This window comes from Sphingomonas sp. Leaf208 (genome assembly GCF_001421415.1).
GTDB lineage: Bacteria > Pseudomonadota > Alphaproteobacteria > Sphingomonadales > Sphingomonadaceae > Sphingomonas.
This window is the reverse complement of record NZ_LMKH01000023.1, coordinates 396,711-454,381: the sequence shown is the minus strand read 5'-3', so window position 1 is coordinate 454,381 and position 57,671 is coordinate 396,711. Positions and strand designations below refer to the sequence as shown.

At 65.9% G+C, this 57,671-nt stretch carries 51 protein-coding genes and 1 pseudogene (2 of these 52 cut by a window edge); 28 read left to right on the top strand and 24 right to left on the bottom strand.

Features of this window, described 5'->3' with window-relative positions:
• Positions 1-281 carry the 3' end of an AraD1 family protein gene (gene araD1, locus ASE69_RS12035; protein ID WP_056486757.1) on the top strand. 715 nt of this gene lie to the left of the window's left edge, so 281 of the gene's 996 nt are visible here — the last part of the coding sequence; the start codon falls outside the window, past its left edge; its stop codon occupies positions 279-281.
• Between the two features lie 2 nt (positions 282-283).
• Here araD1 and ASE69_RS12030 read toward each other — a convergent pair whose 3' ends face one another.
• Both ASE69_RS12030 and ASE69_RS12020 read right to left on the bottom strand, forming a co-directional pair.
• Positions 284-1,684: a sensor histidine kinase gene (locus ASE69_RS12030; RefSeq protein ID WP_235518599.1), complete on the bottom strand. Its 1,401-nt coding sequence runs from the start codon at positions 1,682-1,684 to the stop codon at positions 284-286.
• Between the two features lie 181 nt (positions 1,685-1,865).
• On the bottom strand, positions 1,866-2,531 hold the full coding sequence (locus ASE69_RS12020) for a response regulator transcription factor (protein ID WP_056487083.1): 666 nt from the start codon (positions 2,529-2,531) through the stop codon (positions 1,866-1,868).
• Positions 2,532-2,642: 111 nt separating this feature from the next.
• Between ASE69_RS12020 and ASE69_RS22580 the strand changes: the two genes are divergently transcribed.
• On the top strand, positions 2,643-3,326 hold the full coding sequence (locus ASE69_RS22580) for a hypothetical protein (RefSeq protein WP_056486750.1): 684 nt from the start codon (positions 2,643-2,645) through the stop codon (positions 3,324-3,326).
• Between the two features lie 58 nt (positions 3,327-3,384).
• Here ASE69_RS22580 and ASE69_RS12010 read toward each other — a convergent pair whose 3' ends face one another.
• From ASE69_RS12010 to ASE69_RS11990, 5 genes are all read right to left on the bottom strand, one after another.
• Complete coding sequence (locus ASE69_RS12010; protein WP_056486747.1) at positions 3,385-3,606, bottom strand: hypothetical protein; 222 nt, start codon at positions 3,604-3,606, stop codon at positions 3,385-3,387.
• On the bottom strand, positions 3,603-4,736 hold the full coding sequence (locus ASE69_RS12005) for a PepSY-associated TM helix domain-containing protein (RefSeq protein ID WP_056486744.1): 1,134 nt from the start codon (positions 4,734-4,736) through the stop codon (positions 3,603-3,605). The genes ASE69_RS12010 and ASE69_RS12005 overlap by 4 nt, the downstream gene beginning before the upstream one ends.
• A 240-nt stretch (positions 4,737-4,976) precedes the next feature.
• Positions 4,977-5,870: an SDR family oxidoreductase gene (locus ASE69_RS12000; RefSeq protein ID WP_056486741.1), complete on the bottom strand. Its 894-nt coding sequence runs from the start codon at positions 5,868-5,870 to the stop codon at positions 4,977-4,979.
• Between the two features lie 59 nt (positions 5,871-5,929).
• Positions 5,930-7,549, bottom strand: a complete 1,620-nt coding sequence (locus ASE69_RS11995) for an OFA family MFS transporter (protein ID WP_056486738.1) — start codon at positions 7,547-7,549, stop codon at positions 5,930-5,932.
• A 42-nt stretch (positions 7,550-7,591) separates the two neighbouring features.
• A complete protein-coding gene (locus ASE69_RS11990; RefSeq protein WP_056486735.1) occupies positions 7,592-8,266 on the bottom strand; it encodes a fumarylacetoacetate hydrolase family protein in 675 nt (224 codons plus the stop codon).
• Positions 8,267-8,372: 106 nt separating this feature from the next.
• On the opposite strand from ASE69_RS11990, the gene ASE69_RS11985 reads away from it, so the two are divergent.
• Positions 8,373-9,467: a catalase family protein gene (locus ASE69_RS11985; protein ID WP_200924163.1), complete on the top strand. Its 1,095-nt coding sequence runs from the start codon at positions 8,373-8,375 to the stop codon at positions 9,465-9,467.
• A 1-nt stretch (position 9,468) separates the two neighbouring features.
• Complete coding sequence (locus tag ASE69_RS11980) at positions 9,469-10,251, top strand: metallophosphoesterase family protein (RefSeq protein WP_235518595.1); 783 nt, start codon at positions 9,469-9,471, stop codon at positions 10,249-10,251.
• Between the two features lie 147 nt (positions 10,252-10,398).
• On the opposite strand, the gene ASE69_RS11975 is transcribed toward ASE69_RS11980, so the two are convergent.
• From ASE69_RS11975 to rpoB, 4 genes are all read right to left on the bottom strand, one after another.
• Positions 10,399-11,187: a hypothetical protein gene (locus tag ASE69_RS11975; protein ID WP_056486729.1), complete on the bottom strand. Its 789-nt coding sequence runs from the start codon at positions 11,185-11,187 to the stop codon at positions 10,399-10,401.
• A gap of 92 nt (positions 11,188-11,279) precedes the next feature.
• Complete coding sequence (locus ASE69_RS11970; RefSeq protein ID WP_056486726.1) at positions 11,280-12,563, bottom strand: glycosyltransferase; 1,284 nt, start codon at positions 12,561-12,563, stop codon at positions 11,280-11,282.
• A 560-nt stretch (positions 12,564-13,123) separates the two neighbouring features.
• Entirely contained in the window at positions 13,124-17,410 is a 4,287-nt protein-coding gene (gene rpoC, locus ASE69_RS11965) for a DNA-directed RNA polymerase subunit beta' (RefSeq protein WP_056060318.1), read from the bottom strand.
• Between the two features lie 131 nt (positions 17,411-17,541).
• On the bottom strand, positions 17,542-21,696 hold the full coding sequence (gene rpoB / locus ASE69_RS11960; protein ID WP_056051380.1) for a DNA-directed RNA polymerase subunit beta: 4,155 nt from the start codon (positions 21,694-21,696) through the stop codon (positions 17,542-17,544).
• A 364-nt stretch (positions 21,697-22,060) separates the two neighbouring features.
• Between rpoB and ASE69_RS11955 the strand changes: the two genes are divergently transcribed.
• The gene (locus ASE69_RS11955; RefSeq protein WP_056486723.1) at positions 22,061-22,543 is read left to right on the top strand and encodes a hemerythrin domain-containing protein; all 483 of its coding nucleotides are present in this window, start codon (positions 22,061-22,063) and stop codon (positions 22,541-22,543) included.
• A gap of 205 nt (positions 22,544-22,748) precedes the next feature.
• On the opposite strand, the gene ASE69_RS11950 is transcribed toward ASE69_RS11955, so the two are convergent.
• The gene (locus ASE69_RS11950) at positions 22,749-23,495 is read right to left on the bottom strand and encodes a M15 family metallopeptidase (RefSeq protein WP_056487077.1); all 747 of its coding nucleotides are present in this window, start codon (positions 23,493-23,495) and stop codon (positions 22,749-22,751) included.
• Positions 23,496-23,543: 48 nt separating this feature from the next.
• Between ASE69_RS11950 and ASE69_RS11945 the strand changes: the two genes are divergently transcribed.
• The 4 genes from ASE69_RS11945 (at position 23,544) to ASE69_RS22980 (ending at position 26,730) form a co-directional block, all read left to right on the top strand.
• Positions 23,544-24,260, top strand: coding sequence for an RluA family pseudouridine synthase (locus ASE69_RS11945; RefSeq protein WP_056486720.1), 717 nt, complete (start codon positions 23,544-23,546; stop codon positions 24,258-24,260).
• Positions 24,261-24,280: 20 nt separating this feature from the next.
• Complete coding sequence (gene arfB, locus ASE69_RS11940) at positions 24,281-24,706, top strand: alternative ribosome rescue aminoacyl-tRNA hydrolase ArfB (RefSeq protein WP_056486717.1); 426 nt, start codon at positions 24,281-24,283, stop codon at positions 24,704-24,706.
• A gap of 273 nt (positions 24,707-24,979) precedes the next feature.
• Positions 24,980-25,474 carry a GAF domain-containing protein gene (locus ASE69_RS11935; RefSeq protein ID WP_056486715.1) on the top strand — a complete coding sequence of 165 codons (495 nt, stop codon included), beginning with the start codon at positions 24,980-24,982 and terminating at the stop codon, positions 25,472-25,474.
• A 125-nt stretch (positions 25,475-25,599) separates the two neighbouring features.
• Entirely contained in the window at positions 25,600-26,730 is a 1,131-nt protein-coding gene (locus tag ASE69_RS22980) for an RcnB family protein (protein ID WP_056486712.1), read from the top strand.
• 18 nt (positions 26,731-26,748) lie between these two features.
• Here ASE69_RS22980 and ASE69_RS11925 read toward each other — a convergent pair whose 3' ends face one another.
• The 5 genes from ASE69_RS11925 to ASE69_RS11905 form a co-directional block, all read right to left on the bottom strand.
• Entirely contained in the window at positions 26,749-28,173 is a 1,425-nt protein-coding gene (locus ASE69_RS11925) for a hypothetical protein (RefSeq protein WP_056486710.1), read from the bottom strand.
• Positions 28,174-28,601: 428 nt separating this feature from the next.
• Positions 28,602-29,996: a dihydrolipoyl dehydrogenase gene (gene lpdA / locus ASE69_RS11920; RefSeq protein ID WP_056486705.1), complete on the bottom strand. Its 1,395-nt coding sequence runs from the start codon at positions 29,994-29,996 to the stop codon at positions 28,602-28,604.
• Positions 29,997-30,011: 15 nt separating this feature from the next.
• Positions 30,012-30,353, bottom strand: a complete 342-nt coding sequence (locus ASE69_RS11915; RefSeq protein WP_056487075.1) for an acyl-CoA thioesterase — start codon at positions 30,351-30,353, stop codon at positions 30,012-30,014.
• Positions 30,354-30,397: 44 nt separating this feature from the next.
• Positions 30,398-30,610, bottom strand: coding sequence for a hypothetical protein (locus tag ASE69_RS11910; protein WP_056486702.1), 213 nt, complete (start codon positions 30,608-30,610; stop codon positions 30,398-30,400).
• A 124-nt stretch (positions 30,611-30,734) separates the two neighbouring features.
• The gene (locus ASE69_RS11905; RefSeq protein WP_056486699.1) at positions 30,735-32,087 is read right to left on the bottom strand and encodes a pyruvate dehydrogenase complex dihydrolipoamide acetyltransferase; all 1,353 of its coding nucleotides are present in this window, start codon (positions 32,085-32,087) and stop codon (positions 30,735-30,737) included.
• A 122-nt stretch (positions 32,088-32,209) separates the two neighbouring features.
• Here ASE69_RS11905 and ASE69_RS11900 point away from each other — a divergent pair, with 122 nt between their 5' ends.
• Positions 32,210-32,665 (top strand): universal stress protein, encoded by a 456-nt coding sequence (locus ASE69_RS11900; protein WP_056060288.1) that lies wholly within the window; start codon positions 32,210-32,212, stop codon positions 32,663-32,665.
• Between the two features lie 12 nt (positions 32,666-32,677).
• Here ASE69_RS11900 and ASE69_RS11895 read toward each other — a convergent pair whose 3' ends face one another.
• The gene (locus ASE69_RS11895; RefSeq protein ID WP_056486696.1) at positions 32,678-33,349 is read right to left on the bottom strand and encodes a PAS domain-containing protein; all 672 of its coding nucleotides are present in this window, start codon (positions 33,347-33,349) and stop codon (positions 32,678-32,680) included.
• A gap of 168 nt (positions 33,350-33,517) precedes the next feature.
• Here ASE69_RS11895 and ASE69_RS11890 point away from each other — a divergent pair, with 168 nt between their 5' ends.
• Positions 33,518-34,807: a M28 family metallopeptidase gene (locus ASE69_RS11890; protein ID WP_056486693.1), complete on the top strand. Its 1,290-nt coding sequence runs from the start codon at positions 33,518-33,520 to the stop codon at positions 34,805-34,807.
• A 15-nt stretch (positions 34,808-34,822) separates the two neighbouring features.
• Here the strand turns inward: ASE69_RS11890 and ASE69_RS11885 are convergent, their stop codons facing one another.
• Positions 34,823-37,150, bottom strand: coding sequence for an EAL domain-containing protein (locus ASE69_RS11885; protein WP_321163575.1), 2,328 nt, complete (start codon positions 37,148-37,150; stop codon positions 34,823-34,825).
• 201 nt (positions 37,151-37,351) lie between these two features.
• Positions 37,352-39,115 (bottom strand): fatty acyl-AMP ligase, encoded by a 1,764-nt coding sequence (locus tag ASE69_RS11880; protein WP_056486687.1) that lies wholly within the window; start codon positions 39,113-39,115, stop codon positions 37,352-37,354.
• Between the two features lie 98 nt (positions 39,116-39,213).
• On the opposite strand from ASE69_RS11880, the gene ASE69_RS11875 reads away from it, so the two are divergent.
• The 5 genes and pseudogenes from ASE69_RS11875 to ASE69_RS23265 all read left to right on the top strand — a co-directional run.
• Positions 39,214-39,921, top strand: a complete 708-nt coding sequence (locus tag ASE69_RS11875) for a regulatory protein RecX (RefSeq protein WP_321163574.1) — start codon at positions 39,214-39,216, stop codon at positions 39,919-39,921.
• A 93-nt stretch (positions 39,922-40,014) separates the two neighbouring features.
• Positions 40,015-40,602 (top strand): cold-shock protein, encoded by a 588-nt coding sequence (locus ASE69_RS11870; protein WP_082453080.1) that lies wholly within the window; start codon positions 40,015-40,017, stop codon positions 40,600-40,602.
• Between the two features lie 68 nt (positions 40,603-40,670).
• Complete coding sequence (locus tag ASE69_RS11865) at positions 40,671-41,099, top strand: DUF192 domain-containing protein (RefSeq protein WP_235518645.1); 429 nt, start codon at positions 40,671-40,673, stop codon at positions 41,097-41,099.
• Between the two features lie 365 nt (positions 41,100-41,464).
• Positions 41,465-41,857: an NADH:ubiquinone oxidoreductase subunit NDUFA12 gene (locus ASE69_RS11860; protein WP_056486681.1), complete on the top strand. Its 393-nt coding sequence runs from the start codon at positions 41,465-41,467 to the stop codon at positions 41,855-41,857.
• Between the two features lie 2 nt (positions 41,858-41,859).
• Positions 41,860-42,288 (top strand): annotated as a pseudogene (locus ASE69_RS23265) (DUF2155 domain-containing protein); the annotation flags it as partial.
• A gap of 35 nt (positions 42,289-42,323) precedes the next feature.
• On the opposite strand, the gene aat reads toward ASE69_RS23265, so the two are convergent.
• From aat to ASE69_RS22100, 4 genes are all read right to left on the bottom strand, one after another.
• Complete coding sequence (gene aat, locus ASE69_RS11850) at positions 42,324-43,055, bottom strand: leucyl/phenylalanyl-tRNA--protein transferase (RefSeq protein WP_056486676.1); 732 nt, start codon at positions 43,053-43,055, stop codon at positions 42,324-42,326.
• Complete coding sequence (locus ASE69_RS11845; RefSeq protein ID WP_056486673.1) at positions 43,052-43,774, bottom strand: ParA family protein; 723 nt, start codon at positions 43,772-43,774, stop codon at positions 43,052-43,054. The genes aat and ASE69_RS11845 overlap by 4 nt, the downstream gene beginning before the upstream one ends.
• 107 nt (positions 43,775-43,881) lie before the next feature.
• Positions 43,882-44,250 (bottom strand): hypothetical protein, encoded by a 369-nt coding sequence (locus ASE69_RS11840; RefSeq protein WP_253071991.1) that lies wholly within the window; start codon positions 44,248-44,250, stop codon positions 43,882-43,884.
• A gap of 125 nt (positions 44,251-44,375) precedes the next feature.
• Complete coding sequence (locus tag ASE69_RS22100) at positions 44,376-44,546, bottom strand: hypothetical protein (RefSeq protein WP_156362309.1); 171 nt, start codon at positions 44,544-44,546, stop codon at positions 44,376-44,378.
• Between the two features lie 168 nt (positions 44,547-44,714).
• Between ASE69_RS22100 and ASE69_RS11835 the strand changes: the two genes are divergently transcribed.
• The 12 genes from ASE69_RS11835 to murG form a co-directional block, all read left to right on the top strand.
• Positions 44,715-45,683, top strand: coding sequence for a cysteine synthase A (locus ASE69_RS11835; RefSeq protein ID WP_056486667.1), 969 nt, complete (start codon positions 44,715-44,717; stop codon positions 45,681-45,683).
• Positions 45,684-45,772: 89 nt separating this feature from the next.
• Positions 45,773-46,012: a hypothetical protein gene (locus tag ASE69_RS11830; RefSeq protein ID WP_082453078.1), complete on the top strand. Its 240-nt coding sequence runs from the start codon at positions 45,773-45,775 to the stop codon at positions 46,010-46,012.
• A 423-nt stretch (positions 46,013-46,435) separates the two neighbouring features.
• Entirely contained in the window at positions 46,436-46,963 is a 528-nt protein-coding gene (locus tag ASE69_RS11825; protein ID WP_235518592.1) for a division/cell wall cluster transcriptional repressor MraZ, read from the top strand.
• Positions 46,960-47,910 (top strand): 16S rRNA (cytosine(1402)-N(4))-methyltransferase RsmH, encoded by a 951-nt coding sequence (gene rsmH / locus ASE69_RS11820; RefSeq protein WP_056486662.1) that lies wholly within the window; start codon positions 46,960-46,962, stop codon positions 47,908-47,910. The genes ASE69_RS11825 and rsmH overlap by 4 nt, the downstream gene beginning before the upstream one ends.
• Complete coding sequence (locus ASE69_RS11815) at positions 47,907-48,596, top strand: hypothetical protein (RefSeq protein ID WP_056060249.1); 690 nt, start codon at positions 47,907-47,909, stop codon at positions 48,594-48,596. The genes rsmH and ASE69_RS11815 overlap by 4 nt, the downstream gene beginning before the upstream one ends.
• Entirely contained in the window at positions 48,593-50,311 is a 1,719-nt protein-coding gene (locus tag ASE69_RS11810; protein ID WP_056486659.1) for a peptidoglycan D,D-transpeptidase FtsI family protein, read from the top strand. Before ASE69_RS11815 ends, ASE69_RS11810 begins: the two co-directional genes overlap by 4 nt.
• Before the next feature lie 10 nt (positions 50,312-50,321).
• Positions 50,322-51,737, top strand: a complete 1,416-nt coding sequence (locus ASE69_RS11805) for a UDP-N-acetylmuramoyl-L-alanyl-D-glutamate--2,6-diaminopimelate ligase (protein ID WP_056486656.1) — start codon at positions 50,322-50,324, stop codon at positions 51,735-51,737.
• 127 nt (positions 51,738-51,864) lie between these two features.
• Positions 51,865-53,256: a UDP-N-acetylmuramoyl-tripeptide--D-alanyl-D-alanine ligase gene (locus tag ASE69_RS11800; protein ID WP_056486653.1), complete on the top strand. Its 1,392-nt coding sequence runs from the start codon at positions 51,865-51,867 to the stop codon at positions 53,254-53,256.
• Positions 53,257-54,327 (top strand): phospho-N-acetylmuramoyl-pentapeptide-transferase, encoded by a 1,071-nt coding sequence (gene mraY / locus ASE69_RS11795; protein WP_056486650.1) that lies wholly within the window; start codon positions 53,257-53,259, stop codon positions 54,325-54,327.
• Positions 54,324-55,700: a UDP-N-acetylmuramoyl-L-alanine--D-glutamate ligase gene (murD, locus tag ASE69_RS11790; protein ID WP_056486647.1), complete on the top strand. Its 1,377-nt coding sequence runs from the start codon at positions 54,324-54,326 to the stop codon at positions 55,698-55,700. Before mraY ends, murD begins: the two co-directional genes overlap by 4 nt.
• Positions 55,701-55,771: 71 nt before the next feature.
• Positions 55,772-56,953 (top strand): FtsW/RodA/SpoVE family cell cycle protein, encoded by a 1,182-nt coding sequence (locus ASE69_RS11785; protein ID WP_056487066.1) that lies wholly within the window; start codon positions 55,772-55,774, stop codon positions 56,951-56,953.
• Positions 56,950-57,671, top strand: partial view of an undecaprenyldiphospho-muramoylpentapeptide beta-N-acetylglucosaminyltransferase gene (murG, locus tag ASE69_RS11780; RefSeq protein WP_056486645.1) — the 5' portion only. 421 nt of this gene lie beyond the right edge of the window; the window shows 722 of its 1,143 coding nt (coding positions 1-722); its start codon is at positions 56,950-56,952; the stop codon falls past the right edge of the window. The genes ASE69_RS11785 and murG overlap by 4 nt, the downstream gene beginning before the upstream one ends.

Below are 57,671 nucleotides of genomic sequence, written 5' to 3'. Positions count from 1 at the left end.
GCGACGGTGCGTTGCTTTGGGAAAAGCCGTTCCTCTCGGGCGAGGCGAACATGTCGCACACGATCGCTAACCTCGAGGCGCATCACTTCAAATACGACCTGTTTCGCCGGCCCGGCGACGTTCACGTCCATTTCTTCGGGACGGCGACGTTGTCGTTCAGCGAAGGCGTTACGACCCTGGAGGGCGACGTTTTCGAGATCGAGGCGGCGCCGTTCACGCTGCCGTTGCGCAACACGCTGGCTAAGGCATCGCCGTCACCGGTCGTCGTCCGCGCACTGTGAAATCAGCCGCGCTGAGGTAGCGTCAGGCGGACTAACAAGCCGCCGAGGACGGGGGAACGGTCGAGCGTCACCGTGCCCCCATTCAGTTCGGCGAGCTCGCGGGTGATCGACAGGCCGAAGCCGTGACCGTCGCCGCGTTCGTCGAGACGACGGCCGGGCAGGACTGCTTGCGCCATCGCCGTGTCGTCGAGACCTTGGCCGTCGTCGGCGATCTCCAGCGTGACCGTGCCGTCGATCGGGTTCGCAGCGATCGAAAGCGCGGCGCGCGCGTGACGCCAAGCGTTGTCGAGGAGGTTGCCGATCATCTCGTCCAAGTCCTGCGGGTCGATTGCGACGGCAAGGTCGTCGGGGATCGCGATGTCGACCGTCATCGGGCGATCGGCGTGGATGCGGCGCAACACCGCGACGAGATCGGAGACGGCGGGGGCGATCGGCATCCGGGTGCGCGCGCCGCCGGTCGCATCCGCGCGAGCGCGACCGAGGTGATGGCGGACTCGCCGATCGATCTGGTCGACCATGTCGCGGACGTCTGCGTCGGCGTTCGCTTCGGCTAGCTTGAGCGAGAGCGCGGCGAGGGGGGTCTTCAGCCCGTGCGCAAGATTGGCGACGTGTTGGCGGGCGTGCGCGAGCCCGGCCGCGTTCTGGTCGATCAGTGCGTTGAGTTCGGTGACGAGCGGTTGCAGTTCGCCGGGCTGGTCGTCGGGGACGTGGCGCTCGGTGCCGGCCCGAACGGCGGCGAGTGAGGTGCGGAGATCGCGCAGGGGGCGCAGGCCGAAGCGGAGTTGCACCAGCGTCGCCAGCGCGAGTCCGGCGCCAAGCAAGGCGAGCGAGCCGAGCAGCGGGATCATCGCCTCGCGCAACGGCTCCTCGACGATCCGGCGAGGGCCAATCGCTGTGATCGTCACCGTGCCGCGCGGCGTGACGACGTCCATGGTGCGCGAGTGCAGCCGCTCGCCGCTCCTATCGCGCGCTTCGCCAGGGTGGATTTGATGGTCTTCATGCCCGCCGGGGCCGGGTGGAAGTGGGCGCTCGTCATTGCGAGGTAGAGCGGGCGACGGCGGTGGAATGGTTGGGTCTGGCTTTGAAACGGTTGGGGGCGGGGTAATGCCGCTATCGAAGCGACCGGCGGGACCTTCGACCTGCCATGACCAGTCGGACCCGGGTTCGCCGAACTCGGGCAGGTCGATCGCGCGCATCCGGTCGAGCGAACCGTCCGGGCGGACAGCCCGCGCCAACACCGCGACCTGCGCATCGAGGCGCTCGTCGAGCCCGCGCGTGACGAAGCGTTCGAGGACGTGGCCGATCGTGATGCCGGCGAACAGCAGCGCGATTCCAGTCGAGAACGCGGCGATCGCGAGCATGCGGCCGAAGAGCGAGCGGGGGATGAGGCGGAGGCGGGTCACTGCGCCTGCTTATCCAAGCGAGACGATCCGTACTTTACACGCCACCCCGGCGAAGGCCGGGGACCAGCTGGCAAGGTTTTTTTAATGATGGGCAGCGCTCCGTTAGCGACCTCCCCCAACTGGGCCCCGGCCTTCGCCGGGGTGGTGCTGTGGATTTGACGATGGGTCTGCACGACAATCATCAGGAACCATCCGCCGTCAGGCGATACCCGCGACCCCGTACCGTCTCGATCATTTGCGGCCCGACCTTGCGCCGTAGCCTCCCGATGATGACCTCGATCGAGTTCGAGTCGACGTCCGCGTCGCCTTCGTACACCCGTTCGATCAGGTCTGCGCGTTCGATCACCACCTCACGGCGGAGCATCAGCGCCGACAGCACTCGCCATTCGAAAGCGGTGAGTTTCAGCGGCAGGCCGTTCAGCTCGAACGTACCAAGTTGCGCGTCGAACGTCAGCGGCCCGCACGTGACTCGTGCCGCCGCATGGCCGGCCGCGCGGCGAACCAGCGCGCGCAACCGCATCACGACCTCCTCCACACGGAACGGCTTCACGACATAATCGTCGGCGCCGGCCTTGAAGCCTTCGACCTTCTCCGACCAGCCATCGCGGGCGGTGAGGATAAGTACGGGGAGGTCGCGTCCCGCCGCGCGCCAGTCGCGCAACACCGACAGGCCGTCGCGCTTGGGCAGCCCGAGATCGAGCACCGCTGCGTCGTACAATTCGGTGGCGCCGAGATGGCCGCCATCCTCGCCGTTGCTCGCGACGTCGACCGCGAAATGCTCCGCGCGCAACGCCCGCGCCAGCCCGTCGGCGATCGCCGCATCGTCCTCGACCAATAATACCCGCATGCGCATGTCCCTATGTCCGAGACCCCAACGGAATCTGAACGGCTTGGTTCAGCGGGCGTCGGCAGCGCGCGCCTAGACGGTGATTCGTCAACCAATGAGAGGAACGACGCAATGACCGAACATTCCCACGGCGCGCTCAACAAGCGCTTCAATCTCCGCCGCAACCGCCTGGCACTCGCCGCGGCCGGCCTGCTCGTCGTCGGCGGTGCAGCCGGTGCGGTCACCGTCGCCGCGACCCGCCCGAGCGTGACGATGGCGCCCGCCACGCCAACCGCGATCCGTTCGCTTCAGTCGGACGGCATCGTCACGATCCGCGGCACGGTCGCGGAGACCTACGGCAACAAGTTCGTGATGGCCGACCGCACCGGTCGCGCGCTGGTCGATCTCGGTCGTGAAGGCGATGGCAGCAACCTGGTCGCGGCCGGTCAGCCGGTGACGATCCAGGGTCGGTTCGAGGATGGCTTCGTCCACGCTTCGTTCCTGGTGGCACCCGGTGGCAAGGTAACGGCGCTGGGCCCGGTCGGCGGACCGCCGCGTGGCCCGCATGGTCCTGGTGGCCCGGGACGCGACGGTCCGGGGCGTGATGGCCCTGGTGGTCCGGGCGGTCCGGGTGGTCCGGGTGGTCCGGAAGGTCCTGGGGCTCCCGGCGGACCGGGTGCTCCTCCGCCGCCGCCAGCGGGTATGGCGCCCCCGCCGCCGCCAATGGCTAACGGTGCAGTCGCTCCCGCACCTGTTGCTCCTTCGGTCGGGGCACCGACTACCACACTGGCTCGGCAGGCTACGCCGGCGACCTGATGGCGTCCGCCTGACGGTCACAATACTAGCGCGGGGCCGGTATCATGCCGGCTCCGTGTTATTGCCGTATCGGTGCGGTCCGGAGCTGTTGAAGGCGCAGCACTGGTTCGGGCGGACGGACCCAGTAGCGGCCGGTCACGACCAGCGGCAGCGCGAGCAGCAGGCCTGCGCCAACATCCCAGACGCCGTCACCGATGAGCCCGGCGCCGAGCCCCGCAACGGTCGACACGCCAAGCAGGATCGGCAGTGCGAAGATCTGGCCGTTGGTCTTGTGAGTCATGCGATTTCTCCCGCCATCACGACTTCGCGGACGCGCTGGTCGCTCGGACCCCCGCGACGACGCAGCCAAAGATACAGCCCGCTGCCGAGCACGATGATCGTCAATATGTCGAAGATGGCCCAGATGATCTTCATCGCGAGGCCGCCATAATTCCCGAAATGCAGCGGCTGCGCGAGCAGCATCGCCTGCATGTACCAGGGCATCGGCACGACCGCGTCGAGCCGTCCGGTCGCGGCATCGACGAAGCCGGGCAGCAACATCTTCGACGTCAGCGGCGTCGCGCCTTTCAGGAAGACGGCGTAGTGATGGTGACTGCTGAAGACGACGCCGGGGAAGGCGATGAACTGCGGCTTCATCTCGGGTGCCTTGCGTTGCACCGCGTCGAGCGCAGCCTGGACCGAGGCGCGCTGGGCGGGCAATGGCGTGCGTGCTTCGCTGGCGATGATGTCGGCGAGGCCGTTCGCCTTCCAGATGCCGGTGATCGGCACGACGAAGGTGTTGATCGTGCCCGTCACGCCGACGACGCTCGCCCAGGCGAGCGTGACGATGCCGAGCAGGTTGTGGCGATCGAGCCAGCCGAGCCGCTTGCTCCGCCCGCGTCGCAATGTGCCGAAGTCGAGTTTGGCCATGAACGGTGCGTAGAGCACGACGCCCGAAACGATCGCGGCGAAGAATAGCAGTCCCATCACGCCGAGGAAGATCTCTGCCCAGAAGCCGAGGAACATGTCGGTATGCAGCTTCAGGATGAACGCCATTACGCCGGGGACATAGGGCGGCATCTTCGTACCCGTGCGCGCGTCGAAGGCGAGGAAGTGCATCGCTGCGGGCGCGGCATCGGGCGTCGGGCCGGTCGTGACGTAGACGATCGGGCGTTCGTCGTCGAAGCTGATGTAGAGAGGAATTTCGCCGGGGGCGGCCTTTGCAGCGCGGCCGAGAATGGCGTCTAGGGACAACGATGGCGTGTTTGACGGCAGCGTCGCCATCGGCGCGGGCGGATCGAGCCAGCCGTCGATTTCCTCGTCGAAGATCAGCGGCAGGCCGGTCACGCAGAGCATCAGCAGGAACGCGGTGCAGATCAGGCTCGTCCATTTGTGAACGAGGTACCAGGTCTTGATCGTGCCGCGGGTCATGCGCGGGGAGTGGTCTTGACGAGGGGTATGATCTGCCGGGCGGTCACCAGCGCACAGGTACAGATTTGATAACGATGTGCAATAGCGGCGTTGAGTGGACCTTTTGGCTATCCTCCCCCGCCAGGGGGAGGTGGAACCGAAGGTGTCGGAGGGGGAGGAACGCGCAACGACGGTAATCCTTACCTCCCCGTCCGTCTGGCAAGGGCCAGCCACCTCCCCCTGGCGGGGGAGGATAAGCAGTCAGGCTACGCCGGCGCCGCCCGTCACGCCGTAGACTTCACCCGTGATGTAGCTGCCCTCCTGCGAGGCTAGCAGCACGTACACCGGGGCGATCTCCACCGGCTGGCCCGGGCGGCCGAAATGGCTCTTCGACCCGAACGTCTCGAGCGTTTCCTGCGGCTGGCCACCGCTGGGCTGCAACACCGTCCAGAACGGGCCCGGCGCGACGACGTTGGCGCGGATGCCCTTCTCGATCAGCTGCTTGGCTAGACCCTTGGTGTAGGCGACGATCGCCGCCTTGGTCGTCGCATAATCGAGCAGATTGTCCGACGGGTCATAGCCCTGTACCGACGCGGTCGTGATCACAGCCGCGCCAACCGGAAGATGCGGGACGGCGGCCTGTACGAACCAGTGCAGTGCATAGACGTTGGTCTTCATGGTCTGGTCGAAATCGTCGGTCGAGATGTCGGCGACGGTCGGCCGCGTCTGCTGGCGCCCGGCGTTGACCACCAGCACGTCCAGGCCGCCGAACGCATCGACCGTCTGCTGCACGGCCGCACGACAGAACGACTCGTCCTTCACATCGCCCGGCAGCGCGAGCGCCTTGCGCCCCTCGGCCTCGATCAGCGCGACGACTTCCTTCGCATCGGCCTCTTCGGCGGGGAGGTAGACGATCGCGACGTCGGCGCCTTCGCGGGCATAGGCGATCGCCGCGGCACGGCCGATGCCGCTGTCGCCGCCGGTGATGAGCGCCCTGCGCCCGTCCAACTTGCCCGAGCCCTTGTAGCTCGTTTCGCCGTGATCGGGTTTCGGATCCATCTTCGACGCGATCCCCGGTGCTTCCTGCGACTGTTGCGGGAAGGGGGGGTGCGGATATTGCGTGCGCGGATCCTGCATCGTGAGCCGGTCGGCCATGGGCTGCTCCTGTGTCGAATGAACAGGGGCAACCCATGCCGGCGCGGATAGGTTGCGTTCTATTTGAGCAGGATCAACGCCTTCGACAGCGTCATGTAGATCCCCCACAGGATCGGCAGCCCAACGGCAAGCCACGCGAAGACGACGATCGGCGACGTCCCGGTTGCCGTGGCAACCGATCCACCAGCGACCGTGTCGACCGTGATCGGCCGCTCGTCCGCCGCCATGTGGAACTTGGCGGCAACCGGCCGGACGAACAGGTTCGCGACGAACCCAGCGACCAGCATCGCCGCCAGCACTAGGAAGATCGGCGGATAGATATCGCTGCGGGGTACACCCGCCGCGATCGCGCGGTCACGCATGTTGGCGACGAGGAGCGGCCCGACCACGCCTGCGGTTGACCAGGCGGTCAGCAACCGGCCATGGATCGCACCGACATATTTCGTCCCGAACAGGTCGGCGAGATACGCCGGCGCAGTCGCGAACCCGCCGCCGTACATCGAGGCGAGGATGCAGAAGACCAGGATGAACAGGCCCAAGGTCGTGCCCGCCAGCGCCGGTGCGGCGAAACCGTAGAGCACCGCGCCCGCCGCGAGGATCGTCGCGAACAGGGGTTTGCGCCCGATGCGATCGGACAGCCAAGCCCAGAAGAACCGCCCGCCGATGTTGAACAGGCTGATCGCACCCACGAACCCAGCGCCGACCGCTGCTGCCGCCTTCTTCTGGTCGTCGTCGAACGCGGTGAACAACACGCTCGGCGCATCAATCAGGCGTCCGCCAAACAGCTCCTGCAACATCGGCGAGGCGATACCGATGATCCCGATCGAGGCGGAGACGTTGAAGAAGAGCACCAGCCACACCAGCCAGAATTGCGGCGTGCGGTGCGCGTCCGACAGCGCGACGTTGAAGCGGCTGATCGATGCCTTGGCCGATGTCGGTGCGATCCAGCCCGCAGGTGCCCAGCCCTCAGCGGGGACGCGGTAGCCGATTGCGCCGGCCATCATGAACACGAAATAGATGCAGGCCAGGACGAGGAACGTCTGCCAGACGCCGACGCCCGTCGGGCTAGCGAAATGCTTCATCAACAGGTCGGCGAGCGGTCCGCCGATCATTGCGCCGCCGCCAAAGCCCATGATCGCCATTCCGGTCGCCATGCCGCGGCGATCGGGAAACCATTTGATTAGCGTCGAGACGGGCGAAATGTAGCCGAGGCCGAGCCCGATTCCCCCGATGACGCCCGACCCGAGCCAGATCAGCCAAAGCTGATGCGTCGCGATGCCGATCGCCGCGATGCCCATGCCGCCACACCAGCAGAATGCGGCGACCACGCCGGCCTTCCGCGGGCCGGCGCGTTCGAGCCAGCCGCCCCAGATCGCTGCGGCGGCGCCGAGTACGACGAAGAACAGCGTGTACGTCCAGACGAGGTCGCTCACCCGCCAGTCGCAGGTCGTGGTGGTCAGCGCGCCGAGCAGCGTAAGGTTGGGGCAGGCGACCGGATCGGTGATCCCGATCGCGCGCGACAGCGGCAACCAGAAGACGCTGAACCCGTACGCCATGCCGATGCATAGATGGATAGCGAGCGCGCAGGGGGGCACGAGCCAGCGATTGAAGCCTGGCGCGGCGACGGTTCGCGCCCTGCTCAAGAACCCGGTGGTCCCTGTGTCGATCGTGTTCGTCATCCAACCCCCGCTTATTATCGGTATTCGCGGCAGCGTGGACGATCAGTCGGCGAATGTCATCACAAGCGTTTCAAAACCGTCGATCGTAGCGTGCACGGTCTGTCCGCGCCGGATCGGGCCGACGCCGGCGGGGGTGCCGGTGAAGATCAGGTCGCCCGGTGCCAGCTCGACGAAGGTGGACAGCGTCGCGATGATCTCGGGCACGCTCCAGATCATCATCGACAGGTCGCCGGACTGTCGCGTCTCGCCATCGACCGCGAGCGCGATGCTGCCCGTGGCGGCGGGCACGCCCGGCGTGAGCGCGCCGACGGGGGCGGAGCGATCGAAGCCCTTCGCCATGTCCCACGGCCGCCCGGCCTTCTTTGCCGCCGCCTGGAGATCGCGGCGGGTCAGGTCGATGCCGACGCCAGCCCCGAAGATCGTCGCAGCGGCGTCCTCGACCGCGATATCCTTGCCGCCCGTGCCGAGCGCGATCACCAGTTCGACTTCGTGGTGCAGGTCTTCGGTCTGCGGCGGGAAGGGGAGCGTGCTGCCGTTGGCCACGACCGCGTCGGCGGGCTTGGAGAAGAAGAACGGCTCCTGGCGATCGGGATCGGAGCCCATCTCGCGCGCGTGATCGGCGTAGTTCTGGCCGACGCAGAAGATACGGCGGACGGGGAAGCGGTCCGTGGTGCCGGCGATGGTGACGGTCGGCGCGATGATCGTGGGGATGTGCATGGATGCTCCTTTGGCGCCTTAATCACGCGTTGCCGCCTGGTTTGCAACGAAAGCGGAACGTCCATCGGTTCAACGGGTTACCGATGCGTACCAAGAGGAGATACTCATGCCTAGCAACCAGCCCGTCCGTTTCGATCCGTCCGTCGAAACGATCGCTCCCGACGAGCAGGAGACTCTGCAGGGCATGAAGGACTCGTTCCAGGATATCCTGGAGACGACATCGCAGGACTACGGTCACGCGGTCCGCTCGGTCCATGCCAAGGCGCATGGCATCGTGCGCGGTACGTTCACGATCGCCGACAATCTTCCGCCCGAGCTTGCGCAGGGCATCTTCTCGACGCCCGGCCGCCACGAGGCGATCATCCGCATCTCGACCAACGCCGGCGATATCCTCGATGACAGCATCAGCCTGCCACGTGGTCTCGCGCTGAAGATTCTCGACGTTGCAGGCGCTCGCTTGCCGGGGTCGGAAGGCGACACGACGCAGGACTTCATCATGGTCAACGGTCCGGCCTTCTCTGCGGCGGACCCGAAGGCCTTCGCTAAGAACCTGAAGCTCCTGTCGAAGACGACCGACCGCTTCGAGGGGGTGAAGAAGGCGATGTCCGCGACCTTCCGCGTCGTCGAGTCCGCGCTCGAGGCGGTCGGCGGCCAGTCGGCGACGCTGACCACGCTTGGCGGTGCCAAGCCCGTCCATCCGCTCGGCGAGACCTACTATTCGCAGACGCCGTTCCGCTTCGGCGAGTATATCGCGAAGGTGGCGCTGTTCCCGGCATTGCCCGAACTGACGCGGCTGACCGGTGATCTCGTCGACATCACCGCGCGCCCGGATGCGCTGCGCGAAGTCGTCCGCGAGGAAATGATCGAGCATGGCGGCAAGTGGGAGTTCCGCGTGCAGCTGAACACCGATCTCGAAAAGATGCCGATCGAGGACGCCTCGGTGGTCTGGGACGAGGAGCAGAGTCCGTTCGTGACGGTCGCGACGCTCGAAGTGCCGGCGCAGCTGTCGTGGGAACAGGGCGTTACCGACCATACCGACGACGCGTTGTCGTACAGCATCTGGCACGGCATCACCGCGCATCAGCCGCTCGGCGGCGTGAACCGCACGCGCAAGGACACGTACAAGCAGTCGGCGGATTTCCGCGGCAAATTCAACGGTTGTCCGATGCATGAGCCCGCCAAGCTGTCCGAACTCGCCTGACATGACGATGGGGGGCGGTACACTTAAGCTGTTCCACGTCAGCGACGTGCATTTTGGTGCGGAGGACCCGGCGGCGATCGCCTGGTTCTCCGAACGCGTCGCCGACGAGAAGCCGGACGCGGTCATTATGACCGGCGACCTGACGATGCGCGCGACGAAGGACGAGTTCCAGCAGGGAGGCGACTGGTTGCGGTCGCTTGGCGTGCCGGTGACGCTGGAGGTCGGCAATCACGACATCCCCTATTACTGGGATCCGTTCCGCCGGCTGTTCGCGCCGTACCAGCGCTACGCTGCCGTCGAGCAGATGATCGAAAAGCCGCTGGAGCTTCCCGGCGTCACCGTGGTGCCGCTCAAAACGACGGCGCGCGCGCAGTGGCGGTGGAACTGGTCGAAGGGTCGCGTAAGTCCCGGGTCGCTTAAGCGTGCTCTGGCAATGATCGCGGACGTGCCGAAAGGTAATTTGATCTTCATCGGTGCTCATCATCCGCTGATCGAAGGCGGTACCACCGGGACTGCCAAGACGCGCAACGGCGACGAGGCGCTGACGGCGCTGGCCGAGGCTGGGGCACACGCGGTGTTGTCGGGGCATGTCCATGATCCGTTCGATGTGCCGGTCGAGCGGGCAGGGCGGATCATTCGGATGATCGGTGCCGGCACGCTGTCGAAGCGCACGCGTGGCAGCCCGCCTGCTTTCAACGAAATCCGCGTCGAGAGCGGGCAGTTCGAGACGCTTGCACGGACGTTGTCGCCTAAGGCTAAGCACTCGATCACGAGTGAGATCTGACTGAGGCTCTGATCCTCCCCCGCAAGGGGGAGGTGGCTGGCGCTTGCCAGACGGAGGGGGAGGTAAGCGCCGACCGCTGTCCCGTCTCCTCCCCCTCCGTCACCTTCGGTGCCACCTCCCCCTGGCGGGGGAGGATCAAGGGCTTGCCTAGTCCGGTGCTCTCCCGGAATTGAACTCGATATCGATCTCCACCCAGCCACCGAGGATCTGCTTCCCGCCCACCCGCGGGGGACGGACGCGGAACTGCCACGCGGCCTGACGCATCGCGCGGGCCAGTCCCGAGCCGACGGGCGACTCGCTCAGCGCACGGCAATTCTCGACCTGGTAGTTCGCGATCATCCGGCAGGCGATCTTCGCCCAACTGTTCGGCGGCGGCGGGCTTTTCAGGTACCCGTTGAGTTCCGCATCGGTTGGCCGGCGATACCATTCGACCTTGTACAGCCGCTCGCCACCCGGGCCTTCACCAGGACCATAGGCCGAACCGCTGTCCTTGCCCTTGCCCGACCCGCTGCCGCCGTCACCGCCGGCGAGCTGGTCGTCTGGGTGCGACGGCATCTTCGAGATATCGGCAGCATCGAACATCTCCATCCCGCCGAGCATCTTGATCGGCAGCGGTGGCGGCGATGTCGGCGGGGCAGGGGGCGCCTGTGCGGACGGGACCCTGGGTGCGGCACGCTGCGGCGATCCGCCGCTCGCACGCTTTGCCTTAGTCGGTGACGGCGTCCGCTTCTGAGGAGTAGGCGCAGTTTGATCCGGGGCGATCTGGAAGGTGACCGGCTCGCGGCGCTCCTCGGGCTTTGAGGTAACCGAGGGCGCCAGTCGCAACAGCAGTAGCAGGATCAGGACATGCGCGATGACGGTCAGTATGAACGCACCGCTCCGCCGTCGGGTCGAACCGCGCGTCTCGATCGACGAAGGATGGTACGCCGATCGCATCGGCAGTCCGCCTAGCCCCGCCAAGGCGCGACGGCAACGCCCGGCGTCGATGATCTTTTTGTCACCATGATCCCTGAAAACTGTCGACCAAGTCAGCCGCGCACAACGACGAGCGCCGCGATCGCGTCTGCAGCAGCCTCTGCGCCGTTCTCCCGCGCAACCTGCGCGCCGACCTGCGCGGCCGTCTCGCGCATCCGGTCGGTCAGGATGGCGGTGATCGCAGCACCAGCACGCGCGATCGTGAAGTGCTTCGACGACAGCGTCTTGCCGACTCCGATCGATTGAATGCGGTGCCCGTTGTCGTATTGATCGCCCATGTGCGGGACGACGAGTTGCGCCTTGCCTGCCCGTAGCGCCTGGCCGGTGGAGCCTGCGCCACCGTGATGGATGATCGCACACGCCCGTGGAAACAGCAGCGAGTGCGGCGCATAGCGGCAGACATGCACGTGTTCGCTCGCTGCTGCCTGATCGTCGCTGCCGGTCAGCAGTACCGCGCGCAGGCCCAGTGTTCGCGCGGTCGCCGCTGCGGTGGCGTAGAAGTTGCCCGGTGCAAACGTCGCAAAGGATCCCAGCGTGAAGACCAGCGGCAGTGGGCCGGCAGCGAGGAACGCCTCTAGCGCAGGGTCAAGCGTTTCGGGCGCACCCGAGTCGCTGTCGAAGATCGCAAAGCCGGTGACGCGCGCGATGTCGGGGAGGTCAGGCTGGCGCGGTGCGATGGCCGGCGAATAGCAGCACAAGGTCAGGTTTGCGCTCGCGGGCGTCTCGAGCAGCAACGCCTGGCGTGACGGCGGCAGGCCGCGTGTCTTGCGAACCGCATCGACGGTGCGTCCATACCGATGTCGCAGCACGCCGAGCATGACCCGGTACACCGACCGGTTCCAGGCACGGCCGATCGGCCCGGTCGGTGCGTGGGCCATCATCGCGAAGTCAGGCGTGCGGGGAGGCGCATAGGCGGAGAAGGTCGCCATCGGCTGGAGCAGGACGTTGACCAGCGGCACGCCCCGCGCTTCCGCGACGATCGGCGCGGCGAACACGAACAACGAGGCGACTAGCGCGACTGCCCCCTCCATGGCGTCGTCGAGCGCCGTCGTGCTGTCGGCCAGCCACGGCATCAGGATTCGGTTCATGAGATAGGTCTGATCCGCCATGATCCGCTTTGCGACCTCGTCGGGCGGCATGCCCAACGTCTCGGTCAGCGCGTCGAACCCTCCGACGATCGCCACGCCGGTGAGGCCTGCGGCTTCGACCTTGGCGACGTGATCGGCAGGAACCGCCAGCACGACCGTGAACCCACGAACCTTAAGAGCGAGGCCGATCGCAATGAAGGGATGAAGGTCGCCGAGCGAGCCGATCGTGGCGAGGACGATCTTTCGCATCGGGTCCGTATGGTCCTTCCCCGCCGCTAATTTCGACGGCACCTGCCGCAGCCGTACAGCGGGAATGCGACTCATTTATTGCGGCGAAATTGCCGACGCCGTGGTGCACGGCATGAAGCCACATGTGCTGGCGGCGGGGGCCGACCTACGGTCAGTTCGGACCGCCAGATCCGCATTTTCCGCGTCATGCCGGACAAGTTCCAGCATCCACGGTGGCGCAAATCGAAAGACTTGTCTTGCAGAACGGGGGACGCCGGACCGCGTCGGTATCCCTCGCGAGTAAGAGCCGACCCGCAGTTCGACGGCGGCACCTTCTTGTTCTCCCGCGAAGGCGGGAGCCCAGTCTGGATCCCCGCCTCCGCGGGGAAACAGTTTGCCTGACAGCTGTACCCCCGAACCTATCAAACCGACGGGGAAATTCTGGACTGAAGCCCTGCAAAACTCCGAAGGTCGATCAGCACTTCTCTGCATCTGTGGCCCAAAACGAAAAAGGCCGCCGCCCGGTATCCCGGACGGCGGCCTTTTCCTTAGTCAGCGCGGAAGGCGTCTGACGAAACCGATTACTCGGTCTCGTTCAGATACTCGCCGGCATCCGCGTCGGTGCCGGTGCCCGAGGTTACGACCGCTGCGAGCGGATCCTCACCCGTGCCGCCTGCGTCACGCGGCGAGCGTGCCAGTTCGGCAGCATGCTCGTCGGCAGCCGACATCGGTGCCACGATCGACACCTCCGCCATCTTGCGCTGCTGGACGCGCATCGCGGCGTCGCGGCTGTTGGCCACGACACGCAGGCGGTTGAGGCCTGCACCGGTGCCTGCCGGGATGAGCCGGCCGACGATCACGTTCTCCTTCAGGCCCATCAGCATGTCCTGCTTACCCTGGACCGCTGCCTCGGTGAGGACGCGGGTGGTCTCCTGGAACGATGCCGCCGAGATGAAGCTGCGGGTCTGCAGCGACGCCTTGGTGATGCCGAGCAGGATGGGCTTGCCCTGTGCGCGGGTCTGCTTCTTCTCGAGCTTCTCGTTGGTCGCGTCCATTTCCTCGCGATCGACCTGCTCGCCCTTCAGCAGCGTGGTATCGCCGCCGTCGGTGATCTCGACCTTCTGCAGCATCTGACGAACGATCGTCTCGATGTGCTTGTCGTTGATCTTCACGCCCTGGAGACGATAGACCTCCTGGATTTCCGACACGAGATACTCGGCGAGGGGTTCGATGCCCATCGTCTCGAGGATGTCGTGCGGATCGGGCGAGCCGCCGATCAGGTTGTCGCCGCGCTTGACGTAATCGCCTTCCTGGACGTCGATGACCTTCGACTTCGGCACCAGATACTCGACGACGTCGCCGCCATCCTCAGGCTGGATGCCGATCTTGCGCTTCGCCTTGTAGTCCTTGCCGAACACCACGCGGCCCGAGATCTTGGCGATGATCGCCGAGTCCTTGGGGATACGCGCCTCGAACAGCTCGGCAACACGCGGCAGACCACCGGTGATGTCGCGCGTCTTGGCGCTTTCGCGGCTGACGCGGGCCACGACGTCGCCGCCGAACACCTGTGCGCCATCCTCGACCGACAATGTCGCGCCGATCGCCAGCATGTAACGACCGGTCTCGCCCGACGTCTCGTCGAGCAGGGTCATGCGCGGACGCAGATCCTCCTTCGACTTGGTCGCCGCACGATATTCGATCACGACGCGCTGAGCGATGCCCGTGGCTTCGTCGGTCTGCTCGGTGAGCGTCTTGCCCTCGATCAGGTCGACATACTTGATCGTGCCCGGGTTCTCCGTGATCACCGGCATGGTGAACGGATCCCACTCGGCCATCCGATCGCCGCGCGACACGATGTGACCATCGTCGAACAGCACGTACGCACCGTAGGGGATGCGATCGACCGAGAGCTCGCGGCCGTCCATGTCGACGATCGCGATTTCGCCCGAGCGGCTGAGCACCACGCGACGGCCACGCTGGTCGACGATGATACGCAGATCGCGGAACTGCACCGTACCGTCGGCATGCGCCTCGAGGTTCGACGTTTCGTTGAGCTGCGCCGCACCACCGATGTGGAACGTACGCATCGTCAGCTGCGTGCCCGGCTCACCGATCGACTGCGCGGCGATGACGCCGACAGCTTCACCGATGTTGACCGGCGTACCGCGGGCGAGATCGCGCCCGTAGCACTTGCCGCAGACGCCGATCTTCGACTCGCAGACCAGCGGGCTGCGGATCTTGCACGACTGCGTGCCAAGGCCTTCGATCGTCGTGATCATCGGCTCGTCGAGCAGCGTGCCCGACGGGATGACGACCTTGCCGGTCTTCGGATCGACGATGTCTTCCGCGGTCGTACGACCGAGAATGCGCTCGCCGAGGCTTGCGATCGTCGAACCACCCTGCAGAATGGCCTTCATCTCCAGCGCGCGGGTCGTGCCGCAATCCGGTTCGATGATGACGCAATCCTGCGACACGTCGACCAGACGACGCGTCAGGTAGCCCGAGTTGGCCGTCTTCAACGCCGTATCCGCGAGGCCCTTACGAGCGCCGTGGGTCGAGTTGAAGTACTCAAGGACGGTCAGGCCTTCCTTGAAGTTCGAGATGATCGGCGTTTCGATGATCTCGCCCGACGGCTTGGCCATCAGGCCGCGCATACCGGCAAGCTGCTTGATCTGCGCCTGCGAACCACGAGCACCGGAGTGGGCCATCATGTAGATCGAGTTGATCGGCTTTTCACGGCCGGTCTCCTCGTCGACCTTCACCGCACGGATCTCGTCCATCATGGCGTTCGCGACCTGGTCGCCGCAACGGCTCCAGGCGTCGATCACCTTGTTGTACTTCTCCTGCTGCGTGATCAGACCATCCTGATACTGCTGCTCGAAGTCCTTCACGAGCGCCTTGGTGTCGTCGACCAGACCAACCTTGGCGTCCGGAATGATCATGTCGTCCTTGCCGAACGAGATGCCGGCACGGAATGCGTGGCGGAAGCCGAGCGACATGATCGCGTCGGCGAACAACACGGTCTCCTTCTGGCCGGTGTGACGATAGACCTCGTCGATCACGTCGCCCACGTCCTTCTTGGTGAGGAGGCGGTTGACGGTGTCGAACGGCACCTTGTGGCTGTGCGGCAGGCACTCGCCCAGCAGCATGCGGCCCGGGGTCGTCTCGTACCGCTTGAGGTACTGCTTGCCCTTCTCGTCGGTCTGCGGAACGCGGCTGATGACCTTGGTGTGCAGCGTGACCGCCTGGGCGTTCAGCGCCTGATGCACTTCGGCCATGTCACCGAGCAGCATCCCCTGGCCCGGCTCGTTCTCCTTCATCATCGACAGATAATAGAGACCGAGGACCATATCCTGCGACGGAACGATGATCGGCTTGCCGTTGGCGGGCGACAGGATGTTGTTCGTCGACATCATCAGGACGCGTGCTTCGAGCTGGGCCTCAAGGCTCAGCGGGACGTGCACAGCCATCTGATCGCCGTCGAAATCGGCGTTGAACGCGGAGCAGACCAGCGGGTGAAGCTGGATCGCCTTGCCCTCGATCAGAACCGGCTCGAACGCCTGGATGCCAAGACGGTGAAGCGTCGGCGCACGGTTCAGCATGACCGGATGCTCGCGGATCACCTCGTCCAGGATATCCCAGACTTCCTTGCGCTCCTTCTCGACCCACTTCTTCGCCTGCTTCAGGGTCATCGACAGACCCTTCGCATCGAGACGCGCGTAGATGAACGGCTTGAACAGCTCTAGCGCCATCTTCTTCGGCAGGCCGCACTGGTGCAGCTTCAGCTCAGGCCCGGTGACGATGACCGAACGACCCGAATAGTCGACGCGCTTGCCGAGAAGGTTCTGACGGAAGCGGCCCTGCTTGCCCTTGAGCATGTCGGACAGCGACTTCAGCGGACGCTTGTTGGCGCCCGTGATCGTGCGACCGCGGCGACCATTGTCGAACAATGCGTCGACGGCCTCCTGGAGCATGCGCTTCTCGTTGCGGACGATGATGTCCGGCGCGCGAAGCTCCATCAGGCGCTTGAGACGATTGTTGCGGTTGATCACGCGGCGATACAGATCGTTCAGATCCGACGTCGCGAAACGACCACCGTCCAGCGGCACCAGCGGGCGCAGCTCGGGCGGGATGACCGGAACGACCTCGAGGATCATCCACTCGGGGCGATTGCCCGAATCGATGAAGCTCTCGACGACCTTCAGGCGCTTGATGATCTTCTTGGGCTTCAGCTCGGACTTGGTGACCGCGAGCTCTTCGAGCAGCGCGGTACGCTCACCGACGAGGTCGAGCGATTCGAGCATGATGCGGACCGCTTCGGCACCGATACCGGCCGAGAACGCGTCCTCGCCATACTGGTCCTGCGCGTCGAGGAGCTCGTCCTCGGTCATCAGCTGGTACTTCTCGAGCGGGGTCAGGCCCGGCTCGATCACGATGTACGCCTCGAAGTACAGCACGCGCTCGAGCTGCTTCAGCTGCATGTCGAGCAGCAGGCCGATGCGCGACGGCAGCGACTTCAGGAACCAGATGTGCGCGACCGGTGCGGCGAGCTCGATATGGCCCATCCGCTCGCGGCGGACCTTCGAGACGGTAACCTCGACGCCGCACTTCTCGCAGACGATGCCCTTGTACTTCATGCGCTTGTACTTGCCGCACAAGCACTCGTAGTCCTTGATCGGACCGAAGATGCGCGCGCAGAACAGGCCGTCACGCTCAGGCTTGAACGTGCGATAGTTGATGGTCTCGGGCTTCTTGATCTCGCCGAACGACCACGAACGAATCTTGTCCGGGGACGCGATGCCGATCTGGATCTGGTCGAACGTCTCGGTCTTGGCGACCGGATTGGCGAAGGGGGTCATCTCGTTCATTTTATTCTCCATTCCCCTTCCGCATGGCGGGAGGGGCTAGGGGAGGGGATGTCGTAGCCTCTCGGGGTGGTGCCTGCGGGGACAGGCCCTCCCCCGACCCCTCCCGCAAGCGGGAGGGGAGGAGTTGAGGCTTACTCCGCCGCGATCTGGATGCCGTCGCTGTCGAAGCCGGGCTCCGACTGCTTCAGATCCACATTCAGGCCGAGCGAGCGCATTTCCTTGACGAGCACGTTGAAGCTCTCCGGGATGCCGGCCTCGAACGTGTCGTCGCCCTTGACGATCGCCTCGTAGACCTTGGTGCGGCCGACCACGTCATCGGACTTCACCGTCAGCATTTCCTGCAAGGTGTACGCCGCGCCGTAGGCCTGGAGTGCCCAGACCTCCATCTCGCCGAAGCGCTGCCCACCGAACTGCGCCTTACCACCCAGCGGCTGCTGCGTGACGAGCGAGTACGGCCCGATCGACCGTGCGTGGATCTTGTCGTCGACCAGATGGTGGAGCTTCAGCATGTAGATGTAGCCCACCGTCACCTTGCGATCGAACTGATCGCCGGTGCGGCCGTCGAACAGGTCCGACTGACCCGACGTGTCGAGGCCCGCCAGCGCCAGCATCGCCGAGACATCGGCTTCGCGGGCACCATCGAACACCGGCGTCGCCATCGGCACGCCACCCTTCAGGTTCTTGGCCAGCTCGACGATCTCGTCACCCGTGCGGGCATCGATCTCGGCGTGATACTGCTCGCCGTACACCGTCTTGAGGCGATCGCGGACCGCCTCCGGCATCGCACCCGGCTTGGCGTCCGGATTCTCTTCGCGCCACGTCTCGAGAGCCGCGGTGATCGACTGACCCAGGCCACGTGCAGCCCAGCCCAGATGCGTCTCGAAGATCTGCCCGACGTTCATGCGCGACGGCACGCCCAGCGGGTTGAGCACGATATCGACCGGCGTACCATCGGCAAGGAACGGCATGTCCTCCGCCGGCAGGATGCGGCTGATGACGCCCTTGTTGCCGTGACGGCCGGCCATCTTGTCGCCCGGCTGCAGCTTGCGCTTCACCGCGACGAACACCTTGACCATCTTCAGCACGCCCGGCGACAGCTCGTCACCACGCTCCAGCTTCTCGCGACGATCGTGGAACTTGTCCGTGATCAGCTTGGCGGCGTCGTCATACTGGATCTTGACCGCTTCCAGATCGCTCTGGACCTTGTCGTCGGCGACCGCGAACTTCCACCACTCGTGGCGGTCGACGCTGTCGAGCAGATCCATGTCGATCACGACGCCCTTCTTGACGCCCTTCGGCGCCGAGGTGGCGGTCTGATCGAGCAGCATCTCGCGAAGACGCGACCAGGTCGCGCGGTTCAGGATCGAACGCTCGTCGTCCGAATCCTTCTTCAGGCGCTCGATCTCCTCGCGCTCGATCGCCATCGCGCGCTCGTCCTTGTCGATGCCGTGACGGTTGAAGACGCGAACGTCGACGACCGTACCCGACACGCCCGGCGGCAGGCGAAGCGACGTATCGCGCACGTCGCTGGCCTTCTCGCCGAAGATCGCGCGGAGAAGCTTCTCCTCCGGCGTCATCGGCGATTCACCCTTCGGCGTGATCTTGCCGGCGAGAATATCGCCCGGCTCGACCTCTGCACCGATGTAGACGATGCCCGCTTCGTCGAGGTTGCGAAGCGCTTCCTCGCCGACGTTCGGGATATCGCGGGTGATGTCCTCAGGCCCAAGCTTGGTATCGCGAGCCATCACCTCGAACTCGTCGATATGGATCGACGTGAACACGTCGTCCTTCACGATCCGCTCGGAGATCAGGATCGAATCCTCGTAGTTGTAGCCGTTCCACGGCATGAACGCGACGAGGCTGTTGCGACCCAGCGCCAGCTCGCCGAACTCGGTCGACGGGCCGTCGGCGAGCACGTCGCCGGCACGGACCGCATCGCCCACCTTCACCAGCGGACGCTGGTTGATGCAGGTCGACTGGTTCGAGCGCTGGAACTTCATCAGCGTGTAGATGTCGACGCCCGACTTGCCGGCATCGATCTCGCCGGTTGCCCGGATCACGATACGCGCCGCGTCGACCTGGTCGACGATGCCCGCACGCTTGGCCGAAATCGCTGCACCAGAGTCACGCGCAACCGTCTCTTCCATGCCGGTGCCGACGAACGGCGCCTCGGCCTGAACGAGCGGCACGGCCTGACGCTGCATGTTCGAGCCCATCAGCGCGCGGTTGGCGTCATCGTTTTCCAGGAACGGAATGAGCGATGCGGCGACCGAGACGAGCTGCTTGGGGCTGACGTCCATCAACGTGATGTTGTCGGGCAGCGCCATCAGGAATTCGCCAGCCTGACGCGACGACACCAGTTCCTCGACGAAGCCGTTCGACGAATCGAGCTCGGCGTTGGCCTGCGCGATCGTGTGCTTGGCCTCTTCCATTGCCGACAGGTACACGACGTCGTCGGTGACCTTGTGGTCGACGACCTTGCGGTACGGAGTCTCGATGAAGCCGTACTTGTTGACGCGGCTGAACGACGCCAGCGAGTTGATCAGACCAATGTTCGGGCCTTCCGGCGTCTCGATCGGGCAGATGCGGCCATAGTGCGTCGGATGAACGTCGCGGACTTCGAAGCCCGCGCGCTCACGCGTCAGACCACCTGGTCCAAGGGCCGACACGCGACGCTTGTGGGTGACTTCCGACAGCGGGTTGGTCTGATCCATGAACTGCGACAGCTGCGACGAGCCGAAGAATTCGCGGACCGCGGCAACCGCAGGCTTCGCGTTGATCAGGTCGTTAGGCATGACGGTCGAGACGTCGACCGACGACATGCGCTCCTTCACGGCACGCTCCATGCGGAGCAGGCCAACGCGGTACTGGTTCTCGAGCAGCTCGCCGACCGAGCGGACACGACGGTTACCGAGGTTGTCGATATCGTCGATTTCGCCCTTGCCGTCCTTGAGGTTCACAAGCGTCTTGATGACCTCGAGAATGTCCTCGGTGCGCAGCGTCGTCACGGTATCCTCGACGTCGAGGTCGAGACGCATGTTGAGCTTCACGCGACCGACAGCCGACAGGTCGTAGCGATCCGGATCGAAGAACAGACCCGAGAACAATGCCTCGGCCGTCTCCAGCGTCGGTGGCTCGCCGGGACGCATCACGCGGTAGATGTCGCTGAGGGCCTGCTCGCGCTCTTCGGCCTTGTCGACCTTGAGCGTGTTGCGGATCCACGGACCCGTCGCGACGTGATCGATGTCGAGCAGGTCGAGCCGCTCGATGCCTGCCTGGTCGAGCAGTTCGAGGTTCTCGGCGGTCACTTCGTCACCGGCTTCGATGTAGATGCGGCCGGTCGACTCGTCGATCAGATCGTACGCCGAATAGCGGCCGAAGATTTCCTCGGTCGGGATCAACAGGTCGGTCAGGCCGTCCTTGAACGCCTTGTTCGCAGCGCGGGGGCTGATCTTCTGGCCGTTCGGGAACACGACTTCGCCGGTCTTCGCATCGACGATGTCGAACATCGGCTTCTGGCCGCGCCAGTTCTCGACCTGGAACGGAACGATCCAGCCACCCTGGCCGCGGACGAACGTCACGCGGTTGTAGAAGTAGTTGAGGATCTCTTCCGACGTCATGCCGAGCGCGTAGAGCAGCGCCGTGACGGGCAGCTTGCGCTTGCGATCGATGCGGACGTTGACGATGTCCTTCGCGTCGAACTCGAAATCGAGCCACGAACCGCGATACGGAATCACGCGTGCTGCGAAGAGGTACTTGCCCGATGCGTGCGTCTTGCCGCGATCGTGATCGAACAGGACGCCCGGCGAACGGTGCATCTGCGAAACGATGACGCGCTCGGTGCCGTTGATGAAGAACGTGCCGTTCTCGGTCATGAGCGGCATGTCGCCCATGTACACGTCCTGCTCCTTGATATCGATGACCGACTTGGCCTCGGTATCGGGATCGACCTCGAACGCGGTCAGGCGCAGCGTGACGCGCATCGGCGCGGCGTAAGTGATCCCGCGCTGGCGGCATTCCTCGACGTCGAACTTCGGCGGCTCAAGGACGTAGTCGTCGAAATCGAGATAGGCGGTGCCGGCGAAATCCTGGATCGGGAACACGCTGCGCAGCGTCTTCTCGAGACCCGAGACGTGGCCGATCGACTTGTCGGAGCGCAGGAACTGCTCGTAGCTCTCGCGCTGGACTTCGATCAGGTTCGGCATCTGCACGACTTCGTGGATGTTGCCGAAAACCTTGCGGATACGGCGCTTTGCAGTGCCGTGTTCGATCGCCTTGGATGCCATAGGTTTATTTTGCCTCGTCAGCCGAAAATTCGTGCTCGGGAACCCCCGAGCGGGACGCACGTTCACGCAAAAAGGCCGCGCGCATCAGGTGCGGCGGCTTTCGGCGTATGAAACCTCGGTATCCAATACGATCGACACGCTGCGCGACGGCATGTCATTTCCCGGATGCTGTGGTGAAAGGCGGATATAGGTGCGGCACCGCGTGATGTCAAAGGGGCCTGCGTCAAACGGTCGTTTCGACACGGTCGCACTGCCGGAAATACTATAGATACCAGGTGCTGGCCGACGCTATCTGCATCCCTGACACGATGTAACGCGTATTTCCAGTATCACCGGGTGGCCCTCGCAAGGAGTAGGCGGCGTCATGAACGACAGGATCGCAGTGCGGACAGTATCCGACCAGGATCGCGCGAACTGGACACGGCTGATCGACGATCACGAGAAGATCGCGGGGCAGTGCGCCGACCTCGTCCTGCTCGCGCGGCAGCCGAGCACCCAGAGCGCGCTCGCCTCGCGCAAGCTGATCGAACTCGCAGTGACCGTCGCCGATCATCTCGGCGTCGAGGACGAGGTCATCGATCGCACCGTCGTGGCGATGGAGGCGCATTGCTCGGCCGACACGATCGCGATGATGGAAGAGGATCTCGATATCCTCCGCTCGGACTGGAAGGCGTTCATCGGCCGCTGGCTGCCGACGATCTCGCCGAAGGACTGGGCCGCGTTCGGGGTGCAGGCGGAGTCGATGCTCGATCGCTTGTCGCATCAGGTGAAGCTGGAGACGGAGTTGCTGTATGACCACGCGCTGCGCGACGGCGTCGTGCGCCCAGGTGGGCTGGTACTGCACTGAGGCGAGCGGGGCGGCTAGTCGGATGATTGCTCCCAAGCGCCTCCGCGAAAAACCTACCACCCCGGCGAGGGCCGGGGCCCAGTTGGAAAGGTGGCAATAACGAAGCGCTCCCCGTCGTCAGCAACGTTGCCCGACTGGGCCCCGGCCTCCGCCGGGGTGGTACTGGTCTCAGGGGCATGTGGCCCCAATCAAACCAGTCTTTCTTCTACCGCCGCTTCTTCTTCGACGGCACGACCACCACTGGCGCCACCGGCAACGGCGGCTGAACCGTAACCTTCACGACCAACGGCAACACCCCCGGATCCGCCGGATACTCCCGCCGCGCCCGCGCGAACACGAACCGGGCCTTTGCCGCCCCCGGCGCACTCTCGCTCGCGCCGACCCACCGCCAGTGCCACGGCTCCCACTTCACATGCTGCTTGTTCCCACCGGGAAAGCTCTGCTCGAACCCGAACCGCGGGGCGTTCAGCCGCAGCCAACGTGCGGCAGGAGTCGCAGCCATGCACGCCTCCGCATCGGGGCACCCGTTCGCCGGACGCACCGCGAAATCCAGCGCATAGCCGGTCGAATGCTCGCTATACCCCGGCGGCGCGACCGAAATCGCGCGATCCGCCGGGCTGCTCGTCTCGCCGCGACAGAACACGCTGCGCTGGCGCGCGATCGACCGTTGGCACGACAAGGCGCGGAGCTGGCCCATTACCGACGGATCGCTCTGAGCCGCCGCGAACAGCCGCAACAGGTCAGGCAATATGTCGGCGCGTACCACGCAAGGATTGCCGACCGAATACTCGGACGGCAGCGTCACCAGCTCGGTCTCGGGCGCATCGCCGTACGGCAAATGCCCGAACGCGCGACCGTCCGGCGCGATCGCCGCGCTCTGTCCCTCGCACAATTGTGCTTCCGCGATCGTGGGGGCGAACAGGAGCGCGAGGGCCAGCGTGCGGTGCAACATCGACGCGGGCTCTGGCACGCAGGCGCTAATGATGGCAAGGGCGGCGCCATGCATGGTGAACGCGTACTCTTCCTCGACGGCGAGGCCCTGGTGATCGACAAGCCCGCAGGGCTGCCGGTCGATCCGCCCCGCGATGGCTCGCTGAGCCTTGAAAATCATCTCGAAAGCCTGAAGTTCGGCTTCCAGCGCTGGCCGAAGGCGGTGCACCGGCTTGACCGCGACACGAGCGGCTGCCTGCTTCTGTCGCGCAACCCCAAGGCGCATGCCCGGTTGCAGCAGGCGTTCGAGCAGGGCCTCGTCTCGAAGCGTTACGTCGCACTGCTCGACGGCGTGGTCGAGGGCACGTCCGGCCTGATCGAGATGGCGCTCGGCAAGGTCAGCACCGCCGAGACCGGCTGGCGGATGGTCGAGGACCCCGACGGCAAGAAATCCCGCACCAAGTGGCGCGTGATCGAGATCAGGGATGGACGCTCGCTGGTCGAGTTCCTGCCCGAGACCGGCCGCACGCACCAGATCCGCGTCCACGCCGCGAGCGGCCTCAGTGCGCCGGTGGTCGGCGACGGCGTCTACGGCAAGGCGGACGGCCTCGGCATGATGCTCCATGCACAGCGCCTGATCGTACCACGTCCGGGCAAGCCCGACGTGCTCGCCGAAGCGCCGCTGCCCGAGCGCTTCGCCAAGGCCGGGTTCGCCGACGAAGCGACTCCGGCTGCTAACGCCGCACCGGTTGCCGAAGTTACGACGCCTGACTCTACCGACGACTGAACGGGCTGAGGGTAGGGCTAATGGTCGCGATCCCGATCACCCGATCGATCTCGATCGACGACAGCGAACTGATCGAGAGCACGACGCGCTCGGGCGGTCCCGGCGGTCAGCACGTGAACACCACCGACAGCGCGGTGATCCTGCGCTTCGACGTTGGCCTCTCGCTCGGCCTGCCGCTGGCCGTGAAGAACCGCATCGCCGTGCTGGCCGGATCGCGCCTCACGCGCGACGGCGTGCTGGTTTTGCGCAGCGAAGGATCGCGGTCGCAGTTGCTCAACCGCCAGGAAGTCCGCGAACGCCTCATCGCGCTGATCAAGGAGGCGACGATCGTACCCAAGGCCCGCCGTGCGACCAAGCCGTCCAAGGCGGCGAAGGCGCGGCGGGTCGACACGAAGAAGGTGCGGAGCGGCGTCAAGGCGGGCCGCGGCAAGGTTCGCGACGATTGAGCGGGCCATGCCTATGGGCATCTCGCTAACGTCCGTCGGCCAGCCTAGCGCACGACCTCGCAATCCTCCCCCGCCAGGGGGAGGTGGCTGGCGCTAGCCAGACGGAGGGGGAGGCCCGCGATGTCGGATGTTCCGTGTCCTCCCCCTCCGTCGCGTGCGGCGCCACCTCCCCCTGGCGGGGGAGGATCGCTACATTGCCGCAGCGTCACCCCAGCTTTTGCTGGGTGACGGATTTGGGGGACCGTTGGCTGCCTCTCAGTTAAGGAAGACCCCATGTACCAGTTCGATATCGCCGCCGGCACCAAGGCCGATCTCTACCGCGACCTCCTCGCCGCACTCGACGCGCTGACGACGGACGAGACCGATCCGATCGCCAACATGGCCAACGCCGCCGCGCTCGTGTGGGAATATCTCCCCGACCTCAACTGGGCGGGCTTCTACCGCCTCGTACCCGATGCGCAGGGGGGCGAACTCGTGCTTGGCCCGTTCCAGGGCAAGGTCGCCTGCATCCGCATCCCGGTGGGCAAGGGCGTCTGCGGGGCCGCCGCCGCGACGCTGAAGACGCAGTTGGTCGAGGACGTCCATGCTTTCCCGGGGCACATAGCCTGCGACGCGGCAAGCCGGTCGGAACTGGTGGTACCAGTGACCCGCAACGGCACACTGATCGCAGTGCTCGACCTCGACAGCCCCGAACCCGCGCGATTCGATGCCGAGGATGCGGCGGGGTGCGAGGCGCTGGCGGCATTGCTGGCCGAGCGGCTTGCCTAGCACGTACTGACGCGCCCCGTTTCGGGACAGCACGCCTTCTGGCGACTCCCCCGCACACTTGGTAAGCAACGCGTTAAGATTTCCGGCGTTTGCGCTGGATCAGGTGGCAAACCAGGGAGACGGACATGCGGAGGCTTTTGATCGCGAGCGCGGGGCTGGTGTTAGCGGGCGGTGTCGCGGACGCGCAACGTCCCGGCGCAAGCTATCCCGCGCCCGGTACCGCCCCTGGCATTGCGATGCAGGCGCCGATGGCCCGTCCCAGCCGTCCCGGTCCGATCGCCGCGCAGATGCCCGTCGTGCAGGCGCCGACCCGGCCGGTCGCTGCGCCACGGTCCTCGCGCTGGGGCAGCAAGATCGGCGGGCGCTGGTGGGCGGGTGCCAACGCCCCCGGTGGCTGGGCGGGCTATCGCCGTCCGCATCGCGGCTGGGCTGTGCCCGCCTATTGGAATGCACCGCGTTTCTACGTCGGCGACTGGTCGAACTACGGCCTCGCGCAGCCACCGCAGGGCTATAACTGGGCGCGCTACTACGACGACGCCGTGCTGATCGACGCGCGCGGGTCGGTCTACGATACGACAAGCAACATCGACTGGGACCGGGCTGGCGGTGGCGGCTATGTCGCAGCCGATCCACGCGCCTATGCGCGCAACGACAATGTCTATGCGAGCCCGAGCGACCGCGGCTACGTCCAGCCCTACGCAGATCGTCCGGCGCCGCGCCGTGACAGGGGTCTGGGTGGCGCCGCGATTGGCGCGGTCGCGGGCGGCGCCGCCGGCAACGTCATCGGTGGTCGTGGCAATCGACTCGGCGGGACGTTGATCGGTGCAGGAGTCGGTGCTGCGACCGGCTATGCGATCGACAAGGCCGAGGATCGCGGTCGCCGAGCACCGCCGCCACCGGTTCGGGGTTATGGCGCCGGCTATGCATCGCCGCCGGCCTATGCAGCGGGTGCGGACGATTATGCCCCCGATTATGCCCCGGACTATGCCGCGCCGTCCTATGCGGCCGACTACCCGCCGCCACGGCCGTCCTATGATGCCGGATACTCGCAACCCGGTCGTTATACCGTGGCACCGGGGGGCACCTGGACATCGCCTGACGGCGTTACGACGGTGACGACGACCAGTGGCCAGGCGTATCCTGCCGGTTCGACGACCGTGATCGTGCAATCCGTGCCGGTGACCACGACGACCACCACGGCCGAATATTATGACACCGTGTCCCGTCCGCGCAGCACGGTGCGCCGGCGGCGCTGACCTGCGGCTTGAGAGGCCTCAGCCGAGCATGCCTGCATAGGTCTGCGGCGCGGGGGGCAGACCTATGCGTGCGACGATGCCGCTGGCGACGACGAGAAGAAGTGCGCTCGCGCCAACCGCGAGTATCTTCCGCGGCGGCGCGCGATCGGCGAGCAGCACGACCGCCACCGCGGTCGCGATCATCGGCCACAGGTGATAGCGCAGGTCCGACGCGATGCTCAGGACCGCGAAGCTCGCCTCGAGTGCCAGCGCGGACACGAGCAACGCAGTGGCGAGATCGCGGACCGGATCGCGCGGACGCGACGGGCTGGCGGCAAGCGCGGCGATCGCGACGACGATCCAGGCGATCGGCCAGCCGAGCGGCGTCTCGACGACGACCGCGGTCAGTGCCTCCCACGCGCGTGCGCCGACGCCGGGATTGGCGAGGCCCAGCGTATTCGGCTCGGACGCGGCAGGCGGTGCTGCGCTCGGCCAATGGAATGGGACCAACCAGCGGTCGGTCGAGTTCAGGTGCGCAAGGCGGTGTCCGGCATAGGCGATCGGATGATGCAGCGCCGCCGACGCCAGCGTGACGTACAGCGCCCCGGTCGGCAGCGCGCGCAGCCGCGCCATCGTCGTCCCGCAATGCGCCTCGTCGCCGAGCGGATCCCAGAAGAACGGTTTCGCACAACCCCGGGCGATCACGGTCGCCGTCTCTGACTGCGTGAGGCCCGTGGTGTCGCTCGTCGGGACGCGCGCGGCAATGCCGGCAAGGTCGTAGAGCGCCTGGGTCGCCTCGACGCCGCTAGGTTGCGCGCGGAGCAGGCGGTGGTTCACGACAGGCGCGACGCCGAGCACAAGCACCACCGCGATAAGGCCGGTTGCAAGCTTTGCCACAGGGTGAATCGGGCGCGGGGCGAGCGTGACGAGCAGGGGGACGACGATGAAGACGGCGTTCGCGCGGATCAGCACGGCGTAGGCGAGCAGCAGCGCGACTGGAACCAACATCGCGCCGGGCAGCGGTCGGCGCTCAAGCCGCCACCAGCCGATGATCCCGACTGCGGCGAGGAGCGCCCCGGCGAGTTGCGCGTCCTTGAGAACGACGCCCTGCCAGCCGAGGAAAGGCGGCAGCAAGCCGATCGCGAGGATGACGACGGCGCTCCGCGAACGCCCGACTCGGCCTAATGCGGCCGCGATCATGCCAAGGCCCAGCCAATAGGTGACGAGTTGCAGGGCCAGCATTGGCGTCGCACCGGGGCCGAATGCCGTGAGCAGCGCCCAGACGCGCGCCATCGCCGGCGGATGCCAGTCGTCGTACACGCCCGACAGGACCTGCCGGTATTGCGCGACGGTGTCGTACATCGCCGTGCCCGGCCAGAACACCGCGAGCGATGAGATGCACAGCGCGGCTGCGGCTATGGCGATGTAGTGCTGTCGGGGGCGAGCGGCAGGTTCGATCGGCATTCGCGTCCTGCACGTTGGGGTCTTAGCCGCGAGATCCTTCCAGCCGGACCTGGCGGCTGGCGCGACCTTTCGGTGCGTCATGCGCGGCGGTCAAGAGAGATGAGGCCGAAACGGGATAGTTTGCCCGGATCGGTCGATCGGCCGGATATCGGTGGTACAGGGCCGCTAGCATGCCTGCCATCACACGTCGTCATCCTGACGAAATTCAGGATCCAGAGGTACAACGGGCTGCGGGCGGTATCCTGGATCCTGACTTTCGTCAGGATGACGGACAAGCGCGGCGTACCAACGTAAAATCCTTCCCCGCCAGGGGGAGGTGGCTGGCCTTGCCAGACGGAGGGGGAGGTAAGCGACCACGCCTGCTTCGTAACCTCCCCCTCCGTCACCTTCGGCGCCACCTCCCCCTGGCGGGGGAGGATCGATCACTTTCAGTAGTGGATCGCGCGGCCGTAAGCGGCGAGCACGCTCTCATGCATCATCTCGGACAGAGTCGGGTGCGCGAACACCGTCTCCATCAACTCTGCCTCGGTCGTCTCGAGCTGGCGCGCGACGACATAGCCCTGAATCAGCTCGGTGACTTCCGCGCCGACCATGTGCGCGCCGAGCAGTTCGCCGGTCTTCGCATCGAACACCGTTTTCACGAAGCCCTCGGCCTCACCCAGTGCGATTGCCTTGCCGTTGCCGATGAAGGGGAACTTGCCGACCTTAAGCTCGTAGCCGGCTTCCTTAGCCTTCGCCTCGGTCATGCCGACCGACGCGACCTGAGGGCGCGAATAGGTGCAGCCGGGGATGTTCGCCTTGTCCATCTGGTGCGGCGAACCGCCGGCGATCTTCTCGACCGCGATGATGCCCTCGTGGCTGGCCTTGTGCGCGAGCCACGGCGCACCGGTGACGTCGCCGATCGCCCAGATGCCGTCGACGTTGGTGCGGCCATAGCCGTCGGTCTTGATATGGCCGCGGTCGGTCTCGACGCCCAAAGCCTCCAGCCCGATATTCTCGGTGTTCGGCACGATGCCGATCGCGATGATCGCGTGGCTGAAGGTCTCTTCCGAAACCTTGCCGTCCTTCGCCTTGATCTTGGCCGTGACGCCATTCGCCGAGGGGACGAGCCCTTCGAGACCGGTCTGGGTCAGCAGCTTGATGCCCTGCTTGCTGAGCGCCTTGTCCATGAACGCGGAGACTTCCTCGTCCTCGACGGGGAGGATGCGCGGGAGCATCTCGACGATCGTCACGTCGGCGCCCATGTCGTTGTAGAAGCTGGCGAACTCGACGCCGATCGCGCCCGAGCCGATGACCAGCAGCTTGGTCGGCATCTCGGTCGGGACCATCGCGTGACGATAGGTCCAGATCCGCTCGCCGTCGGCCTTGGCGAACGGCAGGTCGCGCGCACGCGCGCCCGTCGCGACGATGATGTTCTTGGCTTCGAGTTCGACCATCTTGTCGCCCTGCTTGACGCTCAACTTGCCCTTGGCAGTGACGGTGCCGACGCCTTCGACGACGGTCACCTTGTTCTTCTTCATCAGGCCCTTGACGCCTGCATTGAGTTGGCCTGCGACCTTGCGCGAGCGGTCGACGATCTTGGCGAGATCAAAACCGACATTGTCCGCCTTGAGGCCGTAGCTCTCGGCGTTCTGCATGTAATGATAGATTTCCGACGTGCGGAGCAGTGCCTTGGTCGGGATGCAGCCCCAGTTGAGGCAGATGCCGCCCAGCCGCTCGCGCTCGACGATCGCGACCTTCAGGCCGAGTTGCGACGCACGGATCGCGGCGACGTAGCCGCCGGGGCCCGAGCCGAGGATGACGAGATCATAGGTATCAGCCACGGTAAGTCCTTCGATTCAGTTGGTTTCGGGCGGCACGGGCCGCGGTTTGCGATCGTCGCCGACCGCCACGAAGATGAAGCGCGCCTGGGTCACCTTGCAGCTGTCGTTGCTATGGCGCGCACGGCGCCAGGCCTCGACCTCGATCGTCATCGAGGTGCGGCCGACCGCGATCAGCTCGGCATAGACCGACACTTCGTCGCCGACGACGACCGGCATGTGGAACTTCATCGCGTCCGCCGCAATCGTGACGGCACGGCCGCCGCTACGCCGCGATGCGACGGAGCCGGCGGCCAAATCCATCTGGCCCATCAGCCAGCCGCCGAAGATGTCGCCATACGGATTGGCGTCGGCGGGCATGGCAGTGACGCGGATCGTCGGCGCTTTGTTGGGGGGCAGGTCGGTCACGCTTCACTCCTGCGGGTCGTTCGGTCGAGACGCCGGGCGCGGCGCAACGGGCCCACGCCCATCAGCACGGTCGCAACCATCGCCGCGGCCCCGCAAGACCAGATCACGTCCTGCCCAAGCGGGTAGGACCATGCCGCCGCCCAGGTCATCGCCACCGCCGCCACGAGCCCGCCGAGGATGTGCAGGATCTCGATCGTCGTCTGCTTCATAGTGAATTGGATCCGCACACCCCCGTTCGCCCTGAGCGAAGTCGAAGGGTGTGAGACTCACCTGCTTCGACTTCGCTCAGCACGAACGGCGTGGAGGGGAGGGGGGCGACGGTCATGCCTTCGCTTACGCCAGCATGCCCAGCGGGTTCTCGACCAGGTGCTTGAACGCCTTCATGAACTGCGCACCGTCGGCACCGTCGATCGCGCGGTGGTCGAAGCTGCCGGTGGCCGACATGACCGTCGCGACCGCCAGTTCGTCACCGATCACAACCGGGCGCTTCTCGCCCGCGCCGACCGCGAGGATCATCGCCTGCGGCGGATTGATGACCGCATCGAACTGCGTGATGCCGAACATGCCCATGTTGCTGATCGAGGCGGTACCGCCCTGATATTCCTCGGGCTTCAGCTTGCCGTCGCGGGCGCGGGCGGCAAGGTCCTTCATCTGCGTCGAGATCGACGACAGCGACGCGGTGTCCGCACCGACGATGATCGGCGTGATCAGCCCCGACGGCGTGCTCACCGCGACCGAGATGTCGGCGCGCTGGAAGGTGATCAGCTGGTCGGGCGTGAACATCACGTTGCAGCTTGGCACCTGCATGAGAGCGACGGCCTGCGCCTTGATCAGCAGATCGTTGACCGACAGCTTCACGCCGCGCGATTCGAGGCTCTTGTTCAGATCGCCGCGCAGCTTGAGCAGCGCGTCGAGACGGACGTTCACGGTCAGGTAGATGTGCGGGACGGTCTGCTTCGACTCTGTCAGGCGCCGCGCGATCGTTTTCCGCACGTTGCTGAGCTTTGTCGCCTCGTGCGGGATATCCGGCACGGTCGCAGGCTTTGCGGCGGGCGCTGGAGCCGCAGCGGCAGTTGGCGCAGCAGCTTCGGTTTTCGCAGCAGCGGGTGCGGCACCCGGCTTTGCGCTCTCGACGTCGGCCTTGACAATACGACCCTTGGGGCCGGAGCCGGATACGGCGCCGAGATCGATCCCCTTGTCGGCGGCGAGACGGCGCGCGAGCGGGCTCGCCTTCACGCGGTCGCCGCTGGCGGCAGGCTGGGCTGCACCGGCGTCATCCGGCCGACCGTGATCCTCGGCCGAAGCCTCGGTCCGCTCGACCGGCTTGGCCTCGGTGCCGGTCTTGTTCGGGTCCGTCGGATCGGGCTTCGCTTCCGATTCCTTCGCGGCCGGCTCGGGCGTCTCGCTCTTGGTAGGCTCGGATGAAACCGAAGACGCGTCCTCGCCCTCTTCGGTGATGATGGCGATGACCGTGCCGACCTTCACGTTGTCCGTACCCTCGGCGACGAGGATCTTGACCACGGTGCCTTCGTCGACGGCTTCGAATTCCATCGTCGCCTTGTCGGTCTCGATCTCGGCCATCAGGTCGCCGGATTTCACGACGTCGCCCTCCTTGATCAACCATTTGGCGAGGGTACCCTCCTCCATGGTCGGGGACAGCGCAGGCATCTTGATCTCGATCGACATGGATTTCCCCAGGGCGTGACGTAACGGCATGCCTACTCGCGCCCTCGTCCGCTCGGGTCAACCCCGACGCACTTGCGTATCGACCCGCTGCAGCCCAATTACCGGCGATAACGGGGGCGAAAATGCGCATTTATCTGGTGGTTATCGACGACAGTCCGGAAGCTGGGATCGCGTTGCGTTTCGCGGCCCGGCGTGCGGTGAAGACCGGCGGCGGGGTCGAGATCCTCACGGTGATCCCGCCGCAGGAGTTCATCGCGTTCGGCGGCGTCCAGGCGACGATCGAGGAAGAGGCGCGCCTGCATGCCGAGGGGCTGGTCGCGGGCGCGGCAGGTACGTTGCTGGAGGAGTCCGGCTTGCGTCCGTCGATCACGGTGCGCGAGGGGGAAAGCGCAAAAATCATCCGCGAGATGATCGCGGCAAATCCCGATATCGCGGCGCTGGTCCTCGGCGCCGCGGCGACTGGTGCTCCAGGCGAACTGATCGCCCATTTCGCGGGGACCGACGCGGGTTCGCTGCCGGTGCCGGTCATGATCATTCCCGGATCGCTCACGCGCGAGGCAATCGACCGGCTCAGTTGAGTGAGGCGTACTTCAACTGACAGCCATTGCCGAATGCGTGGCCAGCAGGCGCTCCACGCTGTTGATGCCAGTCTGCGTGAGCTGCAATGCATCGAGATTGCTGTCTGGCGGTTCAATGAGCGACTTTGCCTGGAGCACGCGAATCCAGCGACCGAGCGTCGACCGTGACAGGCGTAGCTGGTCGGCAACCATGTCGACGCTTGCGATTCGGCTCTCGGCTTCTGCGACGTATACGATCAGCAGCGTCGTCCACGCATGATCGGCGAAAAGATCGGACCCGAGTACCGCGTCGCGCGCACGGATAATTCCCAGCAAGTCCTTGGCCCGGCGCCAAAGATGATGCGGCATGGCATCGCCACTGATTGTGTCGGCGAGCGTAGGAGCGGTGCACAGGGTGCCGATTAGTCTGCCTGGCTTGCCGTTGCCCAGTCGCGAAACCTGGACTTCCATCGTGATGATATCGCCTTCGCCGCCGATGTAACGTTTCCGGATTCGGGCTGAATTGCCATTGGGTTGCAATGCCGCAACGTGGCTCAGGTTACGCGCGACGTCGTCGGGGTGCGTTATCGATAGGTAGGAAAGGCCCACAAGCTGTTTCTGCGTGCGTTGCAACACCGCCGCGACCGGTTCGTCTATCGCGAGGATAACGCCGTCGCCGTCTGAAACAGAATGGCCAATGATCATCTTAGGTCCTCGCGCTCTTGATCATATAATAGCGGTTGGCTTAAAAAGTCTCAAACATTTGATCGGTCCATTTTGCATAACATCTTGTCGGCACACAAAATTGCCCGCCGGGAACGATTGTGACGCTACCCTCTTGAGCGTGGCGCGAGATCAGGCCACGATCCGCTCATGCCTATTTTTGCCGTCCCGCTGCTACTTGCCGCCGCCGCCCCTTATCCTGCTCCGTCTTCGGTTCGCCTGAAGGCGGACGTCACCGAGATGGTTGGCTTCGGTACGCGTCACACCGCGTCGATCACCACCGACCCGAAACGCGGTATCGGTGCCGCCCGAAACTGGGCCGCGAGCCGGTTCCAGGACATCGCCGCGACGTGTGGCGGATGCATCACTATCGATCGCATCTCGCGACGCTTCACCGGGCCTCGCGCGCCGACCGGCGTGGTAGTCGAGGACGTGCTCGGGATTCAAAAAGGACGTGATCCCAATCGCGTCGTGATCGTCGGCGCGCATATCGACAGCCGTGTCACCGACGTGATGAACGTGACGTCGGATGCGCCCGGCGCGAACGACAATGCGTCGGGCGTCGCGCTGGTGCTGGAGGCGGCGCGACTCCTGTCGCAACGCCAGTTCGATGCGACGATCGTCTACGCGGTGTTCTCGGGCGAGGAGCAGGGCTTGTGGGGCGCCGAACTGCTCGCCGATACCGCCAAGGCGCGCGGCTGGCAGGTGTCGGCGATGCTCAACAACGACATCGTCGGCAACACGGTCGGGCAGGGCGGCTTACGTGTCGCCGACAAGGTCCGGGTGTTCTCCGAAGGCATTCGCGCATCCGAGGATCTGGTCGCCCAGCAGGGCCGCCGAGCCGAGGGCGGCGAGGATGACGGCCCCAGCCGTGCGCTGGCCAAGGCGATCGACGGTATCGCGCGCGACATTCCTGGCGGTCTCGACGTGATGATCGACCGCCGGCCGGATCGATTCGGCCGTGGCGGCGATCACGAGCCGTTCCTGAAGCTCGGCTACCCCGCAGTGCGGTTCTCGGTCGCGGCCGAGAACTGGGATCGCCAGCATCAAGACCTGCGCACCGAAAAGGGCGTGGTCTACGGCGACACGATCGAGGGCATGGACTTTCCGTATCTTGCCAAGGTGACCGCGATCAACGTCGCGACGTTGTCGCGGATTGCCAGCGCTCCCGCGGCCCCTGAAGACGTGTCGATCGCCGGGGCATTGTCCCGCGATACGACGGTAAAGTGGACTGCGGTACCGGGCGCTGCGGGCTACCGCGTGCGGTGGCGTCGCAACGATGTGCAGCGCTGGGCGGAGACTCGCGACGTTACCGGGACCGGGACTGTCCTGACGCAGGTACCGGTGGACGACAATTTCGTCGGCGTGTCCGCACTTTCGGCAACCGGCGCGGAAAGCCTCGTCAGCTTCGCCGGACGCGACCGCCGACCGACCCGGTAACCGCCCATCGGTCGCCTAGGCGGCGGCCGATGCTTTCCAGCGACCATTCGCAAGCGCGCGCGCTTGTTCGACGGGCATAGGGCGACCGAAATAAAAGCCCTGGACGTTGGTGCAACCGAACGCCTGCGCCATCCGGTGCTCGGCTTCGGTTTCGACACCCTCCGCGGTCGTGTCGATGTCGAGGCTCCGGGCGAGCGCGATCACCGCGTGGACGATCGCAACCGCTTCGCGCGTCCCGGCGGCAGCATCACGGACGAAGCTCCGGTCGATCTTGATCGACGAAAACCGCGTGCGACTGAGATAGCCCAGCGACGAATGGCCGACGCCGAAATCATCGAGACTAAGCCGCACGCCCATGTCGAGCAGCCGCTCCAGGACCTTGGTCGCGCCGAGCGCCTCGGTCAGGAATACGCTCTCGGTAACCTCCAGTTCGAGGCGATCCGCGGACAGTCCGGTGTTCGCCAGCGCGGAGGTGACCGTCGTCACGAAATTCGGGTTCTGGAGCTGGTCGGCGGACACGTTGACCGCAACGCGGATGTCGGACGGCCATTTTGCCGCTTCCTCGCACGCCGTCCTCAGCGCCCACGCCCCGATCGGCGCGATCAGGCGCGCGTCCTCGGCAAGTGGAATGAACTTTTCCGGGGCGATGACGCCGAACCGCGGACTGGTCCAGCGCAGCAACGCCTCGAACGCGACGAGCCTTTCGCCAAGTGCATCGACGACCGGTTGATACTTGAGGTGCATCTCGCCATTTTCGAGTGCCGTGCGCAGTGCCATTTCGAGGACACGCCGCTCCTCCGCCTTCACGTGCAGTTCCGGCTCGTAGGTTCGATACACCCCGCGGCCGGCATCCTTGGCACGGTAGAGGGCGAGATCGGCGGAGCGGACGAGCATTTCCGCCGTGCGTCCGTCGCGCGGGCCGATCGCGATGCCGACGCTGGCGCCGATATACAGCGTGTGGGCGTCGATCTCATAGGGTCGCGACAGCGTCTCGATGATCCGTGCCGCAAGGTCGTCGATCGCACCCGCATCGCTCGCGCCCCGCACGATGACCGCGAACTCGTCGCCGCCCAGCCGCCCGCACAGGCTGCCGTCCCCCATCAAGGCCTCGAGCCGCTCGGACACGCAGCCGAGCAGGCGATCGCCGATCGGATGGCCGAGCGTATCGTTGACCGCCTTGAACCGATCGAGATCGAGCATCATGAACGCGTAGCGACCACCCCAGCTGTCGGCTTCGGCCATCGTCCTGACGAGCGTCTCGTTGATCATCAGCCGGTTGGGCAGCCCGGTCAGCACATCGAACCGCGCCATCCGGTTGATCCGGTCTTCCGACGCGCGAAGCTCAGTAATGTCCGACGTGACGCCGCGAAATCCGTAGAATTCGCCATCGTCGCCAAACCGGGGGGAGGCGGCGATTTCCCACCATCGCAGGTCACCGTTGATCGTCACCGGCAGGCGGACGTCGCGGAAGCTGTCGCGGCGGCGCAATTTCTCGGCAAGCGTCCGGAGTTCGGGTGCGAACTCCCCACTGTCCCAGCTCGGGCCGGCCAGCAATTGCAGCAACGGCATCCCGTCGATCTCACCGGGATCGAGCCCGCACGCGACCGCGAATCGCGACGACGCGCGAACGATCCGGCGCATCGCGTCGGTCTCCCACAGCCAGTCCGCGCCGGTATCCTCGAACTCGCGGAGGAGCAGGCTCACGGTCTCGTCGCGTTCGTTCAGCGCGATCTCGTTCGCGCGGATCAGGACGAGGGCGCGGGCACGGCTGATGCATCCCGCCATCAGCACCAGCGTGAAGCCCAGGATACCGATCGCCGCCGATGTCGTACCGGCGATCAGCAACTGGATGACCATCGACGCGCCGAGATATCCAAGGAAAATCAGCGTCGCGAGCGTCAGCGGCGCCATCGCGAATGCCGCGGCCGTCATCAATAGCGTCAGCGTGATGCCGAGCCCGGCGGTCGTGCCCGAGGGAGCATGCGTACAGAACAGGATCGGTACGCATGACCAGCCGAGGCCGAGCGCCAGGCCCTCCCAGCCGGTCTTGCGCAGGTCGTGGACACTCGCCTGGCTTTCACCAGTGTGCGGGACGGCGAGACGCCGGAACGCGACCGCGACGGCGATCGCGACGAGCAACGCGGACCATGTCGTGACCTGCCACGCAGGGATCGTCGCGCTGACCAGGAACCCGGTGGCCAGTACCGCCGCCAGATTGGTCGAGAGCAGGACCAGTGCCATCTTGCGGCCGTCGAACAACTGCGCGGCACGGATGCGGCTCCATTCGACATGGTCCGCCCCGCCACCGCGAAGCCCCATCAATCTGAAGAGATCGACGGCCACGCGGCGTGACGGAGAAGGCGGTGCAGAGCTCACGGCGTCGGTCATAGGTCCGCTTGGTTATCAGATCGTTCTTATCGACCAGCGTGACTGTAATTTAGTTCGATCTGGATCAATCTACGCCGTCGTGGACGTCCTTGCATAGTTTCATTCGCGTGTCAGCGATGGCGGCGTGACCCGCCGCCCGTCTCAGGCAGGGCGGTCTCAGGCTGCGATGTCGTACGGCTTGATGTCGCCGCTGAGATACAGGTTGCGCGCCTTGGCCCGGCTGAGCTTGCCCGACGAGGTGCGCGGCAGGGTACGCGGCGGGATCAGTTCGATCAGGCAGTTCATGCCCGTCACCGACCGCACCCGCTCGCGGATCTCGTCGCGCAGGCGCAGGCGTTCGGCTTCGTCGGAGCTGCGGCACTGGACCAGCACGGCGGGGGTTTCCTCGCCACCGGGCGTGGTGATCGCGAACGCCGCGATGTCGCCCGCCTTGAAGCCGGGGAGCTGCTCGACCGCCCATTCGATGTCCTGCGGCCAGTGGTTTTTGCCGTTGACGATGATCATGTCCTTGGCGCGACCGACGATGTAGATGTAGCCGTCGGACATATAGCCCATGTCGCCGGTATCGAGCCAACCGTCCGCCATGCACGCCTCGGTCGCGGCGTCGTCGCGGAAATAGCCGACCATCACCGACTTGCCGCTGCACCACACCTTGCCGATCGCGCGATCGGGGAGCGGCGTGCCGTCCTCTTCGCGGATCTCGATTCGCATGTCGCGAACCGGCTTGCCGCAGTTGACGATCGCACGGTAGCGCTGCGGTCGGTCACCGCCACGCGATCCACCCGAAAGCTGCGTTTCCTCGACCAGTTCGACGCGGATGCCTTCGCCCGGCGGCATCAGCGAGACCGCAAGCGTCGCCTCGGCGAGACCATAACTCGGCAGGAATGCGCTCGCCTTGAAGCCGGCATCGGCGAACGCGTCGACGAACGACTGCATCACGTCGGGACGGATCATGTCGGCACCGTTGCCCGCGACGCGCCAACGCGACAGGTCGAACCGGTCGCTGGCCTTGGTCTGCGACGACATGCGGCGCGCGCAGATATCGTAGCCGAAGGTCGGCGAATAGCTGAGCGTCGTGCCTTCGTTGCGGCTGATGAGATCGAGCCACGCGAGGGGACGGCGCGCGAAATCCTCGGTCTTGAGGTAATCTGTGGAGACCTGGTTGGCGATCGGCGACAGGAAGCAGCCCACCAGACCCATGTCGTGATACCAGGGCAGCCACGAGACGCAGCGATCGGTGTCGCAGACTTCCATGCCGTGGCTATGCGCGGCGAGGTTGTTCAGAAGCGCGGCGTGGGTGATGACGACGCCATGCGGGAAGCGCGTCGAGCCGCTCGAATATTGCAGATACGCGATGTCATCGGGCTTGGCCTCGGGCAGCGTCGCCACGGGGGCCTCGCGGGTCGCGAACTCGGACCAGTCGATCCCGACGGTGCCCGACAGGCGCGCGGCCTCGCCCGCCATCTGCGCGAGTTCGGGCGGGAAGATCAGCATCTTCGGGTCGCAGCTCGCAAGCTGGACGCGGAGCTGTTCGATGTACGAGTCGCGGCCGCCGAACGAGGTTGGCAGCGGCAACGGCACGGGCCACGCACCGGCATAGACGACGCCGAAGAACAAGGCGGCGAACTCGGGGCCGGTCTCCGCGACCAGGGCAATGCGGTCGGCAGGAGCGACACCGGCGGCGATCAGGCGGTCGGCCATCGCACGGGCGTCGGTACGGAGTTGCGAATAAGGGTAGGGCTGCGACAAGGTGCCGCGCGCGTCGTGGAAATTAAGCCCGCGGTTACCGCTGGCGGCGTAATCGAGCGCTTCGCCCAAAGTGCCGAAATCTGCGAAGCGGCGCGGCAGGGCGTCTTGGGTCGGCGTCGCAACGATTGCCGCTACGGTCATGCCGTCCTTGTTAGCCGTGTCGGTCGTCATCGCAGTTCCTGCCTTGGTTCGTCGCGGTGCTCGAACTCACCACGCCTATCTTCAGTCTAGCCGTTCAACTTCGGGTGCCAGTGTGGCACAATGATGGCGTGACCAATGATAGCCACAGCGAAGGCAACGCGTTTCCCCCGCCGCTGGATGCCGGCGACCGGGAAAACGGCGCGTTCGACGATAACGGCGGCACGAAGCGGCGCGGCGGCAAGAACTGGGGCAAAGGTGGCGGGAAGGGCAGCGGCAAGGAGCGCGGCAAGGACCGGTTGCGCGAACGTCCTGCGCCGAAACCGCTTGATGCCGCGGCACTTGAGCAGATGGCGCTGCGCTATGTCGAGCGGTTCGCGACCACGCGGGGCCGCCTGACCGATTACCTGATGCGGAAAATCCGCGAACGGGGCTGGGACGGAGGCACCAGCGCGGCGCTGGCCGAGCCCGGCGAACTGGCGCAGCGGATGGCCGATCTCGGCTATGTCGACGACCGTGCCTTTGCCGAACAACGCGCTGCTGCGATGCAGCGACGCGGGTTGGGCGCTCGTCGAGTCGCGGGGGCGTTCCGCGAGGCCGGTATCGATGAAGGCGATGCGGAGTCGGTTGCGCCCGCCATCGCCGACCGCGCCGTCGAATCGGCACTCGCCTTCGCACGACGCAAGCGAATCGGCCCCTACGGCACGGGGGATGGCGACCGAAAACTTCACGAAAAACAGCTCGCGGCGATGCTGCGGGCGGGGCACCGATTCGATCTTGCACGCAAAATTGTTGCTGCACCGCCGTCCGACAGCCCCGAATCGATGGATTTCGACTGAGCATCGCAACGGATTCATTGCGACTGCGACGAACCGTGCTAGCAAGGCGTTCAGGGGTGTAACAATGCGTAACGACACGCAGCAGGTGCTGACATGCCGGTAGAGGTGGGGCCAGTGGAAGCGGGAACGACGACGCTCGAGGGTGTCGGCGCGGGTGTTGGCGCGGCCGAAACGCGTGCGATCGGCGGCGTCATCAAATGGTTCGACGTCACGCGCGGGTTCGGCTTCGCGGTAGCGGACGACGAGACCGTCGGTGATATCCTCGTGCACTTTTCCGTCCTGCAGGCGCATGGCCGCCGCAGCCTCCCCGAAGGTGCGCGCGTCGAGACGCTGTCGGTCCAGCGCGGCCGCGGGTTCCAGGCGCGCGAGATCCTCTCGATCGATCTGACCAACGCGGTCGAGGAGCAGGTCCGGGCGCCGGTTTCGCCCGATCGGATCGATCCGATCGCGATGATCGACGCGGCGGGACCGTTCGAGGCAGCGTCGGTGAAATGGTTCAACCGGTTGAAGGGCTATGGCTTTCTGGTACGGGGTGCCGATGGCAGCGACATCTTCGTCCACATGGAAACGCTGCGCCGCGCCGGGATCGAGACGGTCGAACCCGACCAGCCGCTCCGCGCGCGCGTGGTCGAAGGGCGTAAGGGGCCGCTTGCCGTCGCGGTCGAAGAGGATCTCGGATGACATTCGTTGCGAAGGCCGTGTTGGCCGCGGTGCTGGCGCTGGGCGTTGGCGCCGGGGGTGTCGCGTACATGAATAGCCGCGCGGACTCGGACGTGGCCGCGGTCGCTACGCTGCCGCTGACGATCAAGAGCGCGAACGGGACGCATGCGTTCAAGGTCGAGAGCGCGAAGACGGAGGCGGAGCAGGCGCGCGGACTGATGTTCCGCACCGACCTGAAGCCCGACGGCGGGATGCTGTTCTGGCCGTATCCCGCCAAGGGTGGCGAGCCGGTGGTGGCGAACTTCTGGATGAAGAACACGCCGAGCTCGCTGGATATCATCTACATCCGTGCGGACGGGACGATCGCGAGGATCGCCGAGAATGCGGTGCCGTTTTCGGAAGCGCCGATCCCGTCGGGCGAGCCGGTGGGGGCCGTGCTGGAACTGATGGGCGGCCGCGCTGCGGAATTGGGGATTGCCGAGGGTGATCTGGTGACGTGGGACAAGACCGCGAAGTAGGCGCGCGAACCGTTCGACCAATGCCACCACCACGGCGAAGGCCGGGGCCCAATTGGGAAGGTCGCTGTAATGTCGGACAGCGCTTCGTTAGCGACGTTCCCCAATTGGGCCCCGGCCTCCGCCGGGGTGGGATATGTGACTGGCCGATGTCTCCAGCCAAGTGTTTCCCCGCGAAGGCGGGGACCCAGACTGGGCTCCCGCCTTCGCGGGAGAACAAGAAAGCGGGAACCGTTGCAGGCCAAAGCGTTAAACGGCGAACTCCACGATCCCCCCCCGGCAGGGGGAGGATCGTTTAGAGGGGAACTCGACACCTTCCACTCATCATCAAGGTTGAAGCCCGCCTCCACTCGGGTTAAGCGCCAACCATGGGCTTTCTCGCATCGACTTTCACGTGGTGGAACGGCGCCACCCTCGGCACCAAATTCGGCTTGCGCAGCATGGCGAAGAAGGGCGAGGACGCGCTCGGCAACGTCTATTACGAAGGCGGCAAGGACACCGCCGGTAACCCGCGCCGCTGGGTGATCTACAAAGGTGCGACCGATGCGAGCCGCGTGCCACCGGCGTGGTTCAGCTGGCTGCATCACCAGGTCGACGACGTGCCCGATCGCGCATTGCCGCCGATCCGTGCGTGGCAGAAGCCCGCCGTGCCGAACATGACCGGTACCGCGCTCGCTTATCGTCCTGCCGGTGCGCTCGAAAAGGGTGGCCACCGCGCCGCCGCGACGGGCGATTACGAAGCCTGGACGCCCGAAGGGTGATCATGCGCTGGCTCGCCGCGGCCGTGTTGGTCGTGGCGTTGGTGGTGGGCGGCTGGTTCGGATATCGCGCGCTCACCACGCCCGCGACGAAGGTAGCCGCGGTTCAGCAGGACCTGCCGGGCGCTGACGAGCAGGGTAATTCCTCGATAGAGACGATCGATACCGGTGCTGCAGCGATCGCCAATGGCGGCACGCCGATGGCGCAGCGCGTCGCGGTGCTCGGGCTGCTCAACAAGCGTAACGGCGAAACCCGCGAAGTGCGGCTTAAACCCGGCCAGGCGACGCGGATGGGCGACGTCGTGTTGCGGCTCCGTGCGTGCGAACAGACCGCTCCGTGGGAGCAGGAGCAGCTGACCGGCGCGTTCGTGCAGGTGATGGTGCGCGGCGTAGACAAGCATTGGCGGCGGACGTTCTCGGGCTGGCTGTACAAGGAGCGCCCCGCGCTGAACGCGGTCCAACATCCGGTCTACGACGTCTGGACCAAGAGCTGTGCGATGACTTTCCCGGAGACCGGCCCCGATACTGCGCCGCCCGCCGAAGCCTTGCCGGCCAAGCGATCGAGCGCACGGAAATCGCCGGCTGCGGCGGATACACCAGCGCCGGAGGATGGCTTGAGTGCGCCGTCGAGCGCTGCACCCAGCAACGCGACGTAATCCGCGCGGTCGATCTCGATCGCGCCGAGCGAGGCGAGATGCGAGGTCTGGAACTGGCAATCGAGCAGCGTGAAGCCGCCGGTCCGCAGCCGTGCGACGAGGTGTGCGAGCGCGACTTTCGAGGCGTCGGTGGCGCGGCTGACCATGCTTTCGCCGAAGAATGCGCGGCCGAGCGACAGGCCGTAGAGCCCGCCGACGAGCTTGCCGCCGTCCCAGCACTCGACCGAATGCGCGAACCCCATGGCGTGGAGCGTCTGGAAGACGCGCTCGATGCCGTCGTTGATCCACGTCTCGGGGCGGCCCTCGACGCTTTCGGCGCAGAGCTGCACGACGCGCTCGAACGCGGTGTCGACGGTGACCTGGAACCGGTCGGCGGCGATCGTCTTCCTGAGCGAGCGGGAGAGCTGGAAGCCGTCGAGCGGGAGGACGGCGCGGCGGCGGGGCTCGACCCAGTACACGCTGGCGGCGTCGCGGCTGTCGGCCATCGGGAACACGCCGACCGAATAGGCGCCGAGCACGAGTTGCGGGTCTAAAACGTCGCTCATGCGGTGAGCCGGTGTTCGATCCGGCGCCAGAGGTCCGCAAACGCCTGCGAGGCAGCGGACTTCGGCGCGAATACCCCGACCGGCGCACGCTTGACCGCCATCGACTCGATGTTGCTCGCCATCGGGATGACCGGCCAGTCGGGGTGGCGGGCCAGCGCCTCGGCGTGCAGCGCACGACGCTTGTCGACCATCACGTGGACCGGGAGCAACGGCGTGCGACCGCCAAGGTGCTGGACCACCGCGTCGTATGCGCGGGTCGACAGCGGCGAGGGGATGACGGGAATGACGATCAGGTCGGCCGCGCGCATCACCTGGTCCGCAGTCTCGGTCAGTCCCGGCGGACAGTCGAGGATCACGCGGTCATAGGCAGCAAGTTCGAACAGGAGCTTGGCGAGCCGTTTCTTCTTGTCCATCTCGTGGAACAGCTGGTCGAGCCCACGCAGCGATGCGTCGGCCGCGATCAGGTCGAGATGCGGGTAGGCGGTCGGCCGCGCCTGCTTGGCGACCGCGACGTCCTTCGAGAACATCGCCTGTGCCTGGTCGACTTTACCCCCGGCTCCATGGGGTCCACCGAGTACCCAGGTCGACGCCGCCTGCGGATCCAGATCCCAGAGGAGCGTCCGGCGCGCCGACAATGTCGCGGCGCACCAAGCCAGGTTCACCGAAAGCGTCGTCTTCCCGACGCCGCCCTTGAGGCTGTAGATCGCAACGGTTGCCATCAGGCTAGCGTGCCGGTCCGCGGCGGTGAGGGCAAGGGTGTGCAGCGCAAAGAAAAACGGCCAGCGGATGATCCGCCGGCCGTTTCGTCATTCGTAAACGTAGAAACTTACGCGTGGCAGGTCTGCGCCGACTTGCCGGGCGCGGTCAGCGTGACGCTCGATTCGTCGCCGGTCATCGACCAGCCGCCCTCGGCGGTCTTCGGCGAACCAGCAACGTCCGACTTCAGCGTCGTCGCGGGGCCGTCCTTCTTGGTCTTGACGACCGCCTGCTTGTCGCCCTGGAAGAACGTCACGTAGAGCAGGCTGTTGTCCTTGCAGCGCAGCGTCTTCTCGGACTTGATCGCAGGCGGCAGCTCGACCGGCGCGGCGTTGGCGAGCGTGTTCGCCATCGGATCGGGATTGCTGTCCAGCACCTCGGGCGAGGCGGGCTTGGAGTTGCAGGCTGCCAGCACGAGCAGCGCGGCGACGGCGGTCATGGGGAGGATTTTCATAGCGGGACCTCGCTTCGCGCATGCAGCATGGAGCGTCAAGGGCTATGGTTTGCGGTACCATCGCATAGCGGCGAATAGGGCAGTATGTATGACGGGTAAGATGTCCGCGCTCACTCGTGCAGCGGACGGTCCTGCTTGGCTACGTCATCCTGCGACTGAAGTCGTTCTTCGACCATCGCCAGCGGAGTCGCGATATGCGCGGCGATCAGGGTGTCGCCGAGCGCTTCCATCAGGTCTGACGCTTCCGACAACAAGGCCAGAGCCTGCCGATACTGTTCCATCATCCCGCTCCCGCCAGTTTCGAACTTACTAACATAGATCAAATATTGGTTGTAATGAACACGACATGAAAAGCATGTCATCCGCTTGGGATGTTCGCGTTGGCGGCGTTTAATCGTGCAAACTTTCGCTCGCTTGCTCTGGGCGGGGCACCACGCCACATAGCGCGCATGCATACGACACCCGACACGCTCGCCCTGATTGGCAACACGCCGCTTGTTCGTCTGAGAGGTCCCAGCGAGGCGACCGGCTGCGATATTTTCGGCAAGTGCGAATACGCGAACCCCGGCGCGTCGGTGAAGGATCGCGCGGCATTGTTCATCGTCGAGGATGCGGAGCAGCGCGGATTGCTCCAGCCCGGCGGGACGATCGTCGAGGGCACCGCGGGCAATACCGGGATCGGCCTCGCGCTCGTCGCCAACGCGAAGGGCTACAAGACGATCATCGTCATGCCCGAGACGCAGAGTCGCGAGAAGATGGACACCTTGCGCGCACTGGGTGCCGAACTGGTCCTGGTCCCCGCTGCGGCGTTTTCGTCGCCGTGCCATTTCGTCCATACCTCGCGGCGGATCGCGGAGGAGACACCGGGTGCGATCTGGGCGAACCAGTTCGACAACACCGCCAATCGCCGCGCGCATATCGTCGGGACTGCCGAGGAGATCTGGGCACAGATGGACGGGCGGATCGACGGCTTCACCTGCGCGGCAGGCACCGGCGGCACGATCGCCGGGGTTGGGCTCGGACTGAAGGCGAAGGACGAAAGCGTCTGCATCGCGCTCAGCGATCCGCATGGCGCGGCGCTGTATAACTATTACGCGCACGGGGAGCTGAAGTCGGAAGGCTCCTCGGTCGCCGAAGGGATCGGGCAGGGGCGTATCACCGCGAATCTGGAGGGGGCGCCGATCGATACGCAGTTCCGGATTTCCGATCGGGAGGGGTATGCGTGGGTCCGACGGTTACTCGACGAGGAAGGGCTCTGCCTCGGGTTGTCGTCCGGGATCAACGTCGCTGGCGCGGTGGCGCTGGCCAAACACCTGGGACCCGGCAAGCGGATCGCGACGATCCTGTGTGATACCGGCTTCCGCTATCTCTCGACGTTGTACGATCCCGAATGGCGTCAGGCGAAGGGCCTTGCTTGAGCGGTATGGTTCCCGAGAATCGACAGAAGCGCGGTAGTCGGGTATCGAGGTAGGGCAAGATGAAGTTACCCCACGAACCTTCCCAGACCATGCAGCGCATCAAGGTCGGCATGATCGGCCTCGCCGCGGTCGTGCTGCTGATCGGTCTTGCGAGCGCGATCATCGGCTCGACGAATCGCGAACGGCCGGTCGCGACCGCGGGTACCGCGCAGGCGAACGTAGTGGCGAACATGGGCGTCTCGAACGTTACCGAAGCCGCCGGAGCGGGTGAGCCGCTCGCGGAGATGGGCGTGGCGCCAAGCGCCAACGCGCAGGCACCCGCGCAGTAATCTGCTGCCTCCTTGCTCCTCTCCCTGGAAGGGAGGGGCTGGGGGTGGGTTGGTTTCCGCATACCTGAACGCGAGTGGCGCGATCGGCCCGACCCACCCCCGACCCCCCTTTTCCAGGGAGGGGAGAGCGTTACCCCTTAGTAACATCTGGCGTGCGTTGGCTTCGACCATCTGAGAAGCTTCCGCACTTCATCCCCGGATATCCCCAGTAGTCAAAACAGTCGGCAGCACTTTCACATCCAGTCTGCCCGCAAATCCCCCCAGACTGAGCATCGAAATTGCGGTGAAATCCGTCCAATCCCCAAAAATCCCGTTGCGTCCCCGAAGCGCTATGGTAGATGGAGGTTAATACAGGGGCATTTTCATCGTTCGCTGAAAACGCGGTCGAAACGTAGCGATGGCTGCTTTTCGAAGCGGTGAAGCGTGCGCGCCAGTTCGAAGGGTTTTGGCGTGTCGGTACGGGGTCGCTATCAAGGAGACGGCATCGGCCTTGTCGACGACAAGGGCCGGGTAGCCATCCCCTCGGCACTCCGCACGATGCTCTCGGCAAATGCGCCCAAGGCGAACGGCAAGGACGGCGGGACCATCATCATCGGCGCGCATCAGAAGAATCGCTGCCTGGTCGCGTATGATCCCGGTTACGTCGACATCCTCGCCGAGCGCCTCGATCGCCGCGAATCCGAGAATCCTGCCGAGAACGGCGAATACGACTACAACATCAAGCGCGCCGCCGCGTCCGGCGAAGCGGTGCCGTTCGACGGCTCCGGTCGCTTCATCATGCCTGCGTTCCCGCGCTTCTATGCGGGCATCAAAGGCCATGCGTTCTTCTACGGCGTGCTCGACTACATCGAGATCTGGGACCCCGCGACGCTGATCGCCACCGACGGCATGCCCCCCGTCGTCAAGGAGATGGCGCGCTTCTACATGGCCGAGAAGGGGGTGCAGCTGTGAGCACTCCTGAAGCTCCCCATGTCCCCGTCCTGCTCGAAGAAGTCCTTTCCTCGCTTTCCCCCGAGCCCGGCGAGACGATGGTCGACGGCACGTTCGGCGCGGGCGGCTACACGCTGGCGCTGCTCAAGTCGGGCGCGCGGATCGTCGCGTTCGATCGCGATCCAGACGCGATCGCCAATGGTCGCGCGATGGAAGAAGCCGAAGAAGGTCTGACGCTGATCGCCGCGGACTTCTCGGCGATGGCGTCCGAACTCGAATCGCGCGGCCTTGCCCCGGTGGACGGCGTGACGCTCGATATCGGCGTGTCGTCGATGCAGCTCGACCAGGCCGAGCGCGGCTTCTCGTTCCAGTCGGACGGCCCGCTCGACATGCGGATGGCGCAGGCCGGCATGTCGGCGGCGGACTTCGTCAACGAGGCGGACGAGAACGAGATCGCCGACGTGCTGTATCAATATGGCGACGAGCCCAAGTCGCGGCGCGTGGCGCGCGCGATCGTCGCGGCGCGCCCGCTGACGCGGACCGGCGAGCTGGCGCACATCGTCCGCCGGGCGCTCGGCTACAAGGCGCACGACAAGAAGGACCCCGCGACGCGCGCGTTCCAGGCGATCCGGATCCACGTGAACCGCGAGCTTGGCGAACTGGCCGACGGGCTGCTGGCGGCCGAACGCGTGCTGAAGCCCGGTGGTCGGCTCGCGATCGTGACGTTCCACAGCCTCGAGGACCGGATGGTGAAGCGCTTCCTGCGCACGCGGTCCGGGGGCTCTCCTTCAGGGTCCCGTCATCTTCCGCAGGTGAAAGCCGTTGCGGAACCTAGTTTTTCTCATGTCGGCCGCGGTGTTCGCGCCGGCGAGGCCGAGATCGCACGCAACCCGCGCGCGCGCTCGGCGACATTACGGACGGCGCGGCGGACCTCCGCGCAACCCTGGACGGAAGAGGTGACGACATGACGGCGGCGTATCGGATGAAGGGTGTGGGCTGGTTCGGGGGCTGCGTGGCCGTCGTGCTCGGTTTCTACCTCGTGTCGCTGCAGGTCGCCGCCGAGCGCAAGAAGCTGGAGGCGGTCAATGGTCAGATCCGCTCCGCGCAGCGCGATATCCGCGCGCTGGAAACCGAGTTCGACACGCGGGGCAATCTGGCCCAGCTCGAGCGCTGGAACGGTGATACGCTGGCGCTGTCGGCGCCGACGGCGGGCCAGTTCGTCGTGAGCGAGGCCGCGCTCGCGGCGCTCGACGTCAACAGCCTGCGCGCGGACGGGGTCCAGACCGCCGCGCTGCTCGTGCCGTCGGGGGCGGGGTCCGTCGTCTCCACGTCGATCGTGCCGGTGACCGCTGCTCCTGCCGTGGTGAAGCTTGCGCCGGTGCAGATGGCGCAGGTCAGCGCACCCCGCGCGATGAACGTCGCGATCCAGGCTGCGTCGAAGACCGCGCTCAAGCCGGTCGTGATCCGCGCGTCGGTATCGACGCCGCGCTCGGCCGAGGCCGCACTCGTCCGCGCCGCCAAGACCGAACGCCTCGCCGCCGTCGCCAAGGTCCGTCCGCAGGCAGTGGCGATGCTCGACCGCAAGCTCCTGTCCGACACGACGCTGGGTGACATCATGAGCGGCGCCCGCTCCGAGAGCCGTAAGCGGCGGTGACCGCCTTGGTCGCCCGGCCCGTCTCGCAGCAACGTAGCGCCAACCAGCGTCATGCACTGGTGGCGACGGCGCACACGCGCCTGATGATGCTGATGTTCCTGTTCGGAGCAGCGGTGCTGGTGGTGGTCGGTAGGCTCGGGATGCTGGCGGTGCAGGCGTCGCTCGCCGATCCGCAGGCGCGCTCGGCAGCGATCGCGGCGCGCGGCGACATCGTCGATCGCAACGGCGCACCGCTCGCGCGGACGATCGATGCGTGGACGATCGCGGTACACCCGAAGAAGCTGATCGGCGATCCGACCGAGATCGCCAGCAAGCTCGCCGCGCTGATGCCCGAGGCGGGCGACCAGGCGCATTATTATGCGCTGCTGACGTCGGGCAAGAGCTTCATCTATCTCCAGCGGCGCGCGTCGCCGGCGTTGGTCGAGCAGGTCAATGCGATCGGCGAGCCGGCGATCGTGTTCGACCGCGATACGCAGCGACTGTACCCACAGTCGACGATGGCGGCGCATGCGCTCGGCTTCCTGTCGACCGCGGGCCACGGCATGAGCGGGATGGAGCGCGTGCTCGACGAGCGGCTGACCAATCCCGCGCTCAACGGCACGCCCGTCGCGCTGTCGCTCGACAATCGCGTCCAGGCGGCGATGGAGAGCGAACTCGGCCGCGCGATGACGACGTTTTCCGCGCGCGGCGCTGGCGGTATCGTCCTCGACGTGGCGACCGGCGAGGTGATCGCGATGGTGTCGCTGCCGACCTTCAACCCCAACCGCGTCGGCATGTCGGGCAGCGAACAGCTCCGCAACATCACGACGCAGAGCGTGTTCGAGCTCGGCTCGACGTTCAAGCCGATCACGATGGCGACCGCGATGGACACGGGTGTCGTCACATCGTTCGCGCGGCGCTTCGATGCGACGCATCCGCTCCAGGTCGGCCGCTTCACGATCCATGACGAGCGCGGCGATCCGAAGCGCTGGCTCAACATGGCCGAGACGCTGATCTATTCGTCCAACATCGCCACCGCACGTGTCGCCGACGAGGTCGGGCCCGCGAAGATGCAGGCGATGTTCAAGAAGCTTGGGTTCGACACCAAGCCCGATATCGAACTGCGCGAAAAGGGCCGCCCGTTGTGGCCGAAATACTGGGCGCGGACGACGACGATGACCACCGCCTACGGCCACGGCATCGCGGTGACCCCGCTGCATCTGGCGAGCGCGTATGCGGCGCTGGTCAATGGCGGGATCTGGCGGCCGGCGACGTTATTGAAGGTCGCGCCCGGGCATGCGGTTGCCGGTCGCCGCGTCATCAGCGAGCAGACCAGCGCGCGGATGCGGCAGATGCTTCGGCTGATCGTGCAGCGCGGTACGGGTCGCAAGGGCGATGCGCCGGGCTACCGGGTCGGCGGCAAGACCGGGACGGCCGAGGCGGCGGTGTCGGGCGGCTACGATCATTCGCGCAACGTGGCGACGTTTGCCGCGGCGTTCCCGATGGATGCGCCGCGCTATGTCGTGCTGGCGATGCTCGATTCGCCGCTCGGGACGAAGGAAACCGCCGGGTGGAAGACTGCGGCGTGGAATACCGCGCCGGTGGTCGGCCGGACGATCTCGCGCGTCGGTGCGATTCTGGGCGTGGTGCCCGACGCGCACCGCGACATCGACGTGTCTGACATCCTGCCGACTTTGTGGCAGGACCCGTCGCGTACACAGCCGACCGGGCAATGAGGACTATTGCATGAAACTCGCAGCGCTGACCGACGGGACGGAAGAGGCGCAGGTGACGGGGTTCGCGATCGATCACCGCAAGGTCGCGCCGGGCACGGTGTTCGGCGCGTTCGAAGGCGCGCGCGTCAACGGTGAGGACTATATCGCCGACGCGATCCGCTCGGGCGCGATCGCGGTGGTCGCGCGGCCGGGACTGACGGTCGAGGGTGCCACCTACATCGCCGACGACAACCCCCGCGAGCGGTTCGCGCAACTGGCCGCGAAGTTCTTCGCGCCGTTTCCCGAGACGTCGGTGGCGATTACCGGGACCAATGGGAAGACGTCGTGTGTCGAGATGACCCGGCAGCTCTGGCGGATGGCAGGGTTTCATGCGGCGTCGATCGGGACGCTGGGGGTTACGACGGCCGACGAGCGGGTGACGACCGGGCTGACCACACCGGATGTGGTGACGTTCCTGTCGAACGTGGCGGGGCTAGCACGAGAGGGTGTGACGCACCTCGCGTTCGAGGCGTCGAGCCACGGTCTGACGCAGTACCGTACTGAGGGCCTGAAGGTCGCTGCGGCGGCGTTCACCAACCTCAGCCGCGATCATCTCGACTATCACGGCGATATGGCGGCGTATTTCACCGCTAAGATCCGGTTGTTCTCCGAAGTGCTCTCGACGGACGGTGCGGCGGTGGTGTGGGCTGACGATCCTCAATCGGCACGGGTGATCGACTTGGCGAGGGAGCGCGGCAACCGGCTGATCACGGTGGGGACGCAGGGCGAGACGTTGCGGCTCGTCGGACGCGATCCGACGCTGCTTGGGCAGGGGCTGACGATCGAGGCTGACGGCCAGACCTACAAGGTGACGTTGCCGCTCATCGGCGCGTACCAGGCGGCGAACGCGCTGGTGTCGGCCGGGCTGGTGATCGCGACCGGGGGCGATGTGGCGGCAACGATCGCCAATCTTGCGCGATTGCAGCCGGTGCGTGGGCGGCTGGAGCGCGCAGTGATCGCGAAGTCGGGTGCCCCGGTTTACGTTGACTATGCGCATACGCCGGATGCTCTCGAAGCTGCAATCGCTGCGCTCAAGCCGCATGCTGGCGGCAAGCTGATCGTGGTGTTCGGGGCGGGCGGCGATCGGGACACCGGCAAGCGCGAGACCATGGGCCAAGTCGCGGTGCAACACGCCGACCGCGTTATCGTGACCGACGACAATCCGCGGACCGAGGACGCGCGCGCGATCCGCTGCGACGTCCTGAAGGGTGCGCGCGGGGCTGAGGAAATCGGCGACCGGCGTGCGGCGATCGGGGCCGCTGTGCGCGAGGCTGGGCCCGAAGATATCGTGCTGATCGCCGGCAAGGGGCATGAGCAGGGGCAGATCGTCGGGGACATGGTGCTCCCGTTCGACGACGTGACCGTCGCGCGGGAGTGCGCGGCGTGAGGGCGGCGACATCGTCATTCCCCTCCCGCTTGCGGGAGGGGCTAGGGGAGGGCGCGACGTACGTACTGGCGCCCGCTCTGTTTGATCAGCCCCTCCCCCGACCCCTCCCGCAGGCGGGAGGGGAGCAGTGAGTCTTTGGACTTCCGCGGAGATCGCGACCGCTACCGGTGGCGTGGCGTCAGGCGACTTCTCCGTCACTGGCGTTGCGTTCGACTCGCGTGAGGTTGGCCCGGGCGACCTCTTTGTCGCGATGAAGGGCGAGGCCAGCAATGGCCACCTGTTCCTCGATCAGGCCTTTGCCCAGGGCGCGGCGGGGGCGATCGTGTCCGAGCCTTGCGACTACCCGCACGTCCTCGTCGCGGACAGTTTTGTCGCGTTGCAGGCGCTGGGGCGGGCGAGCCGGGCTCGGAGCGGAGCGAAGATCATCGGCGTCACCGGTTCCGTCGGCAAGACCAGCGCCAAGGAAGCGTTGTTCGCCTGCCTCGACCGCGCGGCGCCCGGCGAGGTGCATCGCTCGGTCAAGAGCTACAACAACCACACTGGCGTTCCGCTCAGCCTTGCCCGCATGCCGCGGGACGCGAAGTTCGGCGTGTTCGAGATGGGGATGAACCACGCCGGTGAGCTTGCCGAACTGACCCAGCTCGTCCGGCCGCACATTGCGATGATCACTGCGATCGCACCTGCGCATACCGCGTTCTTTCCCGACGAGCGCGCGATCGCCGATGCCAAGGGGGAGATCTTTGTCGGGCTCGAACCGTACGGGACCGCGATCGTGCCCTATGACAGCCCGCACCGCGATCGGCTGCTTGGCCACGCCGCACCACACGCCGCGCACATCGTGACGTTCGGCAGCGAGAAGGGCGCCGATGTCCGCGCGATCGAGGCGATGCGGCTGCCGACCGGGGGGACGTTCGTCACTGCGCGGATGGGGCAGGGGGCCGAGCACGAGCTGAGCTTTACGATCGCGCAGCCCGGCGCGCACTGGGTGTCCAATGCGCTTGGCGTGCTGGCGTGCGTGCAGGCGGTCGGCAGTGATCTGGGACTCGCCGGCCTCGCGCTGGCCGAACTCGGTGGCCTGCAAGGTCGCGGTGCACGGTCGCTGGTGACCGTCGGCGAAGGGCAGGTGCTGGTGATCGACGAGAGCTACAACGCCAACCCCGCTTCGATGCGCGCGACGCTCAGCGTCCTTGGCCATGAGCCCGGTCGTCACATCGCGGTACTCGGCGAAATGCGCGAACTGGGCGAGGGCTCCGACGACTATCACGCCGCCCTCGCCGAGCCGATTCTCGCCGCGCGCGTCGAAATGGCGCTGCTCGTCGGTGAAGCGATGGCACCGTTAGCGCAGGTGCTTGAGGGACAGATCGAAACCGTCCATGTGGGCGACGCTGCGGCCGCGCTCGCGTCGTTACGGACGATCCTGGCGCCGGGCGATGTCGTGCTCGTCAAGGGATCGAACGGGGTGGGCCTCGCCCGCGTCGTGGCTGGTCTTCAAGCTGGCCTCAAAGGCGGGATTAACTGAATGTTGTACTGGCTCGCCGAGCATCTGGGGTTTCCCGGCCTGCTGAACCTCATCCGTTACCAGACGGTGCGGACCGGCGGTGCCGTCGCGACCGCGCTGATCATCGGCCTTATCATCGGGCCGAAGTTCATCGGCTGGTTGCGCGTGCGGCAGGGCAAGGGGCAGCCGATCCGCGCCGACGGCCCGCAGTCGCATCTGTCGAAGCGCGGCACGCCGACGATGGGCGGGCTGATGATCCTGACCTCGATGTGCCTCGCGATCTTCCTGTGGATGGACCTGAGCAATCCGTATGTCTGGGCGTGCGTGTTCGTGACGCTGGGCTTCGGGACGATCGGGTTCCTCGACGACTATGACAAGGTGCGTAAGGCGAGCACCGCGGGGATCAGCGGGCGGACGCGGCTGCTGCTCGAGTTCGCGATCGCCGGGATCGCCGCGACGATCATCATGTCGCAGAACGGGCCGCATCTGTACCTGCCGTTCACCTCGCGCATGTACCTCGATCTCGGCTGGTTCTTCCCGGTGTTCGCGGCGTTCACGATCGTGTCGTTCGGCAATGCGGTGAACCTCACAGATGGGCTCGACGGGTTGGCGACGATGCCGGTGATCATCGCCAGCGTCGCGTTCATGGTGATCGTGTACCTGGTCGGGAACGTGAAGTTCGCCGATTACCTCGGCATCCCGCACGTCCCTCGCGCGGGTGAACTGGCGATCTTCTGTGGGGCGATCGTCGGCGCGGGGCTCGCGTTCCTGTGGTTCAATGCGCCGCCGGCGGCGGTGTTCATGGGCGATACCGGGTCGCTGGCCTTGGGCGGCGCGCTGGGGACGATCGCGGTCGTCGCGCATCACGAGATCGTGCTGGGGATCATCGGCGGGTTGTTCGTGATCGAGGCGCTGTCGGTGATCATCCAGGTGTTCTTCTACAAGCGCACCGGCAAGCGCGTGTTCCGGATGGCGCCGATCCACCATCATTTCGAACAGCTCGGCTGGGCCGAGGCGACGGTGGTGATCCGGTTCTGGATCATCGCGCTCGTGCTGGCGCTGGTCGGCCTCTCGACGTTGAAGCTGCGGTGATCGTTGCGCAGGCTTGGCGCGGGAAACGCTATGCGGTGCTGGGGCTGGCGCGGTCCGGGGCTGCGACCGTGCGGGCGTTGGTGGGTGGCGGGGCGCAGGTCGTTGCGTGGGACTCCGACGAAGCCAAGCGCGACGTCTTTGCTCCCTCTCCCCTTCGGGGAGAGGGACGGGGTGAGGGGCAGCCCAGCAGTGCTGCGCCTGGAACAGCCCCTCACCCAACCCTCTCCCCGGAGGGGAGAGGGCTTTTAGAAGTCGCACCGCTTGACGATCTCTCGGGCTTCGACGCTCTGGTCGTATCGCCGGGGGTGCCGTTGAACACGCACCCGCTTGCCGCAACCGCACGCGGCGCCAACGTCCCCGTCATCGGCGACATCGAGCTCTTCGCGCAGGCGCGGGGCGACCTACCTTCGCACAAGGTCGTCGGAATCACGGGGAGCAACGGCAAGTCGACCACCACCGCGCTTGTTCACCACATCCTCAAGACCGCCGGCATCCCCACGCTGATGGGCGGCAACATCGGCCTGCCGATCCTCGAACAGGAAGCGCTCCCCGAGGGTGGCGTCTATGTGCTCGAACTGTCGAGCTACCAGATCGACCTGACGCAGACGCTCGATTGCGACGTCGCGGTGCTGCTCAACATCACGCCGGATCATCTCGACCGCTATGATGGGTTCGAGGGTTATGCCGCCTCGAAGGCGCGGCTGTTCGCGATGCAGTCGGCCGAGCATGACGCGGTCATCGGCATCGGCGATGCGCCGTCCGCCGAGATCGAGCGCGGGCTGTCGGCGAAGGGCGAGCATCTCGCCAAGATCGCGCCGGGCGTGTGCATGGATCAGGGCAACTGGCCGACGCTTCAGGGCCCGCACAACGCCCAGAACGCACTTGCCGCGATCGCCGTGGTCAAGGCGCTGGGCGTCAGCGAGGTCGACATCGACCGTGGCCTCACGAGTTTCACGGGCCTGCCGCACCGCATGGAGCAGATCGCCTCGTACGCCGGCGTCGCCTATGTCGACGACAGCAAGGCGACCAATCCCGAGAGCACCGCGCCGGCTTTGGCCGCGTTCGACCGCGTCCATTGGATCGTGGGCGGGCGCGCGAAGGGCGACGACCTCGACGCCTGCAAGCCCGCCTTCGGCCACGTCGTCCACGCCTACACGATCGGCGAGGCTGGCCCGAAATTCGCTGAAATCCTGAAAGACTCCATGCCCGTCGAGAACGTCGGTACGCTGGACGCTGCCGTCCGAGCCGCCGCCGCAAACGCCAAGCCGGGCGACACTGTCTTGTTATCCCCCGCCTGTGCTAGCTTCGACCAGTTTCGCGATTACGAAGCGCGCGGGGCCGCGTTCCGCGCGGCGGTGGAGTCGCTGGCATGACCGATATCCGCGCTGGAAGGATCGACGTTAGGGGCGATATGGGCACACCGAAGACCAGCATCGTCGCGAAGATGAAGCGACGCGGCGGGCGTGGCGACCAGTCGCCGCTCGGCACGTGGTTCTGGGATATCGACCGGATGCTGTTGCTGCTGACGCTGTTCCTGATCGCGATCGGTCTGATTGCGGTCGCGGCGGCGTCGCCGGCGAGCGCGGTCCGCTATTCGGGCGAGCACCACAAGATCGCGCCGCTCTACTATTTCTGGCGACAGTTGATGTGGGTCGGCGTGTCGCTTCCCGTGCTGTTCGGCGTGTCGATGATGCCCGTGTCGATGGCGCGGCGGATGGCGATCGGCGGGTGCGCGCTGTTCGTGCTGATGCTGATGGTGACGCCGTTCATCGGGGTCGAGGCGAATGGCGCGCGGCGCTGGCTCGGTGTCGGCTTCGCGCAGTTCCAGCCTTCCGAGTTCCTGAAGCCTCTATTTATCGTCACGGTCGCGTGGCTGTTGTCGCTGCGCGCGAAGGATGCCGAACTGCCGACGGTGCTGATCACCGGCGCGATGACCGCGGGCGTCGCGGTGCTGCTGATGCTGCAACCCGATTTCGGCCAGACGATCATCTTCTGCTCGGTGTGGATGGCGCTGCTGATGATCGCGGGGACGCCGGCCAAGGTGATGCTCGGCCTCGTCGCGATGGCGCCGGCCGGGCTGATCGCCGCCTATGTCTTCTACGGCGTGGCGCGGTCGCGGATCGATGCGTTCCTGTTTCCGGGCATCGAGGGCGAGGGTGCAGGCGACCATTTTCAGACGAATGCGGCGCATAATACGCTGACGGCTGGTGGTTGGACCGGCACAGGTCCCGGAGCGGGTGCGGCGAAATTCGGGCTGCCCGAGGCGCATACCGACTATATCTTCTCGGTGATCGGCGAGGAATTCGGGTTGATCGCATGCTCGGTGATCGCGGTGATCTTCCTCGCGATCGTGGTGCGCGTGTTCGTCAAGCTGCTGGACGAGCAGGATGAATTCAAGCTCCTCGCCTCTGCCGGCCTCGCGACGCAGTTCGGTGCGCAGGCGCTCGTCAGCATGGCGGTGAACACCGGCCTCGCGCCGTCTAAGGGTATGACGCTGCCGTTCATCAGCTATGGCGGGTCGTCGATGATCGCGTTGTCGGTCGGCATGGGGTTGCTGCTGGCGTTTACCCGGCGCAATCCGTTTCTCACGCGGAGCCCCTATGTCGTCCGCTGGAGTGGTGAATGAGTAAGCATTACGTCCTCGCAGCCGGTGGGACCGGGGGACACATGGTCCCGGCAGCGGCGCTCGCCGCCGAACTGACCAAGCGTGGCCACCGTGTCGCGCTCGTCAGCGATGCGCGCGGCGTGCGCTTTCCAGGGTTGTTCGAGGATATCCAGACGCACGTCCTGCCAGCCGGGCGCTTTACCGGCGGGCCGCTTGGTTGGGCTCGGGCCACGCGCGAGATGTGGCGCGGGCGGGCGATGGCGCGCGAACTGTACCGGACCTTCAAGCCGGCGGCCGTGATCGGCTTCGGTGGCTATCCTGCATTGCCGGCGTTGCTGGCGGCGTTCGCGGACAAGATCCCGACTGCGGTGCATGAGCAGAACGCGGTGCTGGGGCGCGTGAACCGCTTCGTCGCGGGGCGCGTGGACGCGATCGCGACCTCGTCCGAGCCGACCGAGCGCCTCGCGCCGAAGCTGCTGGGCAAGGCGCATCTGGTCGGCAATCCGGTGCGCGAGGCCGTGCTGGCGCTGCGCTCGCGGCCGTATCCGCTGCTGGAGGAAGATGGGATTTTTCGTGTGCTCGTGACCGGCGGGAGTCAGGGGGCGAGCATCCTGTCGCAGGTGGTGCCCGATGGCCTCGCGATGCTGCCGGTGACGTTCCGGCGGCGCTTGCAGGTGACGCATCAGGCGCGGATCGAGGATATCGACGCGGTGCGTGCGAAGTACGCCGAGCATCATAT

Bases quoted from the DNA above. Each gene is read 5' to 3' on its own strand.
- ASE69_RS12020 (WP_056487083.1), bottom strand. From the start codon at position 2,531: ATGCGGGTATTATTGGTCGAGGACGATGCGGCGATCGCCGACGGGCTG.
- ASE69_RS11925 (WP_056486710.1), bottom strand. From the start codon at position 28,173: ATGCCGATCGAACCTGCCGCTCGCCCCCGACAGCACTACATCGCCATA.
- ASE69_RS11915 (WP_056487075.1), bottom strand. From the start codon at position 30,353: ATGCCCGCCGACGCCAATCCGTATGGCGACATCTTCGGCGGCTGGCTG.
- ASE69_RS11950 (WP_056487077.1), bottom strand. From the start codon at position 23,495: ATGTTGCACCGCACGCTGGCCCTCGCGCTCCTGTTCGCCCCCACGATC.
- ASE69_RS22100 (WP_156362309.1), bottom strand. From the start codon at position 44,546: ATGGAACAGTATCGGCAGGCTCTGGCCTTGTTGTCGGAAGCGTCAGAC.
- mraY (WP_056486650.1), top strand. From the start codon at position 53,257: ATGTTGTACTGGCTCGCCGAGCATCTGGGGTTTCCCGGCCTGCTGAAC.
- ASE69_RS22580 (WP_056486750.1), top strand. From the start codon at position 2,643: ATGACCGAACATTCCCACGGCGCGCTCAACAAGCGCTTCAATCTCCGC.
- ASE69_RS11980 (WP_235518595.1), top strand. From the start codon at position 9,469: ATGACGATGGGGGGCGGTACACTTAAGCTGTTCCACGTCAGCGACGTG.
- ASE69_RS12000 (WP_056486741.1), bottom strand. From the start codon at position 5,870: ATGGCCGACCGGCTCACGATGCAGGATCCGCGCACGCAATATCCGCAC.
- arfB (WP_056486717.1), top strand. From the start codon at position 24,281: ATGGTCGCGATCCCGATCACCCGATCGATCTCGATCGACGACAGCGAA.
- ASE69_RS11955 (WP_056486723.1), top strand. From the start codon at position 22,061: ATGAACGACAGGATCGCAGTGCGGACAGTATCCGACCAGGATCGCGCG.
- ASE69_RS11865 (WP_235518645.1), top strand. From the start codon at position 40,671: ATGAATAGCCGCGCGGACTCGGACGTGGCCGCGGTCGCTACGCTGCCG.
- ASE69_RS11900 (WP_056060288.1), top strand. From the start codon at position 32,210: ATGCGCATTTATCTGGTGGTTATCGACGACAGTCCGGAAGCTGGGATC.
- ASE69_RS11945 (WP_056486720.1), top strand. From the start codon at position 23,544: ATGCATGGTGAACGCGTACTCTTCCTCGACGGCGAGGCCCTGGTGATC.
- ASE69_RS11905 (WP_056486699.1), bottom strand. From the start codon at position 32,087: ATGTCGATCGAGATCAAGATGCCTGCGCTGTCCCCGACCATGGAGGAG.
- rpoB (WP_056051380.1), bottom strand. From the start codon at position 21,696: ATGGCATCCAAGGCGATCGAACACGGCACTGCAAAGCGCCGTATCCGC.
- ASE69_RS11935 (WP_056486715.1), top strand. From the start codon at position 24,980: ATGTACCAGTTCGATATCGCCGCCGGCACCAAGGCCGATCTCTACCGC.
- ASE69_RS11995 (WP_056486738.1), bottom strand. From the start codon at position 7,549: ATGACGAACACGATCGACACAGGGACCACCGGGTTCTTGAGCAGGGCG.
- ASE69_RS11990 (WP_056486735.1), bottom strand. From the start codon at position 8,266: ATGCACATCCCCACGATCATCGCGCCGACCGTCACCATCGCCGGCACC.
- ASE69_RS11830 (WP_082453078.1), top strand. From the start codon at position 45,773: ATGCAGCGCATCAAGGTCGGCATGATCGGCCTCGCCGCGGTCGTGCTG.
- ASE69_RS11975 (WP_056486729.1), bottom strand. From the start codon at position 11,187: ATGCGATCGGCGTACCATCCTTCGTCGATCGAGACGCGCGGTTCGACC.
- ASE69_RS11785 (WP_056487066.1), top strand. From the start codon at position 55,772: ATGAAGCGACGCGGCGGGCGTGGCGACCAGTCGCCGCTCGGCACGTGG.
- ASE69_RS22980 (WP_056486712.1), top strand. From the start codon at position 25,600: ATGCGGAGGCTTTTGATCGCGAGCGCGGGGCTGGTGTTAGCGGGCGGT.
- ASE69_RS11985 (WP_200924163.1), top strand. From the start codon at position 8,373: ATGCCTAGCAACCAGCCCGTCCGTTTCGATCCGTCCGTCGAAACGATC.
- ASE69_RS11895 (WP_056486696.1), bottom strand. From the start codon at position 33,349: ATGATCATTGGCCATTCTGTTTCAGACGGCGACGGCGTTATCCTCGCG.
- ASE69_RS11860 (WP_056486681.1), top strand. From the start codon at position 41,465: ATGGGCTTTCTCGCATCGACTTTCACGTGGTGGAACGGCGCCACCCTC.
- ASE69_RS11840 (WP_253071991.1), bottom strand. From the start codon at position 44,250: ATGACCGCCGTCGCCGCGCTGCTCGTGCTGGCAGCCTGCAACTCCAAG.
- rpoC (WP_056060318.1), bottom strand. From the start codon at position 17,410: ATGAACGAGATGACCCCCTTCGCCAATCCGGTCGCCAAGACCGAGACG.
- ASE69_RS11880 (WP_056486687.1), bottom strand. From the start codon at position 39,115: ATGACGACCGACACGGCTAACAAGGACGGCATGACCGTAGCGGCAATC.
- ASE69_RS11845 (WP_056486673.1), bottom strand. From the start codon at position 43,774: ATGGCAACCGTTGCGATCTACAGCCTCAAGGGCGGCGTCGGGAAGACG.
- ASE69_RS12010 (WP_056486747.1), bottom strand. From the start codon at position 3,606: ATGACTCACAAGACCAACGGCCAGATCTTCGCACTGCCGATCCTGCTT.
- ASE69_RS11870 (WP_082453080.1), top strand. From the start codon at position 40,015: ATGCCGGTAGAGGTGGGGCCAGTGGAAGCGGGAACGACGACGCTCGAG.
- ASE69_RS11970 (WP_056486726.1), bottom strand. From the start codon at position 12,563: ATGCGAAAGATCGTCCTCGCCACGATCGGCTCGCTCGGCGACCTTCAT.
- ASE69_RS11890 (WP_056486693.1), top strand. From the start codon at position 33,518: ATGCCTATTTTTGCCGTCCCGCTGCTACTTGCCGCCGCCGCCCCTTAT.
- aat (WP_056486676.1), bottom strand. From the start codon at position 43,055: ATGAGCGACGTTTTAGACCCGCAACTCGTGCTCGGCGCCTATTCGGTC.
- ASE69_RS12005 (WP_056486744.1), bottom strand. From the start codon at position 4,736: ATGACCCGCGGCACGATCAAGACCTGGTACCTCGTTCACAAATGGACG.
- ASE69_RS11805 (WP_056486656.1), top strand. From the start codon at position 50,322: ATGAAACTCGCAGCGCTGACCGACGGGACGGAAGAGGCGCAGGTGACG.
- ASE69_RS11815 (WP_056060249.1), top strand. From the start codon at position 47,907: ATGACGGCGGCGTATCGGATGAAGGGTGTGGGCTGGTTCGGGGGCTGC.
- ASE69_RS11835 (WP_056486667.1), top strand. From the start codon at position 44,715: ATGCATACGACACCCGACACGCTCGCCCTGATTGGCAACACGCCGCTT.
- ASE69_RS11910 (WP_056486702.1), bottom strand. From the start codon at position 30,610: ATGAAGCAGACGACGATCGAGATCCTGCACATCCTCGGCGGGCTCGTG.